Raw genomic sequence first — 40,421 nt, 5'->3', positions numbered from 1 at the left:
GAGGGCGAATGCGAATGAAATACCTGTCAACCTTTGAAGCAGCAGAGAAATGGGGCATCTCCCATCGGCGCGTGAACGTTCTCTGTAATGAGGGGCGCATCACCGGCGCACAGCGGGCAGGAAGCCGCTGGATTATCCCGGCGGATGCAGAAAAGCCTGCCGATGCCAGAATCCGAAGCGGAAAATATATCAAAAAGCCGACAGAGGAAAGGGGGACATAAGCGATGGCGAACACCTTTTTACCCGGTACTGTCCGGGAGCGCATTGCCGATCTGATGAAATACCATAAAGTATCCCAGACAGACCTTGCGCTGAAAATCGGCTGCGGAGACAGCTTACTCAGCCGGTTTCTGACCGGAAAGACGGACAAGCTCGGAGACGAGAATATCATCCGTATTGCCAGAGCTTTTAATGTCTCCACCGACTTTCTTTTAGGCATAACCAATGTCCCTGACAAAAAGAATTATGCCATTGACGAGCTTGGCTTATCTGCACAGGCGGCAAGAAACCTCTATGCCGGAAAAGCAAACGCTCAGGTAGTCAATTACCTGCTGGAAAGCCCTCGTTTTCTTGATTTGACCTACATATTGGAGCAGTATTTCAACGATACGGTTGCCGCCGGGTATGCTGCACAGAACCAGCTATATACGACTATCAGTAGCCTGACGCGGAAAACGGTAAAAACGGAAGCTGGCGAACAAGCTGCACGGGACATCGCACATCTGAGAACATCAGTTTATCAAGCTGACCTTGTCACCATTGAAAATCAGTTTATGCTGGCGGTCAAGGAAGTGAAAAAGGAAATCGGCAATGACTTTGCTGCCATGCAGTCGATGACCGCAGAGCAAGCTAAAAGAATGTTTACAGAGGTTGCAAAGGGACAGGATATGACAAATCCAACCATTACACCGGAGCAGGTATCTGATCTGATTATCGGCAGTGTGGCTGGCTTGGATGGTGTCAATCGGGATGCGTTGAATACGCTTGGACAGGCGTTGACTGGCTTTTTCCAGACCACCTTAGAGCAAGCCCCATTACAGGAGAAGGGCGATGAAGAAGCAGGACAATGAGCAGCTTTGTGCGCTGGCTCAAAAAGGGGACACAGAGGCTCGTGACCTTCTTCTGAAAAACAATATGGGTTTCATCCGCAAAACCGCCAATGAGATTTATATGAAGTCCAATCTGGCAGAGAGTGACCTCAGTACAGAAACCAGCGATCTGGAACAGGAGGGCTGCCTCGGTCTGCTGACCGCCATTCCCCTCTTTGACAGCAGTAAGGGCATCAAGTTTTTGACTTACGCCGCACCGTTCATCCGCAACACCATGACCGACCTGATACGGGATGTTTTCTCCCAATATGAGCAGAGAATGACCAGCACCACAGACGGACTTGCCTTGCAGAAAATCCGGTTGGATGAGATCCTTCCCGGTGAGGAACGGCTGATGCGCATTGAAGCCATTGCTGATCCGACCGTCAAATCTCCGGAACAGATTTATGTGGACAAAGAAACCATGCGTGAGCTGTACGAAGGTTTGGGCAGACTTTCCGAGCGTGAGCAAGCCTATCTGCTGTACCGCTATGGCTTTACGGACGATGTGGAGCATACGATGATCGGCTCAGCAATTCATTTCAATCTGCGGGAGAGCCGCGCAAAGACGTTAGAAGATACTGCGATGGACAACCTCTGGCTGGAACTGCCGTGGTGGTTTTAGTGTGTCGCTGCGGCGGGACGAGGGCGGTATATACCTCTGCTTCCTTCTCCGGCCAGTCGGATTTTGCTTCTCAAAAATCCTGCATTTGTGTCACCTTGGTGTCACAAAATCCGCCTGTCCTACTGCCGCAGAAAAGTGTCTGTCAACCGCTATCTGCCCGTACAGCAGATGGCGAAGCCAGCCCCTTTCCCGCGTCAGCCGGAAGCAAAGGTATAACACACTAGACTTTGCAAGCAAAATCGTGTGCCAACAGGGATGCTCGCGCCCCTATTGGAAACCCTGCGTCAAAGGGGATTCCCCCCCTCTGAACACCCCATATTTTCTTCGCTGCGAGTACCCAAGCTGTAAAAATACAGTTTGGAACACCTGCTCAGAAAATGCAAAAGAAGCAGTTCTATCACACAATACGTGCGTGGTAGAACTGCTTTCTTTTATTGAATTGCAGCATCAGACAGGCTCTGCAAAACCTGTCCAATATCTGCATTCATGCAGATTGATCGTTGCTCAATTTCTTGAGGGCAAACTGCCTGACCTTGGTTGATGCAGGCGTAGGTAGCTTCTGGATTCTTGGCTGTCATCTGCCAGAAAGGGTACTTAATGATGACTGGGGTATTGTAGCCTACGCCTAATTCAAGGAAGAGAATTTTGCCACCCGTACGGGTACGGAGAAAATCCTCATACCGTTCTGCTGCTCTGTGCCAGCCCTCGTCCTCCACAAAGGTATCATCGCTGCGGAGGTTCATGGTCATGGGTTTCCCACAGTGGGGGCAGACCGGGAGCAGCTCTGACGGGATTTTCATGTCCTCCTGCCGTTTGACCATTTCGAGGATCACGGCTTCGTTATCAAAGGTTTCCTGACAGCACGGCTCACTGCACTGGAATAGGCCATAATCGCCCTGCGTGTAGAACAGCCGCTTCTTGTCAAAGCCAGCCTTCTGAAAGCAGTGATCAACGTTCGTGGTGATGACAAAATAATCCTTGTCCTGTACCAGCTTTAAGATGGCATCATAGACCGGTTTGGGGGCATCCATATAGCGGTTGATGTAGATGTATCGGCTCCAATACGCCCAATGCTCCTCCGGCGTGGCAAACGGGAAAAAGCCGCCGGAATACATATCTTGGATACCGTACTTTGCCGCAAAGTCGGAAAAGTATTTTTCAAACCGTTCGCCGGTGTAGGTGAAGCCCGCCGCCGTGGACAGTCCGGCTCCGGCTCCGATCACCACGGCATCACAGTCCTGTAATGCTGCTTTCAGCCGTTCCATCGGCTCAGAGCAGCTTTTCGTAGATGGCTTTGTCCAAATCCTTGAAAACATTGAAGATCACCTTCTTGACGCTGGTTTGCTTTTTGAGATATTCTTTGACCGTCCGAACCGCGATTTCTGCCGCCAGATCGTTTGGAAAATGAAACTCCCCTGTGGAAATACAGCAGAACGCCACGCTTTCCAGATCGTTTTCTGCCGCCAGCTCCAAGCACGAGCGATAGCAGGAGGCAAGCAGTTCTTTGTCCTCTTTGGTTACTCGACCGCTGATGATCGGACCGACCGTATGCAGCACATAGCGGCAGGGCAGATTAAACGCCGGGGTGATTTTCGCCTGTCCGGTGGGTTCGGGATAGCCCTGCTGTTCCATCAGTTGCTCACAGGTAAGGCGCAGTTCTACACCCGCAAAGGTGTGAATGGCGTTGTCAATGCAGCGATGGTTGGGAATATAGCAGCCGGTCATGCCGGAGTTTGCCGCGTTGACGATGGCATCGCACTTGAGCGTCGTAATATCGCCCTGCCAGAGATACAGCCCCGGCTGAATGGGTGTCAGGTCGGCAATATCCGTGATACCCTTTGCGGCGGTTTCGTCTTGCAGATAGGCGTCCTGCACTTGCAGAAAATCCGCACCAATGCGCACCGGTCTACGGACATTCATCAGCCCGCGCAGTAAAATATTCTGCCGCTCGGAATCCGCCGGGATGATCTGCTTCTGACAGGAGGGACGTTCGTTCAGCAGAGATTGTATGAGAAACAGTCTTTTTTCGCTCTGGTTCATAGTCAAACCCTCTTTTCGATAACCTGTTTAGGGCAGGTTTCCGCACACCGCCCGCAGTGCAGGCAGCGGTGCTGGTCGATGACCACCGGCTTCTTGGTAATGTCGATGCACTTCTGCGGGCAGACGGAGTAGCACAGCTTGCAGCCGATGCAGCCTTCGCCCACATAGTAACCCGGTGCTTCCTGTGCCGCTTTGCCGATGGTGAAGCTGTCCCGGACGATGTGTGCCGGGTCGCTGATGTCAAAATACTCCCCGTCCGCTTCGTACAAGCAGAACACCTCTAACGCACTGCGGGTATCGCCGGGATAGATGGACTGCATATAAGTGTTTTTCTCGAAAATCTCATCCAGCTTCTCGCTGCCGATATTCCTGATCTTGCCCCGCAGGGAGATCGAGATTTTGTCCTTTGTGGCGGACAGGGCGATGAAGCCTTGCTCCATGAGTTGGGCGTAGAACGCCTTGCCCTTGGCGGTGAGAAAATACACACCCTGTTCATCCCACAGCATCATGTCGATCACGCGGGTCTGGGGGTGGCTGTCTGCACCGATGGTGGCAATGGTGGTGGAGTGGATGCTCTCCACCAGCAGTTTCAGATAATCTTGTTTCGTCATACCGTCAACGTCCTTTCAGGATCGGCGTGAGCCGTTTATAGATCAGCATCGTCACGCCGCCGATGACGAGCCCTTTCAGCAGATTAAAGGGGAACGCATTGAACAGTACCACATCCAGCTTGGTATGGATAAAAGGCAGGAACTCGGCAAAGGAGGCAATGAGCTGATCCAGTGGCATAAAGTTCTCAAACAGCGGCAGCAGGATGAAGTAATTTGCCAGTGCTGCGGCGATACCCATAACGACGCTTGCAAGGACGCAGGCGGCCAGCGCAGTTTTCTTCGTTTTATGGCGTTTATAGATGAAACCCGCAGTGACCACATAGGCTGCGCCCATCAGGAAGTTGGCGATCTCGCCAATGCCTCCGGTGGAGGTGGTCAGAAGCTGCAAGGCGTTTTTGACAAGTTCAATCAGCAGACCGGAGAGCGGTCCAAAGGCAAATGCGCCGATGAGTGCAGGAAGGTCAGATAAGTCCATTCTCGCAAAGGACGGCGAGAGAGGAACGGGAAACTCCACAAAGGCCAGCAGATAAGCGACTGCGGACAGCATGGCGGTCATGGAGATGGTACGGACGGAAAGAACAGCGGTCTTTCTGCTTTTTTCGATGGAAACGGTATTCATGATTGCTCCTTGGAAAAGATATGCTGGGATTTGAAACAGCCCCACAGGACGGGTTTTCCTGCGGGGCTGCTTCCTCATATCTTCTTTCATCCGGACTATACCGTCGGTTGCGGAGTTTCACCACATCGGGCGCTTTTGCGCTTCGCAGACTTTACTGCCGGTCAGGGATTTCACCTTGCCCCGAAGATGTTGAATTGAGAGAGTTTCTTAGAACTCGTAGGGAGGGTTGCCGGAGAAGTCAGCGATAACGCCGTGGGCATTATCCAGATAGAACACCTCAAAGATGGGGTTGGTGGACTCGCCGTACTGGCCCTTCACGATGGGGTTCTGGATGCACATTTCCTTGGCGGCCATGTTATTCTCGAACACAGCCTTGCCGTGCAGACGAATCCACGCATACTCCGGGCTGGAAACCGAAATTTCGATCTCCGGATTTTCCCGCATATCCTTGTAGACGTCCTTGGTGTTGTTGGTGCAGAACCACAGCTTGCCGTCCAGCTCGCCCGCGAACATGAAGGGACGGCACTTTGCCTTGCCGTCACGACCGACGGTAGCAAGATACTGCACAGGGTTGGCATTCAGAAATTCTACGACTTTATTCATGATAAGTACCTCCGTAATTTGTTTTTTCTCTTGATGCTTTGATTGTAATGCGATTTGTACGACTTGTGAAGCACGCACAATATTGTGGTATGGTTACCTCCGGGTAACAATTAGAACTTGCCGTTCTGATTCTGCCAGGTGGACTGGTCTGCGATGGTCTCCATCACATCCCAATGCTCGGCGATCTTGCCATTCTCCACGCGCCACAGGTCATAGTAGCTGGTGGGTGTACCGCCGAAGGTACCCTCGCTGACGGCAAGGACGAAGTTACCCTCCGCCAGAACCATGTGGACTTCATCGTACACCATGGAAATGCCCTGCTCCGCCAGAGCGCCCAGTGCGGCATTCAGACCGGACACACCATCGGCAATGCCGCTGTTGTGCTGGATGTAGGCATCACCATCAAAGTAATCCGGGGTCTTATCGAGGTTGTTGCCCTGCATGACATCGTAGAGGAAATTCTTGACCAGCTCCCGGTTTTCCTCGGTCTTATCCAGATCCGTGACCTCCATCGTGCCGTCCATCTGGGTGTGACCGGAGGGATTCGGCTCGGCCAGCGCCGCCAGATTGTCCCAATGCTCGGCAATCTTGCCGTCTCCGTCAAAGCGGAAGATGTCAAAGGCGACCTGCTCACCGGCACCGGCAAAATTGTAAATCGTCTGCAAGAACACCTTGTCGCCGTCCTCAAAAGCACGGATGTTGTTCACAGTGGTTTTCACATCGGCGGATGCGAGATATTCCACGGAACCGATAAAGGCATCCGCACCGGTGCCGTATGCCAGATTGTGCTGGATGTAGCCATCCGCCAACAGGCTGCGGGCGGTGTCCGTATCGCCGGTGGCAAAGGTGTTGATGAGCGCCAGCGCCTTTTCGGTCTGGCTCTGCTCCTGCTGGACAGGTGCAGTCTGCTGGGTGTTTTCAGCGGGTGTTTTGGTAGCAGCGTCCTTGGAGCCGCAGCCGGTGAGAGCTGTGCCGATCATGGCAAGAGCCAGCGCGAGGGAAAGAATTTTTTTCATTTTGAGTAACCTCCTTGGTAATTGGGCTTGCTTTCGTTTGCCTCTGGCATTATAATAATGCCGTAGCCCCAATTCGTAAAGTAAGCACAATATTGTGCCGTAGTTACCAAATAGAAACTAATGGGTAGTTACCAGAAAGAAACGATTGCGCCGTTCCTGGGTTTTCCGGCAATTTGGCGCTTGAAAAAATTTTTATGGGAGGGATTCAAATATGAGCGAAATGACCGCAAAAGCCACTCTTCCTGCCTGTCCTGTGGAGACCACGCTGACCCTCATCGGGGATAAGTGGAAGGTGCTGATTCTGCGTGACCTGATGCCGGGAACGAAGCGGTTCGGGGAACTGAAAAAGTCCGTAGGCAATGTGTCTCAGAAGGTCTTGACCGCCCAACTCCGGGCGATGGAGGAAAACGGGCTTGTCCACCGTGAGGTCTACGCCGAAGTACCGCCGAGAGTGGAGTATTCGCTGACGGAACTCGGTAAAAGCCTGAAGCCCATTCTGGATTCCATGCAGGCTTGGGGCGAAGCATATAAGGCCAAACAGTAAAAAACCCGAAGCAGTACCTTTACCGTGCTGCTTCGGGTTTTCCTTATGTTGAAGTCAAATCATTCCAAAATGTTTCAACGCCTCCGTAATTGCCTTTTCCTTCTCTGGCGGGCACTGGGGCTGCTTGACGTTTTCAGACTTTGTCTTGTTGTAATTCTCACGCTCGATGATGCCGTACTTCTGCTTCACCTGTGCGATATACAGACTGCTGACCTTCAAGCCACTATGTTCAAGAACGTAATCCTTGATCTGACCATAGGTTGCCGTCCCTCTTTTATCCTGCACCAGTTCCTCAACATCCACATCAATGTTGATATGTACTGCCGGTTTTCTCAGAACTAACTGACATACCGTCTCCACATGCGCGGTACATGGGAACATATCGACGGGGGTGACGGCCTCAATATTATAGTCCTCGGCGGTAAACTGCTTTAAATCGCGGGCGAGGGTGGCGGGGTCGCAGGAGACGTAGACGACGCGCATGGGGCGCATGGCGGCGATGGTCGTGATAACGGCGGCATCGCAGCCCTTGCGCGGAGGATCAATGACGATGACATCGGGGCGCTCGCCGCGCTCGTAGAGGATGCGCGCGGCGTCTTTGGCGTCACCGCAAAGGAACTCGGCGTTCGTGACATGGTTGTGCGCGGCGTTTTTGCGGGCATTTTCAACAGCGGAGGGGATAATCTCCGAGCCGATGAGCTTCTTCGCGCGGCTCGCCATGGAAAGACCGATGGTGCCGGTGCCGCAGTAGAGGTCAAGCAGCGTTTCCGCACCTGTAAGCCCGGCGTACTCTGCGGCCTTGTTGTAAAGCGCCTCCGCCTGCGTGCGGTTCACCTGATAAAACGCGTGGGGCGAAATTTCAAACTCCAGCCTGCAGAGCGTATCGCGGATCGTGGGCTTGCCCCACAGCGTGCGCAGCTCGCGACCCAAAACGACATGTGTGCGCTCGCGGTTGATGTTTCACACAATGCCGGTAATTTCCGGCACAGCCTTGCGCAGCATTTTGACGAGCAAGTCTTCCCCGTGCAGCTTTGCGCCGTTCGCGACGATGCACACGAGCACCTCACCGCTCTTTTCGCCGCAGCGCATGTAAAGGTGGCGCAGAACGCCGCTGTGCGCCGCTTCATCGTAGATGCTCTCCCCGCTCAGTTTTTGCCACGCGCGGAACGCTTCCGCCGCGCGATCAAACACCTCGGGCTGCAAAAGGCAAGTGTGCGTGTCGATGATACGGTGGGAATTCACGGCGTAAAAGCCCATTTGCATTTCGCCGTTTTTAGAAAGCCCGATGGGCAGCTGGCATTTGTTGCGGTAGCGCGTGCGGGACGGCGCGCCGAGGATCGGCTCCATGGGGATATTTTCAAGGCCGCCGATGCGCTCCAAGGCGTCGCGGACACGCTGCGTTTTGATCTTCAGCTCCGCTTCATACGTGATGTGGCGGTAAACGCAGCCGCCGCACGGGCCTGCAATGGGACAATCCGGTATGGTGCGATCGGGCGACGGCGTAAGCAGCTCCTCGAGCCGCCCGAATGCGTACTTTTTGAGGACTTTTACGACGCGCACGACGCAGCGGTCGCCCACGGCGGTACCGGGCACGAACACGGCCATGCCATCTGCGCGGCAGATGCCGCTGCCCTCGGCGGTCATGGCGGTGATCTCCGCTTCAAACAAATCATTTTTCTTTATCATGGAAAAACCTCCGTCAAACACAAAATTCTCTTTTTCATGCATAAAGCAGAGAACATGCGGGTAATTTAAGGGTGAGATACGATTTCAAACGGGTTATGTGGAAAAACGCGGTCAATTTATATGTGCAAAATATACACAAATTTTTATTTTGATTTGTGCGACAATAGCAAAAGGGAGATTGTTTCAGAAACCGTTGACAATCGATATTTCAGTCGCTATAATAGAGACATAACAAATGACAACGAGCTCTGCGGTAAACGTTACCGCGACTTTTCAATACAACTCCTCCCCAAAAGAGAGCAAAAGGCGAGATTCATTTCTCGCCTTTTGCTCTTTTTTGCATTACTTTTTACAGAAGGCTTTTGAAGTCTCCGCAAAAAGCGAAAAGAGCGGTAAAATCACGAAACGACGTTCTGCGGCGTGCCGTTCCGGAACGCTTTCAGGTTCTCGGCGACAGTCTTAATGAGACGGGCGCGCGCGTCTCGGGACGCCCACGCGATGTGCGGCGTGACGATACAGTTTTTGGCGGTGAGCAGCGGGTCATCCTTTTTCGGCGGCTCGTGCACAAGGACGTCAAGCCCCGCTCCGGCGATGCGGCCACTATTCAGCGCCTCGGCAAGGGCAGCTTCGTCCACAACTGCGCCGCGCGCCGTATTGATAAGGAACGCAGTGGGCTTCATCAGGTTAAGGCGCTCCGCATTCACAAGCCCGCGGGTCTCGTCCGTGAGCGGGCAATGCAGCGAGACGACATCGGCATTTTTGAAAAGCGCGTCGAGCTCCGCCCACTGATAACGCTCGGGCAGCTCCCGTTTCGTGCGGCTGTATACGAGAATTTTCATGCCGAGCGCCGCGCCGAGCTTTGAGACGGTCTGCCCGATATGTCCGAAGCCGACGATGCCGAGCGTTTTGCCGTACAGCTCAAACAGCGGGTGCGTGCTGTGGCTCATCGTTTCGGCCTTATCCCAGTCGCCGCCGCGGGTGGCGGCGCTTATTTTTTCGGTGTGATTGCACAGCTCCAAAAGCAGCGCAAACGCCTGCTGCGCGACGGTCTCCACGCAATAAAGCGGCACATTGCACACGGTGATGCCCAGTTCTCCTGCGGCTTTGACATCGACAGTATTATATCCCGTTGCAAGAAGGCCGATAAAGCGCAGCTTCGGTAATTTCTGCATGATTTCGCGGCTTATAACATTGCGGTTCAAGATAACAGCTTCGGCGTTCTTTGCGCGCTCCACGATTTCTTCGGGCTTAGTGGAGTCATACACGGTGACGCTGCCGAGCGCCCTGAGCGGCGCCCACGAGACGTCGCCGGGGTTTGTAGAGCCGCCGTCCAAAATAACGATATGCATAGCGAGGTCCTTTCTGTCTTTCATTTTTTATCCTACATGTAAAAATGTGTTATGGCTCTTTCTAACGGCCGTTTCTGACCGCCGTTTAAAAAACCTTTGATAGGGTTTCTTACGGCTGAACAGTCCCCCGGACTGTTCGGGCTCGTCGTTTCTTTCGCTTGCTATTATACCGCATTTTGTTTTTTGTTTCAACGATTTTGCGCGCCGTTTGTCAAAGGATTTTGTCATCCTCTACACATATTTGCAGTTTTTAAAACTTAGAATTGCAATTTCACAAAAATCCGATTATAATAATTCTGTTAAGCGGGAAACGTTTTCACGGCGTTTGCCGCCTGTGTATTTTCGGCAGATAAACTGAACACAAACAGCAGAATACCGCGGTTTGCGGAGGAACGGGGGACTTCTATGAACTACGATCGAACACCATTTGAAACGGACAAGCCCGGCGAGGAATGCGGTGTTTTCGGCGCATACGATTTTGACGGACACGACATTTCTTCTTCCATTTATTACGGATTATTCGCCTTGCAGCACCGCGGACAGGAAAGCTGCGGCATCGCCGTCAGCGACACCGAGGGCCCCAAAGGCAAGGTGGATTACTACAAGGACATGGGCCTTGTAAACGAGGTATTCGACGAGGAGCGTCTCAATCGCCTGCACGGCAATATCGGCGTGGGCCATGTGCGCTACTCCACCGCCGGCGCGAGCAACCGCGAAAACGCGCAGCCGCTCATCATCCACTATATCAAGGGCACGCTGGCCGTAGCGCACAACGGCAACCTGACAAATGCCGTTGACCTCCGCGAAAAGCTAAAGTACAGCGGCGCTATTTTCCAGACGACCATCGATTCCGAGACGATCGCCTACTACATCGCACGCGAGCGCGTGCAGACGAAAAACGTGCAGGAGGCCGTCAGCCGCACGATGGACAAAATTGAGGGTGCCTATGCCCTCGCGGTCATGTCCCCCCGCAAGTTGATCGGCGCGCGCGATCCCTATGGCTTCAAGCCCCTATGTATCGGCAAGCGCGACAACACGTATTTCCTCTCCAGCGAGACCTGTGCGCTTGACGCCGTGGGCGCGGAATTCGTCCGCGACGTAGAGCCGGGCGAGATTGTCACCATCACGCCGAACGGCATTCTCTCCGACAAATCGCACTGCCTTCCCGCCGAAAAGCAGGGACGCTGCATTTTTGAGTACATTTATTTCGCCCGCCCGGACAGCCGCATTGACGGCATCAACGTGTATTCCGCACGTCTGCTTGCCGGCCGTTTCCTCGCGAAAGATTCCCCCGTGGATGCGGACATCGTCGTCGGCGTGCCGGAATCCGGCAACGCGGCAGCACAGGGCTACGCCATGGAATCCGGCATCCCCTACGGCACGGCATTCGTGAAAAACAACTACGTCGGCCGCACATTCATCAAACCGAAGCAGAGCAGCCGTGAATCCAGCGTGCGCGTTAAATTAAATGTCCTGCGCGAGGTTGTCAAGGATAAGCGCGTCATCCTCATCGATGACTCCATCGTGCGCGGCACGACGAGCGACCAGATTGTGAACATGCTGAAAGACGCAGGCGCAAAAGAGGTGCACATGCGCATCAGCTCGCCCCCGTTCCTGTGGCCGTGTTACTTCGGCATCGATGTGCCGGAGCGCCACCAGCTTATCGCCTATAATCACACGGTCGACGAGATCTGCAAGGAGATCGGCGCAGATACGCTCGGTTATTTACGTTTAGAGCGTCTGCCGGAAATGGTGAACGGCCTCGGCATCTGCACGGGCTGCTTTACGGGTAACTACCCCATTCCCGCCCCGAAAGACGACATCCGCGGCGAATACGAAGCGTAATGCGTTTCTGTCGGCGAAAAGGCTCTGCTCACAAACGCGTGGTGGATTATCGTCATTCCCGGCGTGTTCCTCATCGCAACACTCCTTTGCATCACCAGTCTCGGCAGTACCCTGCAAACGGGTTCGAGCCGCCGCCACAGCAATTTGTAAAATCAAATTTACCTGTATACACAAAAACGCTCCCGGCATAAATGTAGATGTCCATAAAACAGCATCAATCCCGGCAGTAATGTCTGCCGGGATTGTTCTTGCCGTACATTGAAGCCATATGATATGATTAAACAGACTGATAAACTTGAGTTTATTTGATTAAGGAGAATTGAAAATAATGTTGGAATTAAAAAGATTGTCAGTTGATGATGGCTTAGATATTTACACAATGCTGCAAGAGATCCCTGCTGAAGAAAATGGATTAATTAACAAAGCCAACGGATTAACATTTGATGAGTATAAAGAATGGTTGATTGTAAAACAGAGGGATTCTGAGCAAGAAGGGATTGTAGATGGTTGGAAAGTGCCTTCTACAACTTTTTGGCTATATGCTGATGGTATTCCGGTTGGATTTGGTTCTGTCAGACATTTTTTGACTGAGGCATTGAGAAAAGCAGGAGGAAATATCGGGTACGGAATTGCACCAGCGTTTCGTGGAAAAGGATATGGAAAAGAACTGCTGAGATTATTGCTTAATGAAGCGAAAGGAATGGGAATAGATAAAGTGTTAGTAACCATTCTTTTAGATAACATAGCATCTCAAGCTGTGGCAATAGCAAACGGAGGTGTTGTTACTGAAAGAACTGACGAGAGAGTTTTCATTTGGATTGATACTAAGAAATAAAAAGGAAAATCAATTCCAATTTGTCAAACAGTAAGGGCGCACTTCTATACACCATTCGGTGTAGTGCGGTAATGTGCGATTTTGCACCGCATCCAAGCCTCCCGCGTCAGAGGGAGCCATGGATATTCTAGCCCTAACATAAAAAAAGAATCCGACCTTTGATTGCAGCCATAGGTCGGATTCACTTTTTTATGAGCAACCAGCTAAAAACCGGGAGCATTTTTCATTTCGTGTTTTAACGGCAAAGGTGCCGCTTCAAAAACAGTCTGCTGTATAAGGTTTTTATTCCGCCTTGGAAAGCAGTCCGTCGATGAACTGACGGGCAAGTCTCGCGGAGCGGTTGCCACGCTCCAGCGCAAAGCGCTCGGCGAGCAGCTCCAGTTCCTGCGTCGGCATATCGATGCCGTTTTCCTCCGCAAGGTGGCGCACGATGTGCAGAAACGTGTCCTTGTTCGGCTTGCTGAATGTCACGTGGATGCCGAAGCGCTCGGAAAGCGATGCGAGCTCCTGCATCGTATCGTTGCGGTGAATGTCATCGCCCTCACGGTCGGAGAACTTCTCCTTGATGATATGGCGGCGATTACTCGTCGCGTAGATTGCCACGTTCTGCGACTTCGCCGTAACGGAGCCCTCCAGCACCGCTTTCAGTGCATTGAAGTTATCGTCGTCCTTGAGGAACGAAAGGTCGTCGATGAACAGAATAAACTTCAGCGGGTTCGCAGAAAGCTCATCGAGAATTTTCGGGATAGACTGTAACTGATCCTTGCGCACCTCGATGATACGCAAACCCTCGCGCCACAGCGCATTGACGACGGCTTTCACCGTAGACGATTTACCCGTACCGGCGTCGCCCGTCAGCAAAATGTTCGCTGCGGGTTTACCCTCAAGCAGCGCCTTTGTGTTATCGATGATGATCTGGCGCTCGCGGGCGTAATCCACAAGGTCGGAAAGCTCCGTCTTGTCCGGGTTGCTGACCGGCACGATCTCGGCATTCTCGCCAAGGTAGAACATACGGTTTTTGGCGTAAATGCCGTAGCCGTACTTGCCGATGTTCTCGGTGCGCTCTGTGTAGCACGCTTTAATGTCCGGCGCTTCGCTGACAAAGCCGGGTAAAAAGCCCCTATACTCCATCGCGCTGCGCAGCGTTTCCGGCGTGAGCTCCGCCGTCATCTGCAGCGTTTTAAGCTCTTCCAAAACGGCCTCGCGCAGGTAAGCGGGGATCTCTTCCTTTTTGCCCACGGCCTGCACGTAGACGTTCTCGCTGTTTTCGCAGATTTCGCGCACATACGCGCCGAGTATGCCGCCGTTTGCGCGGTACAGCGCAGAGACGAACGACGCATACAGCGCCGGGGACGGCTCTGCGAGATACTTACGCAGACTATTTATAACCGCATCTTCCTGTAATTCTTTGAACACCGCCAGCGTGGAAAGGCGGATGCTCAACTCCTGTAAACTACCCATCAGTTCAAAATCGCCCCCGAAGCACCGCTGGAGACCAGCGCCGCATAGCGCTTCAGGTAGCCGGAAAGCTCTTTCTTCTTCGGCACAAAGTTCTTCATGCGTTCATTGAGGACAGCCTCGTCCACCTTCAGCTCAATTTTGTTCTCCGGAATATTGATGCTGATGATGTCGCCTTCCTCCACAACGCCGATGGGGCCGCCGGAAGCCGCTTCCGGGGAAACATGGCCAACGCACGCGCCGCGCGTTGCGCCGCTGAAACGGCCGTCCGTGATGAGCGCCACGCTGTTGCCGAGACCCATGCCCATGATAGCAGAGGTCGGGTTCAGCATCTCGCGCATACCGGGGCCGCCCTTCGGACCCTCATAGCGGATGACAACGACGTCGCCCGGTACGATCTTGCCCGCGTTGATGGCCGCCTGTGCGTCCTCCTCGCTCTCAAACACGCGTGCCGGGCCTTCATGCACAAGCATCTCCGGCAGAACGGCAGAGCGCTTTACAACGCTGCCCTCCGGCGCAAGATTACCGCGCAGCACGGCGATGCCGCCGGTCTGACTGTACGGATTCTCAATGGGACGGATAACGTCGTGGTTCAGGTTCACGCAATTCTTGATGTTCTCGCCGACGGTCTTGCCGGTCACGGTTATGCAGTCCGTGTGCAGCAAACCCTTTTTGCTCAGCTCATTCATCACAGCGTACACGCCGCCCGCTTCGTCAAGCTCTTCAATGTACGTTCTGCCCGCCGGTGCCAGATGGCACAGGTTCGGGGTCTTTTCGCTGATCCGGTTTGCGATGTCGAGGTTGATCTCGATGCCGCACTCGTGCGCGATGGCCGGCAGATGCAACATACTGTTCGTAGAGCAGCCGAGTGCCATATCGACCGTAAGAGCGTTCATAATGGCGTCCTTCGTCATGATGTCACGCGGGCGAATATTCTTTCTCAGCATATCCATGACCGCCATGCCTGCGTGCTTTGCAAGCTCGATACGTGCGGAGTATACCGCCGGGATGGTGCCGTTGCCGCGCAGACCCATGCCGAGGGCTTCAGTCAAGCAGTTCATGGAGTTTGCGGTGTACATGCCGGAGCAGGAGCCGCATGTCGGGCAGGTCTTGCACTCATATTCGCGCAGCTTTTCTTCGGTAATCTTACCGGCGTTGAATTCGCCCACCGCCTCCGAAATGGAGGAGAAGCTCGTTTTTGCACCGTCTACGTGGCCCGCAAGCATCGGACCGCCGCTGACGAACACCGTCGGCACATTAAGGCGCGCCGCCGCCATCAAAAGACCCGGCACGTTCTTGTCGCAGTTCGGCACCATGACGAGCGCATCAAAGCCGTGTGCCAATGCCATGGCTTCGGTGGAATCCGCAATGAGGTCGCGCGTGACGAGCGAATACTTCATGCCGGTGTGGCCCATTGCAATGCCGTCGCATACCGCGATCGCCGGGAAGACAATCGGCGTGCCGCCTGCCATCGCAACACCGATCTTTACGGCGTCCACAATTTTATCGATATTCATGTGGCCCGGGACGATCTCGTTATAGGAGCTGACGATGCCGACGAGCGGACGTTCGATCTCCTCCTCCGTGAGGCCCAGAGCATGGTACAGCGCACGGTGCGGCGCGTTCTGCGTACCGATTTTCAGAGAATCACTTTTCATTTTATTTCCTCGATCCGTGAAATTTTGGCTGTGGCGCGGCGTCCCACATGGAAAAACGCGCCGTGTGTAAATAGGGTTTAAGCCATAGAGGAAAACTCCCCTATGGCTATCCCCTTAAAACAGATTCCGTTCAAATCAGTTGTTGATGAGCTTATCCTCGTCGCTCCAGCTGTACAGCTTGCGGATATCCGCGCCCACAGCCTCGCTCGGATGCTCGGAAGCCAGCTTGCGCATTGCGTTGAAGTGTACCTGGCCGCCTGCGGAAGACATGTCGAGCAGGAAGTCCTTTGCGAAGGTGCCGTCCTGAATGTCCTTCAGGATCTTCTTCATGGTCTTCTTCGTCTCCTCGGTGATGATCTTCGGGCCGGTGATGTAATCGCCGTACTCTGCCGTGTTGGAGATGGAGTATCTCATGCCGGCAAAGCCGCTCTGGTAGATGAGGTCAACGATGAGCTTCATCTCGTGGATGCACTCAAAGTACGCGTTTCTCGGGTCATAGCCTGCCTCAACCAGCGTCTCGAAGCCGGCCTGCATCAGAGCGCAAACGCCGCCGCAGAGAACTGCCTGCTCACCGAAGAGGTCGGTCTCGGTCTCGGTACGGAACGTGGTCTCCAAAACGCCTGCTCTTGCGCCGCCGATACCGAGTGCATAAGCAAGGCCGATGTCCCAAGCGTCGCCCGTTGCATCCTGCTCGACCGCGATGAGGCACGGTACGCCCTTGCCTGCCTGATACTCGCTTCTGACCGTGTGACCCGGGCCCTTCGGCGCGATCATGATGACGTTGACGTTCTTCGGCGGCTTGATGCAGCCGAAGTGAATGTTAAAGCCGTGTGCAAATGCCAGGGTCTTGCCCTCGGTCAGGTTCGGCTCAATGCTCTCTTTGTACAGTGCAGCCTGCTTTTCATCGTTGATGAGAATCATGATGATGTCCGCAGCCTTTGCAGCCTCAGCGCTTGTCATGACCTTGAGGCCCTGTGCCTCGGCCTTTGCCCAGCTCTTGGAGCCTTCATACAGACCGACGATAACGTCAACGCCGCTGTCCTTCAGGTTCAGTGCATGTGCGTGACCCTGCGAGCCGTAGCCGATGATGGCAACGGTCTTGCCTGCGAGCTTCTGCAGATCGCAATCCTGCTGATAAAAAATTCTTGCCATGATAAATTACCTCTTTCTGTGCATGAATTGGTATGTTAATTTAAATGGACAAACTAAATTAGAAATTGATGGCCTGACGGATCGTCGTGCTGCCCTTTTCAAGGGAAACATTGCCGGTGCGGCAGATCTCAAGGATCTCGTAGTCGCGCATCAAATCGACGAATTCATCGATTTTTCGCGATTCGGAGGTCAGGCAAAGCATCAGGGAATCCTTGGAGTAATCCATGGTCTTCGCGCCGAACGCGTCCGCCGCGGCAAGGATGTCACTGCGCGTTTTGGAATCGTTTTTCAGCTTAATGAGCATCAGCTCGCAGCTGACGGAGGTGTCCGGGGTAAACTCTTTAATGGAGCAAACGTCCGGCAGCTTATAAAGCTGGTTCACGAGCTGCTGCTTCTGCGTCTCGCCGCCCTCAAACGTGACGGTGATGCGGGAAAGCGCGTTCGATTCCGTTTCGCTGACGGTCAGAGAAATGATGTTGAACTGACGTCTTCTGAACATGCTCGTCACACGGTTCAGCACGCCGAACTGGTTATTGACCAGAACCGCTACGGTATATCGATTCATCTCATTCACCCACCTTCATGATAATATCATCCATGCTGCCGCCCGGCGGGAGCATGGGCAGGACGAATTCGTCCTTATCGATCCTGCAATCGATGACATACGGGCCGTCGCAGCTGAACGCGTGCTCAAACGCCTTGTCGAGCGCCGCCACGGTATCAACAGCCTCGCCGTCCGCGCCGAACGCGCGCGCAAGCGCCACAAAGTCAGTCTTGCGGTCGAGAATCGTGTTGGAATAGTGCTTATTAAAGAACAGCGTCTGCCACTGACGCACCATGCCGAGCACGCCGTTATTCATCAGAAGGATGACAACCGGCACGTTGTAGGTTACGGCAGTGGTGAGTTCGTTGAGACACATACCGAAGCTGCCGTCGCCCGTGACGAGCACGCTGCGCTCGCCTGTGCCGACCGCCGCACCGATGGCCGCACCGAGGCCGAAGCCCATGGTGCCGAGGCCGCCGCTGGAAATGAAGCGGCGCGGCTTTTTAAAGTTCACGTTCTGCGCCGCCCACATCTGGTGCTGGCCGACGTCCGTTGCAACGGCGGTATTCTCGCCGAGGTGCTTGTTCAGCGTCATGATCGCGTTGCGGGGCGTAAGGCCCGGGCGAATATCGAGATAATCGTTTTCGGTTTCTTTTAAGGCCTTCACGGCCTTTTCCCAGTCGGGCTTCTGCTCTGCGTTGACGAGCGGAATGAGCTTTTGCAGCGTCAGCTTCACGTCGCCGCGCAGGCCGCAGGCGGAGTTCACGGTTTTCGAGAGCTCGGAGCCGTCCACGTCAATATGGATGATCTGCGCAAGCTTCGCAAACTTCTCGCGGTTGCCCGTCACGCGGTCGTTAAAGCGCACGCCGAGCGAAATGATGAGGTCGGCGTCGTGCATCGCCATGGAAGAAGCGTAGTGGCCGTGCATGCCCTGCATACCAAGGAAACGCGGGTGGTCGGTCGGAATGCCGGAAAGACCCATCAAGGAGCAGCCGATCGGCGCGTCAATCTTCTCGGCGAGCGCCAGCATTTCTTCCTGCGCTTCCGATGTGATGAGACCGCCGCCGAAGTAAATGAACGGGCGCTTCGAGACATTGATGAGCGCCGCGGCTTCTTTGATGCGCACGTCCTTCGCCGCGTGGCGTTCTTCGGGCTGTACGGGTGCCTGCGGCTCGTAGTCGCAGACCGCTGTCTGCACGTCCTTCGGCACATCGATGAGCACCGGGCCCGGTCTGCCGGACTGCGCAAGCGCAAACGCCTCGCGGATGGTGTCCGCCAGATTCTCCACGGAGCCGACGAAGTAGTTGTGCTTCGTAATGGGCAGCGTCACGCCCGTAATGTCGATCTCCTGGAAGCTGTCCGTGCCGATCTGTGTTGTCGGCACGTTGCCGCAAATCGCGACAAGCGGGATGGAATCGAGGTACGCCGTCGCAATACCGGTCACAAGGTTCGTTGCGCCCGGGCCGGAGGTGGACATCACCACGCCCACCTTGCCGGTCGCTCTTGCGTAGCCGTCCGCCGCGTGGGCAGCGCCCTGCTCGTGCGCCGTCAGCATGTGGCGAATTTCATTCTGATATTTATAAAGACTGTCGTAAACGTTCAGGATCTGCCCGCCCGGATAACCGAAAACGGTGTCGCAGCCCTGTTCAATTAAAGTTCTGATGAGGATATCTGCACCTGTAAGCTGCATTCAATTACTCCTTCGTTAAGTATTCAAGGATGAGGTCGCCGCACTTTTTGCAGCCAACCTTCGTCATGCCGTCTTCCATAATGTCGGCAGTACGGTAACCCGCGTCAAGGTACTTGGAAACCGCATGCTCCACCGCATCGGCTTCCTTCGCCATATCGAAGCTGTAACGCAGCATCATGGCGGCGGAAAGAATGGTGCCGATCGGGTTTGCAAGGTCCTGACCCGCAATGTCCGGTGCAGAGCCGTGGATCGGCTCGTACAGGCCGCAGCTCGTTGCACCGAGGCTCGAGGACGGGATCATGCCGATGGAGCCGGTGATCATGGAAGCTTCGTCGGAAAGAATGTCACCGAACATGTTCTCCGTCACGATGACGTCGAACTGTGCCGGGTTCTTCACGATCTGCATCGCGCAGTTATCGACGAGCATATCGGTCAGCTCCACGTCGGTGTATTCTTCCGCCAAGCGGTGCATGACCTTCTTCCAAAGGCGGCTCGTATCGAGCACATTGCTCTTTTCTACGGAGCACAAACGGTGATTGCGCTTTCTTGCCGTCTCGAATCCGATGCGGCCGATGCGCTCGATCTCCGCTTCACTGTACTTCATAATGTCCGTCGCGACCGGCTGGCCGTCTGCATCATCGGTCTTATGCTCGCCAAAATAGATGCCGCCGATGAGCTCGCGCACGATGATGAAATCGATGCCCTTTTCGACAATAGATTTTTTCAGCGGAGAAGCGTCAGAGAGCTGCGGCCAGATCTTCGCCGGGCGGTTGTTGCTGTAAACACCCATACCCGCGCGCAGGCGCAGCAGACCCTTTTCCGGGCGCTTCGGGCCCGGCACATCGTTCCACTTGTCACCGCCTACGGCGCCGAGCAGCACACTGTCGGAAGCTACGCACTTATCGAGCATTTCCTGCGGCAGCGGGTCGCCCCACTTATCGATGGCACAGCCGCCCATATCGACGTCTGTATAATGAAAGGTGTGTCCGTACAGCTCTGCAATTTTATCCAGTACGCGGAGCGCTTCGTTTACGATCTCCGGGCCGATGCCGTCGCCGCGGATCACCGCGATGTTCTTCGTCATTTGTTTTCCGCCTCCTTGAGGGACTTCAGCAAGCCGCCTGCTTTGATGATGTTCTGAATAAACGGCGGGAACGGCTGTGCCTTATACGTCTTGCCGGTCGTGATGTCGGTGATGATGCCGGTATCAAAATCGACCGAAACTTCGTCGTTTGCGTTGATCTCGTCTGCCGCTTCCTCGCACTCGAGAATCGGCAGGCCGATATTGATGGCGTTGCGGTAGAAAATACGCGCAAAGCTCTTTGCAATGACGCAACCCGTGCCGCAGGTTTTAATGACGAGCGGTGCGTGCTCACGGGAAGAGCCGCAGCCGAAGTTCCAGCCCGCCACAATGACGTCGCCCTTTTCGACCTTCTTTACGAACGCCTTGTCAATATCCTCCATGCAGTGGAGCGCAAGCTCCTGTGCGTTCGGGGTGTTGAGGTAACGTGCGGGAATGATAACATCCGTATCGACGTTATCGGGATATTTGAAAACCTTGCCCTGTGTGTTCATGCTTACGCCTCCTTATATTCGGTGATGTAGCCGGTCAGCGCGCTGGCTGCCGCCGTGTGCGGAGAAGCCAGGTACACTTCGCTGTCCACATGACCCATGCGGCCGACGAAGTTGCGGTTCGTTGTGGCGATGCAGCGTTCGCCCGCTGCCAGAATGCCCATATAGCCGCCGAGGCACGGACCGCACGTCGGGGTAGAAACAACAGCGCCCGCATCGATAAACGCCGTCACATAACCGCGCTCCACGCATTCACGGTAAATCTGCATCGTGCCCGGAATGATGATGCAGCGAATGCCGTCCGCGATTTTCTTGCCGTTCAAAATGCTGTACGCCGCTTCCATGTCTTCCATTCTGCCGTTCGTGCAGCTGCCGATGACAACCTGGTCGACCTTAATATCGTGCAGCTCGCTTGCCGGATGCGTGTTCTCCGGCAGATGCGGACAGGCGACGGTCGGCACAATCTTTGCGAGATCGATATCGATAACCTTTTCGTATTCCGCGTCGGGGTCTGCTTCGTATACAACCGGCTCGCGTTCGCTTCTGTCCTGTAAATAGGCAAGCGTAATATCGTCCACCGGGAAAATACCGTTTTTCGCACCGGCCTCAATCGCCATATTGCAGATGCACAGGCGGTCGTCCATGGAGAGGTTCTTCACGCCCTCGCCGGTGAACTCCATGCTCTTATACAGCGCGCCATCCACGCCGATCATGCCGATGATTGTGAGGATAACGTCTTTGCCGCTGCAATTTTCCGGCAGCTTACCGGTCAGGTTAAATTTGATCGCGGACGGAACCTTAAACCACGCCATGCCCGTTGCCATGCCGGCTGCCATATCCGTAGAGCCAACGCCTGTGGAGAACGCGCCCAGCGCACCGTAGGTGCAGGTGTGGCTGTCCGCGCCGATGATGCAGTCGCCGGCGGTCACAATGCCCTGCTCCGGCAAAAGCGCATGCTCAATGCCCATCTTGCCCACGTCATAGAAGTGGCTCACGCAGTGGCTGCACGCAAACTCGCGGCACGTCTTGCTCTGTTCCGCCGCCTTAATATCCTTGTTCGGCACAAAGTGGTCGAGTACGATCGTCACTCTGTCCTTATCGAAAACGTCTGTAAAGCCCGCTTTCTTAAACTCATGGATTGCGACCGGCGTCGTGATGTCGTTGCCGAGCACGATATCCAGCTTTGCATTGATGAGCTGACCGGCGGTAACTTCACTGAGACCCGCGTGCGCCGCAAGAATCTTCTGCGTCATGGTCATTTTCATTTTAGTTTCCCCCTTTGATCATATTGTTGTAAGCGCTCAACAGCGCCTTTGTATTTGCCTTTACAACGTCGGTGTCGGTGCCTGCGCCCCAGAACATCGAACCGTCTTCCTTTTCAAGGCCGATGTACGAAGCCGCCACGCTCTGCGAGCCCTGTCCCTGCATACTGTGCTGGGTAAAGACCTGCAGGGTGTACTCTGCACCGGTGTACGCACGCAGCGCGTTGTTGATCGCGTTGAGGGAACCGTTGCCCTCCGCTTCCATCTCGGTCTCTTCGCCGTCCTTCGCAAACGTGATGCCGATCTTCACGTTGTCCTTGTCGCGCATAAACTCAAAATCCGTCACGGTAACACCGTTCGTCAGATTGAGGTAGTTCTCTTCAAAGATATTCAGAACCTCATCCGGCTTCAGTTCCTTGTGCTCGTGGTCGGAAATATCCTTGCACAGATAGCTGAAGTGCTCGCGCATTTTCGGCGGCAGGTTATAGCCGTACGTCTGCTCCAGCAGATAACCGATGCCGCCCTTGCCGGACTGGGAGTTGACGCGGATAACGTCTGCGTCGTACGTTCTGCCGATGTCCTTCGGGTCGATCGGAATGTACGGTACGTTCCACTGATGCAACTTATTTTTCGCTCTGTATTTCATGCCCTTTGCAATCGCATCCTGGTGGCTGCCGGAAAACGCCGCAAACACCAGTGCGCCCGCATACGGGGCTCTTTCGTACACATGCATACGCGTGCATTTTTCATATTCGTCCACAAGGTACGGCATGTCGGAGAAGTCAAGCTTCGGGTCAACACCGTGGGAGTACATGTTCATCGCAAGCGTAATGATATCCACGTTGCCGGTACGTTCACCGTTGCCGAACAGCGTACCCTCTACGCGGTCTGCGCCGGCAAGGAGCGCCAGCTCGGTGTCCGCAACGCCTGTGCCGCGGTCGTTGTGCGGGTGCAGAGACAAAGTCACGAATTCACGGTACTTGAGGTTCTCGCTCATGTACTCGACCTGCGAAGCATACACGTGCGGCATGCTCATTTCCACCGTGACCGGCAGATTGATGATGACGTTGTTCGTCTCGCTCGGCTCCAGAACGTCGAGAACCGCGTTGCAGACCTCCAGCGCATATTCCGGCTCGGTGCCCGTAAAGGACTCCGGGGAATACTCAAAGCGGAAGTTGCCTTCGTATTCGGCCGCAAGCTTTTTGACGAGCTTCGCGCCGTCTACGGCGATCTTCTTGATCTCCTCCTTGGACTTCTTAAACACCTGCTCGCGCTGTGCAACACTGACGGAGTTATAGAAGTGGATAATTGCGCTCGGTGCACCCTTGCACGCGTCGAATGTCTTACGGATGATGTGCTCGCGGCACTGGGTGAGCACCTGCACGGTAACGTCCTCGGGAATCATGTTGTTGTCAATCAGCGTGCGGAGGAACTCATATTCCGTCTCGCTCGCCGCCGGGAAACCGACCTCGATCTCCTTAAAGCCGACCTGCAAAAGCACTTTGTAGTATTCAAGCTTTTCTTCAAGGCTCATCGGGATGACAAGGCTCTGGTTGCCGTCGCGCATATCCACACTGCACCAGATCGGCGCCTTTTCAATGTGGTCTTTTTCCACCCACTTGTTATATTCTTTCGATACCGGGAAGTACCCGACCTTATATTTGCTTGCGTCCATCATTTTGCTTTCTCCTCTCAACCCTTGGTGGTTCTGAAGCCTGCTTCACGCAGGGCGTTTTTGATCGTTTTCACATGGTTGTTGTCGCGCGTCTCCATTTCGATGCGCAGGAAGCAGCCGTTAATGCTTTCGGTGTTGCCTTTTTCATAGTGCACGCCGGTCACGTTGCCGCCGCAGTCCGCGATGATCGAAGAGATCTCCTTGAGCTGACCGGGCTTGTCGATAAGCTCGATGAGGAGGCTCGCGGAACGGCCGGAGTTCATCAGGCCGCGGTCAATCACGCGGGAAAGGCTCGTCACGTCGATGTTGCCGCCGGAGACGATGCACACAACGCGCTTGCCCTTTAAATCAAATTTATTGAACATCACGGCGGCAACGGAAGCAGCGCCCGCACCCTCCGCGATCATTTTCTGCTTTTCGATGAGTGCCAAGATTGCGCTCGAAACTTCGTCCTCGCTCACCAGCGCGATGTCATCCACATATTTTTTGACAATCTCAAACGTGTTGTCACCCGGGCGCTTTACGGCGATGCCGTCCGCCACGGTCTGCACGGTGTCGAGTGTCTCGATCTTGCCGTCGTGAATGGAGTTGTACATGCTCGGTGCGCCGGTCATCTGTACGCCGTACACCTTCACGCTCGGGCGGATGTGCTTTGCGGTGTACGCAATGCCGGAGATGAGTCCGCCGCCGCCCACCGGCACCACAATGGCATCGATGTTGTCAAGGTCATTCAGAACCTCCAGCGCGATGGTGCCTTGGCCCGCGATAACGTCTTCGTCGTCAAACGGGTGCACGAACGTATAGCCCTCTTTTTCTTTCAATTCAATCGCCTTGTTATACGCGTCGTCGTAAACGCCCTCCACAAGGCAAACCTCTGCGCCGTAGCCCTTTGTGGCCTCCACCTTGGAGATCGGCGCGGAGTCCGGCAGACAGATGAGCGATTTGATGCCGTTTTTCGTTGCCGCCAGCGCCACGCCCTGTGCGTGGTTGCCCGCGGAACAGGCAATAACGCCTTTCGCTTTCTCTTCTGCGGAAAGCTGGGAGATCTTATACGCAGAGCCGCGCACCTTAAAAGAGCCGGTGATCTGCAAATTCTCGGGCTTTAGGTACAGGTCGCAATCCGGCGCGATGCCGTAGGTCTTCACGACGTTTGTTTCGCGGATGATGCTCTTTAGAACGGTTTGTGCATCAAATACTTTGTCTAATGATAACATGTTCTTCTGCCTTTCCTGCTGTGTTCGGTTTAAAGCCTTATGAATTTGAAAGTTTGTGCTTTCAAACTTGCAGCTTGTTTCTTTGTTCTTCCGCTTTGAAGTGTAAAAAAACCGCCTCAAAGCCGTTTATGCTTTGAGACGGGTGTAATAACTAAATTATGCACTCGCGGTACCACTCAAATTGCGGAGAACCTCCGCCACTCTTCGAAGTCCAATAACTTCTATGCACTGACGTAGCAATCACGGGATACCCTACTGAATTCGCTGTTCAGGCATCCGGCTCGGAAGGGAGAAATCTCTGCATCTCTGCACCGGTTCACACCTTCCACCGGCTCTCTGAAACAGCTCTGCACAGACAGTCTTCGTCATCGCTTTTTGTTATGAAATTGAATAGATTATAACACCCGTTTTTCTCGTTGTCAATGCTTTTCGACCGCCTTGTCAAAATTTTTCTTCTGTAAGTTTTGCAGGAAACACCTTTTCTCCCACCGTTTTTCCTTTTTTCTCAAATCGGGCGCTTTTTCCGCAATTCACGCAAAAAGTGTGGAAAACAACGTGCAAAATCCGCAGTTCTGCCATAGCCAAAATAAAAAAGGTATGATAAAATAAGAAGGTTGAAAAGAGACTATGTATTTTCGGGTGATTTTCGTGACAAAAAGCATGACAGAGGGTAAGCCCCTCAAGCTTATCCTGCAATTTGCGGTGCCGCTTTTGCTCGGCAACCTCTTGCAGCAAATGTATAATCTGGTTGATGCCGCCATCGTCGGCCGTGTGCTCGGCACCGGCGCACTTGCCGCCGTCGGCGCCACAAGCAGCGTGCAGTTTCTGGTACTCGGTTTCTGCATCGGCATCTGCATCGGCTTTGGTATCCCCATCGCCAAAAGCTTCGGCGCAGAGCGTCTTGATAAAATGCGTTCGTACATTTTCAACTCCGTGCTGCTTACCGCCTTATTCGCGGTGCTCATCACGGCGGTATGTTCTCTGTGCTGCACGCTCATTTTGCAAATGCTCTCCGTGCCGCAGGATGTTTTTGACGACGCCTACGCGTATCTCATCGTCATTTTCCTCGGCATCCCCTTTACCTTATTATACAATCTGCTCTCCAGCATCCTGCGCTCCGTCGGTGACAGCCGCACGCCGTTCCTGTTCCTCGCCATCTCGACCGTCCTGAATATCGGTCTTGACCTGCTCTGCATCATTGTCTTCAAGTGGGGCGTTGCGGGCGCGGCGATCGCCACCATCGCAGCGCAGGCGGTCAGCGGCATTTTGTGCCTCATCTATATCCGCTTCCGCGTACCGCTCCTCACGCTTTCCCGCGCAGACTGCAAAGCGGATGCCGAATCCATCCGTGACCTCGTCGTCATGGGCATCCCCATGGGACTTCAAACCTCCATCACGGCCATCGGCAGCATGGTCATGCAGGCAGCGAACAACGGCCTCGGCAGCGTGTATGTTTCGGGCTTCACGGCCGGTATGCGCCTGAAGCAGTTCTGCATGTGCCCGTTTGATGCCCTCGGTTCTGCTGTTTCCGTCTTCTGCGGTCAGAATCTCGGTGCCAAAAAGCCGGAGCGCATCCGGCAGGGCGTACGGCTCGGCGTCATCGTCGGCGTCGCCTACGGCTTCTGCATCGGCCTTGTCATGATCTTCTTCGGCCGCAGCATGTCCACGCTCTTTGTTGAATCGAGTGCAGGCGACGTGCTCGACGCTTCCGCAAAATATCTGCGCTGCATGGGCTACTTCTTCTGGAGTCTCGGCATCCTCAACATCTGCCGCATGGCGACACAGGGCATCGGCTTCTCCGGCCGCGCAGTATTCTCCGGCGTAACGGAAATGTTCGCGCGCTCCATCGTCAGCCTCGGCTTTGTCGGCGCGTTCGGCTATACGGCTATCTGTTTCTCGGATCAAACCGCGTGGATCGCCGCCGTGCTCTACATCACCCCTACCTGCCTGCACTGCATTAAGAAAGTCACAAAACAGATCGAAGCGGAAAAAGCGAACGCCAATTTCTCCGAAAGCGTTGGTTAAAAGTTTTTGATCCAACTTTTTTCAAAAAGTCGGTCAGATCCCAAAGGTGAAACCTTTGGTCGTCGTTCGCAGACGACGAAATCCTTTTGCCTACCCAAAAATCAGGAGTGATAGTAAGCAATGCTTCGCATTGCTAGAACTGTCCGGCGGACAGTTGAACCGCAAGGGACTCAATTAGGGGGTCCCTTGAAAGGCTTGCCCTGCAAGCCTTTAGAAAAAGCTCCCCCATCTCAACTATATAAAAGGAACCCATCTATGAACGAAACTATTGTAACACTCAAAAAAGGCGAAGGCCGCGCTTTCAAAGCGGGCGGTCTTTGGATCTATGATAACGAGATCGAAAGCATCCACGGCACGTTCAAAAACGGCGCCGTCGTCACCGTGCAGGAGCAAAACGGCTTCCCGCTCGGCCGCGGCTTCATCAACCAGAACTCCAAGATCCGCGTCCGCATGCTCACCCGCGACGCGTCACAGGAGATTGACGACGCGTTCCTCGAGATGCGCGTGCGCAACGCATGGGCATACCGCAAGCGCACGGTCGATACCTCCGCCTGCCGCGTCATTTTCGGCGAAGCGGATTTCCTGCCCGGCCTTGTCATCGATAAATTCTCCGATGTCCTCGTCGTCGAGTCCCTCGCGCTCGGCATCGATAAAATGAAGCTGCAGATTGTTGACATCTTAAAGAAAGTCCTGCTCGAAGACGGCATCAAAATTCGCGGCGTGTACGAGCGCAGCGATGCCAAAGAGCGATTAAAAGAAGGCATGGACCGCAAAAAGGGCTTCATCGGCGACGAATTCGACACCGATGTCGAGATCGTCGAAAACGGCGTGCGCTACATCGTGGACGTTAAAGACGGCCAGAAGACCGGCTTTTTCCTCGACCAAAAATATAACCGTCTCGCCATGCAGCGCATCTGCAAGGATATGGATGTGCTCGATTGCTTCACACACACGGGCTCCTTCGCGCTGAACGCCGGCATCGCGGGCGCAAAGCACGTCCTTGGCGTAGACGCGTCCGAGCTCGCCGTCGCGCAGGCGCAGAAAAACGCCGCTCTAAATAATCTTTCCGATACGGTCGAGTTCAAGTGCGCCGACGTTTTTGACCTGCTCCCCGCGCTCGAAAACGAGGGCAAGCAGTTCGACGTCGTCATTCTCGATCCCCCTGCGTTCACAAAATCCAAAAACGCCATTAAAAACGCCGTCAAGGGCTACCGCGAGATTAACCTGCGCGGCATGAAGCTCGTCAAGGACGGCGGCTACCTTGCCACTTGCTCCTGCTCGCACTACATGAACGCCGAGCTCTTCGCCCAGACCATTGGGCAGGCCGCGCGCGCCGCGCACTGCCGCCTGCGTCAGGTGGAGTTCCGCACCCAGTCGCCGGATCATCCTATTTTGTGGAGTGCCGACGAATCCTATTACCTCAAGTTCTATATTTTTCAAGTCTGCCACGAGCACTGAGGAGGCGCTTTTCCTTGAAATTCACAAACGACCTCGGATCGGATAACATTAAAGGCCTCGTCTGGACCTTGGCCGTTCCCTCCATGCTCTCGCAGCTCGTCAGCGTACTGTACAGCATTGTAGACCGTATGTACATCGGCAATATTCCGAGCAACGGCACACAGGCGCTCGCGGGCGTCGGCGTGTGCGGCCCCATCGTCACGCTCATCTCGTCGTTTGCGTTTCTCGTCGGCATCGGCGGTGCGCCGCTTGTCAGCATCAACCTTGGCGAAAAGAACATAGACGCCGCTAAAAAAGTTATCGCAAACTGCTTCGTGTACATTTTGTCCCTCGCTGTGCCCGTCACGGTGCTGGCCTATATCTTCCGCCGCCCCATTTTGCTCACGTTTGGCGCGACCGAGGCCGTTTACCCCTACGCCGAGACCTACTTTTCGCTCTATCTTATCGGCACGGTCTTCGCCCTCACCGCCACAGGCATGAACCAGTTTATCATCACACAGGGCCACAGCCGCAGCGGCATGTTCTCCGTTTTAATCGGCGCCATCATCAACATTGTGCTCGACCCCATTTTTATCTTCGCTCTCCATATGGGCGTCGCGGGCGCGGCCATCGCCACGGTCATTTCGCAGGTTGCAAGCTGTGCGTTTGTGCTGTGCGTCCTGTTCGGCAAACATATCGAAGTTCCCATCACATTTGGCGGATACGATTTAAAAGTCATCGGCCGTGTGACGAGCATCGGCATGAGCGCGTTTCTCATTATTCTTTTCGATAACGTCATGCTCATCTCGCTCAACATGATGCTTCAGCGCTACGGCGGCGACAACAGCGACATGCTCCTCACCTGCAACACCATCGTGCAAAGCTTCGAGCTGCTCATCACCATGCCGCTCGGCGGCCTCACCATGGGCACACAGACCATTTTAGGCTACAATTTAGGCGCACGCCGTCCGGAGAAAATCCTTCGCGCGCAGCGGTACATCTTCGTCATCGCGGTCAGCTTTTGCGTCCTCATGACGCTCGCCGCGCAGACCATCCCGCATCTCTTTGCAGGCATTTTCACCAAAGAACCCGAATACATTGCCATGACGGCGCGGCTCATCCGTATTTACACGCTCGGCACCGTGTTGCTTGGCATGCAGTACGAGATTGTGGACGGCTTTACGGGCATGGGCGTCGTCAAAATCGCGCTGCCGCTTTCGGTCTTTCGCAAGGTCATCTTCTTTGCGTGCATTTTCATCCTGCCGCGCTTCCTGCCCATCGAGCAGATCTTCTTCTGCGAGCCCATCTCGGATATTTTACCGCCGCTCGTCTCCATTTTGGTCTACGCACTCACCATCAAACGCGTTATTAACCGCGGTCCGCAAAAGCAGATCGCCTGACTTCTGTAAATCTTTTCCGAAAGGACTGTTTTAAATGGCATTTCGTTCCGTACCGTATGACTCCCTGTCTTTAAACCCGTTCACAAAAATCGGCAAAGAGTGGGCCCTGCTCACCGCCGGCGATGAAAACGGATTCAACACCATGACCGTCTCCTGGGGCGCCATGGGCTTCATGTGGGGCAAGCCGTCCGTCACCGTGTATATCCGCCCGCAGCGCTACACGAAAGAGTTTGTCGATACCCGCGATACTTTCACGCTCTCGTTCTACCCCGCAGAGAAAAAAGACGCACTCTCCTACCTCGGTAAAGTTTCCGGCCGTGATGAAGACAAGGTCAAAAAAGTCGGCTTCACCCCGGCGTTCACAAACGGCAATGCGTATTTTGAAGAAGCGGAGCTCGTGCTCGTCTGCCGCAAAATGAGCCGCACGCCGTTAAGACCCGAGCAGTTCCTCGACGAAACCGTAGACGGACGCTGGTACCCGAACAAGGACTACCACGAAATGTACATCGCAGAAGTCATCGATGTGCTCGTCAAAGAATCATAAAAAGCACAAAACCGCCGCATACCGGAGAAATTTCGGTATGCGGCGGTTTTCTCATATCTATCCTGTTTTTAAACGCATTCACCGAAGCAATCCTTAATCTCCGTCATGCGCGTCATCTGCTTTACGCCAAACGGACAGCGCTTCGGCAAGTATCGCGTTATCAAATAGTCTTTTTGCGCGTTTTCCTTGCGATTTTGCAGGGATTGTGCTACCATGTTTCCTATAAATTCAAAAAAGGAGGGACACCGTATGACGTTTGTCTCCACAAAAAAATTAGAAAAGCCCATCCCGGAGGGCATGTCCCCGCAGAAAGCACCGTGCGGGTCTGCCTTTGCAAGATAAAAAATTCGGAGGTATTTCCCGTGTCTGATAAACTTCAAAAATCCCCGTTGGCGGTCGTTTTCAATATCGTGCTCGCCGTCGCGCTCGTGCTGTTCATTATCAGCGCCGCTGTCGTCTTCACGCTCAATTTCCGTCCGCTCTATTATTTTGACGTTGACCATTTAAACATCACCGCCATGTCCGGCCTGCCGCGCGAGGAAATTTTGCAGAACTACAACGTGCTCATCGATTACAACTCCATTTTCGGCACAAAAGTTCTGAATTTCCCCACGCTCGCCATGAGCGAGAGCGGCCGCATCCATTTTGAAGAAGTCAAAAACGTGTTCGGCGTCTTCGAGATCACGCTCATCGTCAGCGGCATTTTGAGCCTTGCGGGCATCATCTACCGCCATTTTAAAAAGAACCCGGGGTATCTGCTGCTTTCCGGCATTTTAACGGTCGCCATTCCCGCAGCGCTCGGTGTACTCATCGCCTTAAACTGGGAAACGGTGTTCGTCCTATTCCATAAGATTGTCTTCCATAACAACTATTGGATCTTCGATGCCGCAACAGACCCCGTCATCACCATTTTGCCCGATACCTTTTTCATGCACTGCGCTTTGATGATCCTGGCGCTCGTGGTACTGGGCAGCATCATCTGCCTGCTCGCATACAGGCACGCAAAGCATAAAAAGACGCACACCGCCTAAAGCTTTGCTGAAGCTCCGCTTTTCACACTCAAACAAGGAGGGATCTGCTTTGCAGACCTATAACTGGCCATATAAAAATGAATTAGACATCACCGAAATGCTTTCCTGCGACGTTTTGGTGCTCGGCGGCGGCCTTGCCGGCTGCTATGCCGCCATCGCGGCGGCACGGCGCGGACAGTCCGTCATCTTAGTGGAAAAAGGTGCCACCGCCCGCAGCGGCAGCGCAGGCACCGGTTTCGACCATTGGGAATCCGCCTGTACGAACCCCTGCTCCACCGTCACGCCGAAGGAAATCGCCGAAGCGTACGTCGATGAGCAGTGCGGCTACTCTAACGGCATCGCGCACTACATCGAGTGCCGCGAGGGCTACGACCGTCTGTTAGACCTTGAGTCGTTCGGCGGCAAAGTCCGCGACACCGACGATGAATTCAAGGGCGCAGAGTTCCGCGATGACGAAACGAAGCTGATGTTCGCCTACGATTATAAAAACAAATTCACTCTGCGCGTCTGGGGCAGCACCTTTAAGCCCGCTCTTTTCAAGGAGCTTCTGCGCCTCGGCGTGAAAGTGCTTGACCGCACCGAAGCCACCGCATTGCTCACCACCGCCCGGAACGGCAAAAAGCATGGCGCGGGCGCCTGCGCCATGGACGTGCGCACCGGCAAGTTCTACATCCTCCGCGCCAAAGAGACCATTCTCACCATGAGCCGCCCGGCGCGCGTCTGGCTTTTTAACCCGGATATGACCGGCCTGTGCGAGTTCCGCCCTATGCAGAGCATCGGCAGTGGCCACGCCATGGGCTACAAGGCCGGCATCGAGTTCACCATGATGGAAAAATCCGTCAAGGGCGAGTTCTCCGCCGCCGGCCGCAGCTTTCCGCCCTACGGCGCAGGCAATAACCACAACACGTGGTATGCCGCAACGATGGTCGACGCCCGCGGCGTGGAAATCCCCTACGTCGACCGCGACGGCAATGAGCTTAAAACCGTCTCCGAGCGCTACTACCCCGCTCCCGGTCAGAAATTTTTCTTAAAGGGCGGCGTCATCGATAACCCGAAGTACGAGTACCGCGGCCCCGAAACGCTCGATTTTGAAGAGCTCATGCGCCGCGGCTACCAGCTGCCGTTCTACGCAGACCTCAGCCGTATGCCCGACGCGGAGCGCCGCGTCATCTGGGGCATGATGGTCGGCGAAGAGGGCAAAACAAAAATTCCGATCCTCAAAAATTACACAGAGCGCGGCTTTGACCCCCAAAAGCACATGCTGCAAAGCTATGGCACGGGCTGGCAGTCCGCAAACTTTCTCGAGCAGGAACGGCAGCTGTTCGGCGCGCCGGGCGGCATTTGGCACGATTGGGACCTCAAAACAAACATCGACGGCATCTACGCCGCCGGCGACCAGCTCTACGCTTCGGACTGCGCCGGTTTCGCCTGCGCCACGGGCTACTACGCCGGCCGCAAAGCCGCCGCAGCTGCCAAAGCACTCAATACCCTGCCCGACTATAATGAAGCGGAAGCCGCAGCCGAGCGTGAACGCCTGCTCGCCCCCATCCGCCGCGAAGACGGCATGGATTGGCGCGAACTCAACATGGCCATCTCCAAAGCCATGCAGAACTACTGCGGCGGCGTAAAGTGCGATGCGCTTTTGCATGAGGGTCTCGACCTGCTCGAAAGCTTTGAAACCGAGATCGTCCCGCAGATCAGCTGCAAAAACCCGCACGAGCTCATGCGCGCGCACGAGGTCTTTGATATTTTGACCGTCTCCAAGTTAATTTTGCACGCCTGCCTCTCCCGCAAAACGTCGTCCGAGCCGCTGTTTTTCAAGCGCACGGACAGCACCGAGACCGACCCCGAGCGCGACTGCCGCTTCATCACCGTCCGACAAGAAAACGGCGAAGTCATCTACGACAGCCATCCGCTCTACTATTTCGGCGACCTCGAGACCGAGTACGAAAAGCGCAACGGGGATTACATCAGAACCGAGCAGAAGGGGGCGTATCGGAAATGAGCGAGCTTCAAAACAAAATTCTCACGGCAGAACCCGTGCCGTGCAGCACACACCCGATTCTTTACGATGAAACAAAATGCGTCGGCTGCAACGCCTGCGTCAACATCTGTCAGGTGGATATCCTCATCCCCTCGCCCGAAAAAGGCAAGCACCCCATCGTGCTCTACCCCGGCGAGTGCTACTACTGCGGCGCATGCGTCATGGCGTGCCCGCACGACGGTGCCATCCGCCTCGAGCACCCTCTCATGAACCGCGCAAAGTTTGTCCCCGTCCGTTACCCGGAAGAGAAATAACCAAAACATAAAAACGCAAAAATGCCCTGCCTGTGCTTAAAAACACAAGCAGGGCATTTTTCATTTTCTACAATACCTAATCAAACGGTCGTACAAAACGCCGTCTTGTTTCTCGAAAGACGTTTTAGAAGATCAGCTGTTGATGAGCTGCTTATACAAACGAATGTAATCGTTTGCGGAGCGGCCCCAGCTGTTGTCGCACGCCATTGCGCGCTCCACAAGCACCTTCCAGCCGTCCTTGCTCTCGTTATACGCGTAGATCGCGCGGTGCACGGAGTTCAGCATATCCTGCGTGTCATACGTCTGGAACGTGAAGCCGTTGCCCTTGCCGTCGCCGCTGTCCGTAATGGAGTCCTTCAGGCCGCCCGTTTCGCGTACGACCGGAATGGAACCGTAGCGCAGCGCCACCATCTGTGAAAGACCGCACGGCTCGCTCTTGCTCGGCATCAGGAAAATATCGGAGCCGCCGTAGATCTTGCGCGCAAGCTCCGGCACAAAGCCCTGGCACAGCACAAATCTGCCCGGATACTTCGCCTGCATCTCTTTAAAGAACTGCTCATACTCCCAGTCGCCGCTGCCAAGGACCACAAACTGCGCGTTCGAGTACGTCATGATGTTGTCCACGCCGCCCTTTACAAGGTCAAGGCCCTTGTGGGAGACAAGGCGCGTTACCATACCGATGAGCGGCACATCCGGGTCAACGGCAAGGCCGAGGCGCTCCTGCAGCTTTGCCTTGTTGACGGCTTTGCCCTCCAGGTGCTTTGCGTCATACGTCTCATACAGGTTCTTGTCCGTCGCCGGGTCATAGCCCACCACGTCAATGCCGTTCAAAATGCCGGAAAGCTTCCAGGCACGCTCGCGCAAAATCGGGTCCAGCTTGTGGGCGAACCACGGATCAAGAATTTCCTTCGCGTACGTCGGGCTCACGGTAGAGACCCAGTTCGCGCTCTCAATTGCGCCCTTCATCAGGTTCACGCAATCATTGTATTCGAGTAAGCTCTGTTCGCTCTTCGGAATACCGAAAACGTCTTCCAGAATCTCAAAGCCGTACTGGCCCTGATACTGGATATTGTGAATGGTGAACAGCGTCTTAATGCCGCTGTACCAGTCGTTGTTTGCATAGAACAAACGGTAGTAGATCGGCACCAGCGCCGTCTGCCAGTCGTTCGCGTGGATCACATCAGGCTTAAATTCAATGTACGGCAGCATCTCCAAAACGGCACGGGAGAAGAACGCAAAGCGCTCCGCGTCGTCAAAGTGACCGTAAAGTCCTTGGCGCTTAAAGTAGTACTGGTTATCGATAAGGTAGTAAATGACATTGCCTACCTTCGCCTCAAAAATACCGCAATACTGGCGACGCCAAGCCACCGGCACACTGATGCTTGTTAAAAACTTCATGTTGTCGCGCAATTCCTGCGGCACGCTTTCATACAGCGGCATCACCACGCGGCAGCCAATCAGACGTGCGCGCAGCGCCTGCGGCAAAGAACCCGCTACGTCTGCAAGGCCGCCCGTTGCGGCAAAAGGCAACGCTTCACTGGCACAAAACAAAACTTTCATATCAATTACACCGCTTTCCTTTCCTTCGTTTTTCGGGGCAGATTAGACCTTGCTTTCCTTTGCAATGTACACCGGGTAGGTCTGATAGCCCATCAGCGTGCGGTTCTCTTCAATCTCCACGTTCTTGTCCGCCACAACATAATCGAGCCGACTGTTCGCGCCGATGACCGTGTCCTGCATGATAACGCAGTTGCGGACCTTCGCGCCTTTGCCGATCTTCACGCCGCGGAACAGCACACAGTTTTCCACTTCACCGTCTATCACGCAGCCGTCTGCAACAAGACAGTTGGTGGCATACGAATTCAAACCGTATTTCGCCGGCATATCATCGCGTACCTTCGTGTAGATCGGGCGGTTCGGATTGAACAACTCGGCGCGCACGCGCGGATCCATCAAACCCATGTTAGCGTTAAAGTACGCTTCAAACGAGGAAATTTGATATGCAATGCCCTTAAATTCATAACCCATCACGCGCAGTTCGGGAATTACGCGCTGAACCATATCTTTATCAAAGTCATATTCGTTGCGGCTCATGCATCCTTCAACGAGCTGAAGCAGCAGTTCGCGGCTAAGGATATACATACCGATGCCGTAATTTACACCGTGCTCGCTTCCGCGGTGCAGAAGCAGCTCGCGAATGCGGTTCTCGGGGTCTACCATATAGATATTGTTGCGGTCTACGTCCGGCGAAGTGCCATGGCGGTAAATGACCGTAATGTCCGCGTTCTGGCGCACATGCTGCTCCAGTGCCTCGCGGTAATCGATATTGCAGACCATATCGCAATCGGAGAGAATCACATATTCCTCAAGGGAATTTTTCAGGAAGCGGCGAATGGAATCGAGCGATTCGATCTTGCCGTCGGTTCTCGAAGTCGATTTGCCGAACGGCGGCAGCAGGTACAGACCCTCGCGCTTTCTCGAAAGGTCCCATGCCTTGCCGGAGCCGAGGTGGTCCATCAAGGACTGGTAGTTATCCTCCGTGATGATGCCGACCTTGTTGAGGCCGGAGTTCACCATGTTGGAGAGGGTGAAGTCAACCAAACGGTAACGGCCGCCGAACGGCACGGAAGCCATCACGCGCAGCTCTGTCAGGTCGCGTACTCTTTCTTCGTGTGCATAGGCAAAGATGATGCCCAAAACATTATTTCCAAACATTATGCCTGCGCCTCCTTATCGATCATTTCCTTCGGCGCCACAACGGTGCCCTCAGAGAGCTTGCAGTCCGGGCCTACGACCGCCACGCCCCAATCGTCTCTGTTTTCCATGTCCTCCGGGCGTTTACCGATGACGCAGTTCTTGCCGATGACAGCGTTCTCCGCCACGATCGCATACTGCACCTTCGCACCTTCTTCAATCACAGCGCCCGGCATCACGATGGAGTCCGTCACAGTCGCGGTCGGCGCCACATAAACGCCGTGGAACAATACGGAGAACTCAAGATTGCCGTATACGTTGCAGCCCTCTGCTACGAGTGAGTTCTGCACCTTTGCGCCCTTTGCAATGTAATGCGGCGGCATGACCGGGTTTCTGGAATAAATTTTCCAGTCTTCGCGGGAAAGGTCAAGACCGGCCTTCGGGTTCAAAAGGTCCATATTGGATTCCCACAGGCTGTCAATCGTGCCGACGTCCTTCCAGTAGCCCTCAAAGCGGTACGCAAACATACGCTCGCCTGCGTTCAGCATGGTGGGCAGCACATCCTTACCGAAGTCATTCGAGGAATTCGGGTCCTTCTCGTCCGCCTCCAGATACGCGCGCAGCTTCTTCCAGGAGAAGACGTAAATGCCCATGGAAGCCTTGTTGCTCTTCGGCACAGCCGGCTTCTCGTCAAATTCGTAAATAGAGCCGTCCGGGTTCGTGTTCAGAATACCGAAGCGGGAAGCCTCCTCCATCGGCACTTCGTAAACGGCGATGGTGCAGGCCGCATCGTGCTCCTTGTGATACGCAATCATCTTGGAGTAATCCATCTTGTAGATGTGGTCGCCGCTCAGCACAACCACGTAATCCGGGTTGTAGCGCTCAATAAACGGTATATTCTGGTAAATGGCATTTGCCGTGCCCTTGTACCAGTCAGAGCCGCTGCTCTGCTCGTACGGCTGCAAAATATGTACGCCGGCATTCATACTGTCGAGATCCCACGGCTGGCCGGAACCGATGTATTCGTTCAGCTCGAGCGGCTGATACTGTGTCAGAACACCCACGGTCTCAATGCCGGAGTTCACACAGTTGGAAAGCGGAAAGTCGATAATACGGTACTTGCCTCCAAACGGAACAGCCGGCTTTGCGAGGTTCTTGGTAAGAACACCGAGACGGCTGCCACGGCCGCCTGCCAGCAGCATTGCAACTACTTCTTGCTTAGGTAACATGACTGATGATCCCCTCTCTGGTAGATTTCGGGCGTTCCGGCATTTTGCCGCCGCCCGTATATTGTTTCATGTAAAATGAATCAGGCTTTTTTCTTTGCGGCTTTTGTGCCGGCCGCCTTTTTGGCCGCGGGCTTTTTGGCTGCGGGCTTCTTTGCCGTCGTCTTTGTCGTCTTCGCAGCGGGCTTCTTTGCCGCCTTGCGCTTGCAGCGCAGGAAGAATACCGTGTTCTCCGGCAGCGTCAGCGAAATGCTCTGCTCAAAGCCGTGCATCGCTTCATCCACGGTGCGTATGTTGCTGCCGTTCGTAAAGCCCGTGCCGCCAAACTCCGCAGCGTCGGAGGTAAACACCTCTTCGTAAACGCCCGCGTACGGCACGCCGATGCAGTAATTCTCGCGGCGGACCGGCAGGAAATTGCACACGGCAATCAGCTCGTTGCCCTCACGGTCAAAGCGGCGGAACGCAATAACGCTCTGGCTGTCGTCGTCGTTCGAGATCCACGAGAAGCCCTCCCACGAGAAATCGATCTCCCACAGCTCGGAACGGCCGAGGTAGAACGCGTTGAGCTTTTTAAAGAACGTCTGCGCCATCTGGTGCTCAGGGTATTGCAGCAAATTCCACTCGAGTTCTTCGTTAAAGTTCCACTCGTCGTGCTGCGAGAACTCCGTGCCCATAAACTGCAATTTTTTGCCCGGGTGTGCCATCATGTAGGTCGCAAAGCAGCGTACGCCTGCAGCCTTTTCCTCCGGCGTGCCCGGCATCTTATTATAGAGAGAACCCTTGCCGTAAACGACCTCATCGTGCGAGATCGGCAAAATGAAATTCTCGGAGAACGCATAGAAGAACGAGAACGTCAGGCTGTTGTGGTTGCCCTTTCTAAATAGCGGATCCAAAGACATGTAGCGCAACATGTCGTTCATCCAGCCCATGTTCCATTTATAATTGAATCCGAGACCGCCCATGTAAGTCGGCTTCGTCACCATCGGCCACGCGGTGCTTTCTTCGGCAATCATCATGACCTCCGGCACCTCGGCGAAAATCGCCTCGTTCAGTCTTTGTAAGAACGCAATAGCCTCCAGATTTTCCTTGCCGCCGTTCTTATTCGGGATCCACTCGCCGTCCTTGCGGTTGTAGTCAAGGTACAGCATTGAGGCCACAGCGTCCACGCGCAAGCCGTCAATGTGGTATTCCTTCACCCAGAACAGTGCGCTGCTCATCAAAAAGCTGATGACTTCCGTGCGGCCGTAGTCAAACACCAGCGTGCCCCACTCCTTGTGCTCGCCTTTTCTCGGGTCTGCATATTCATAGCACGGCATGCCGTCAAATTTCGCAAGACCGGCCTCGTCGCGCGGGAAGTGTCCCGGCACCCAGTCCATAATCACGCCGATGCCCGCTTGGTGGCAGCGGTCGATAAAGCGCATAAAGTCCTTCGGCGTGCCGTAGCGGGAGGTCGGCGCAAAGTAGCCCGTCACCTGATAGCCCCAGGAAGCGTCGAACGGGTACTCCGTCAACGGCATCAACTCAATGTGCGTAAAGCCCATTTCCTGCACATACGGGATCAGCTCGTCACCGAGCTTGTCGTAAGAGAACACGCTGCCGTCCGCATATTTGCGCCAGGAGCCTGCGTGCATCTCGTAGATGTTCACCGGCTGGTTATAATGCGGGTATTTTTTCTTGTGCTCAAACCAGCGGCCGTCGTTCCACTTGTACCCCGAAATGTCGTAGTAGCGGGAAGCCGTGCCCGGACGTGTCTCTGCGTGGAACGCATACGGGTCGGACTTATACGTCACCGTGCCGTCCTCCGCCGTAATGACGAGCTTATACGCGTCAAATTCCTTTAAGGGTTCGTCCGTATAGCCCTCCCAAACCGCGTCGTCGATCTTTGTAAGCGGATACTTTTCCGGATTCCATTCACAGAAATCACCGGTAATGGCAACTGCCTGCGCGTTCGGCGCCCATACGCGGCACACGGTGCATGCCTTTCCGTCCTTTATCGTGTTGTGCACACCCATGTATTCGTAGGAATGGCTGTTTTTGCCGCTGCGGAACAAATAAAGCGGAACATTGCCTTCCGGCGCCGTTTTGTTTATCATCTCACTCATACGTCCTGTCCTTTCCATTCGGAACAGCCCGGCAAACGCCGGCGGTGCATGCCATTCTCATTTTTGCACCCGCAGTCCGTCCGAATTTTTTGCCGCACAGCGTCTTATTTTCCTATTTTCCGTGCCGTTCAATTTAATAAAAGACGCTCTGCACCAATGTTCATACTAATAATACCACAACAAGAAAAAAGTTCAAGGGTTTTTAGCTAATTTCTAACAATAACCCATGAAAACTCACTTCGGTTTGTATAGTTTCAATAACTAACCACCGATAAAGCCCACATAAAGGCAAGCTTTTCCGCCGCATTTCAGCCCACTTGCGGCGTTCCCCGTGCATTCTGTGTTTTCAGTATACTGCCCCCGCGTTAAATACAGTGTCGGAAAAAGGAAAGTTTACCGAAACTTTCTGTAAATCCCTTCGCAAAAATCACGTCATCCCCAAATTAGCGTTTGACAAATCCCATTTTCTGTGGTAGAATACATAATACAGTTGATATGGAAGCGTAGCTCAGCTGGTTAGAGTGCCTGCTTCACACGCAGGAGGTCCGCGGTTCGAGCCCGCGCGTTTCCACCAAACT

General features: G+C 54.3%; 37 protein-coding genes, 1 tRNA gene and 1 riboswitch. Of the genes, 14 read left to right on the top strand and 24 right to left on the bottom strand.

Annotated elements, in window-relative coordinates; translation table 11 throughout:
* The 3 genes from ACLTX1_RS11470 to ACLTX1_RS11460 form a co-directional block, all read left to right on the top strand.
* Positions 1-221: hypothetical protein (locus ACLTX1_RS11470; protein ID WP_412330961.1), on the top strand; the 221-nt coding region annotated here is incomplete at its 5' end.
* A 3-nt stretch (positions 222-224) separates the two neighbouring features.
* Complete coding sequence (locus tag ACLTX1_RS11465) at positions 225-1,070, top strand: helix-turn-helix transcriptional regulator (RefSeq protein WP_308449081.1); 846 nt, start codon at positions 225-227, stop codon at positions 1,068-1,070.
* Positions 1,051-1,713, top strand: coding sequence for a sigma-70 family RNA polymerase sigma factor (locus ACLTX1_RS11460; RefSeq protein ID WP_308449080.1), 663 nt, complete (start codon positions 1,051-1,053; stop codon positions 1,711-1,713). The genes ACLTX1_RS11465 and ACLTX1_RS11460 overlap by 20 nt, the downstream gene beginning before the upstream one ends.
* 431 nt (positions 1,714-2,144) lie before the next feature.
* Here the strand turns inward: ACLTX1_RS11460 and ACLTX1_RS11455 are convergent, their stop codons facing one another.
* The 6 genes from ACLTX1_RS11455 to ACLTX1_RS11430 all read right to left on the bottom strand — a co-directional run bounded on the left by ACLTX1_RS11455 (position 2,145) and on the right by ACLTX1_RS11430 (position 6,602).
* Positions 2,145-3,029 (bottom strand): Sir2 silent information regulator family NAD-dependent deacetylase, encoded by an 885-nt coding sequence (locus tag ACLTX1_RS11455; protein WP_308449079.1) that lies wholly within the window; start codon positions 3,027-3,029, stop codon positions 2,145-2,147.
* Entirely contained in the window at positions 2,983-3,753 is a 771-nt protein-coding gene (locus tag ACLTX1_RS11450; RefSeq protein WP_343284813.1) for a protein-ADP-ribose hydrolase, read from the bottom strand. The genes ACLTX1_RS11455 and ACLTX1_RS11450 overlap by 47 nt, the downstream gene beginning before the upstream one ends.
* A 2-nt stretch (positions 3,754-3,755) precedes the next feature.
* On the bottom strand, positions 3,756-4,364 hold the full coding sequence (locus ACLTX1_RS11445; protein ID WP_308449077.1) for a 4Fe-4S binding protein: 609 nt from the start codon (positions 4,362-4,364) through the stop codon (positions 3,756-3,758).
* 4 nt (positions 4,365-4,368) lie between these two features.
* A complete protein-coding gene (locus ACLTX1_RS11440) occupies positions 4,369-5,073 on the bottom strand; it encodes an ECF transporter S component (protein ID WP_158559034.1) in 705 nt (234 codons plus the stop codon).
* Positions 5,058-5,175, bottom strand: a riboswitch (FMN riboswitch). (Overlaps the previous gene by 16 nt.)
* A gap of 15 nt (positions 5,176-5,190) precedes the next feature.
* A complete protein-coding gene (locus tag ACLTX1_RS11435; protein ID WP_308449076.1) occupies positions 5,191-5,586 on the bottom strand; it encodes a pyridoxamine 5'-phosphate oxidase family protein in 396 nt (131 codons plus the stop codon).
* 110 nt (positions 5,587-5,696) lie between these two features.
* Complete coding sequence (locus ACLTX1_RS11430; RefSeq protein WP_308449075.1) at positions 5,697-6,602, bottom strand: nuclear transport factor 2 family protein; 906 nt, start codon at positions 6,600-6,602, stop codon at positions 5,697-5,699.
* A gap of 220 nt (positions 6,603-6,822) precedes the next feature.
* Here ACLTX1_RS11430 and ACLTX1_RS11425 point away from each other — a divergent pair, with 220 nt between their 5' ends.
* On the top strand, positions 6,823-7,146 hold the full coding sequence (locus ACLTX1_RS11425; RefSeq protein ID WP_117918533.1) for a winged helix-turn-helix transcriptional regulator: 324 nt from the start codon (positions 6,823-6,825) through the stop codon (positions 7,144-7,146).
* A gap of 54 nt (positions 7,147-7,200) precedes the next feature.
* Here ACLTX1_RS11425 and rlmD read toward each other — a convergent pair whose 3' ends face one another.
* The 3 genes from rlmD to ACLTX1_RS11410 form a co-directional block, all read right to left on the bottom strand.
* Positions 7,201-8,103: a 23S rRNA (uracil(1939)-C(5))-methyltransferase RlmD gene (gene rlmD, locus ACLTX1_RS11420; protein WP_412330963.1), complete on the bottom strand. Its 903-nt coding sequence runs from the start codon at positions 8,101-8,103 to the stop codon at positions 7,201-7,203.
* A gap of 3 nt (positions 8,104-8,106) precedes the next feature.
* Positions 8,107-8,832, bottom strand: a complete 726-nt coding sequence (locus tag ACLTX1_RS11415) for a class I SAM-dependent RNA methyltransferase (protein WP_412330960.1) — start codon at positions 8,830-8,832, stop codon at positions 8,107-8,109.
* Positions 8,833-9,230: 398 nt separating this feature from the next.
* Positions 9,231-10,181, bottom strand: a complete 951-nt coding sequence (locus tag ACLTX1_RS11410; RefSeq protein WP_412330959.1) for a D-2-hydroxyacid dehydrogenase — start codon at positions 10,179-10,181, stop codon at positions 9,231-9,233.
* Between the two features lie 405 nt (positions 10,182-10,586).
* On the opposite strand from ACLTX1_RS11410, the gene purF reads away from it, so the two are divergent.
* Both purF and ACLTX1_RS11400 read left to right on the top strand, forming a co-directional pair.
* A complete protein-coding gene (gene purF / locus ACLTX1_RS11405) occupies positions 10,587-12,026 on the top strand; it encodes an amidophosphoribosyltransferase (protein WP_343284793.1) in 1,440 nt (479 codons plus the stop codon).
* Between the two features lie 328 nt (positions 12,027-12,354).
* Positions 12,355-12,861, top strand: coding sequence for a GNAT family N-acetyltransferase (locus ACLTX1_RS11400; RefSeq protein ID WP_308449070.1), 507 nt, complete (start codon positions 12,355-12,357; stop codon positions 12,859-12,861).
* A gap of 282 nt (positions 12,862-13,143) precedes the next feature.
* Here the strand turns inward: ACLTX1_RS11400 and ACLTX1_RS11395 are convergent, their stop codons facing one another.
* From ACLTX1_RS11395 to ilvA, 10 genes are all read right to left on the bottom strand, one after another.
* Entirely contained in the window at positions 13,144-14,322 is a 1,179-nt protein-coding gene (locus ACLTX1_RS11395) for an ATP-binding protein (protein ID WP_308449069.1), read from the bottom strand.
* On the bottom strand, positions 14,322-15,977 hold the full coding sequence (ilvD, locus tag ACLTX1_RS11390; protein WP_176821063.1) for a dihydroxy-acid dehydratase: 1,656 nt from the start codon (positions 15,975-15,977) through the stop codon (positions 14,322-14,324). Before ilvD ends, ACLTX1_RS11395 begins: the two co-directional genes overlap by 1 nt.
* Positions 15,978-16,112: 135 nt before the next feature.
* Positions 16,113-17,132, bottom strand: coding sequence for a ketol-acid reductoisomerase (gene ilvC / locus ACLTX1_RS11385; protein WP_308449147.1), 1,020 nt, complete (start codon positions 17,130-17,132; stop codon positions 16,113-16,115).
* A 55-nt stretch (positions 17,133-17,187) separates the two neighbouring features.
* Positions 17,188-17,694, bottom strand: a complete 507-nt coding sequence (gene ilvN, locus ACLTX1_RS11380; RefSeq protein ID WP_176821065.1) for an acetolactate synthase small subunit — start codon at positions 17,692-17,694, stop codon at positions 17,188-17,190.
* Position 17,695: 1 nt separating this feature from the next.
* On the bottom strand, positions 17,696-19,363 hold the full coding sequence (ilvB, locus tag ACLTX1_RS11375; protein ID WP_308449068.1) for a biosynthetic-type acetolactate synthase large subunit: 1,668 nt from the start codon (positions 19,361-19,363) through the stop codon (positions 17,696-17,698).
* 4 nt (positions 19,364-19,367) lie between these two features.
* Positions 19,368-20,447 (bottom strand): 3-isopropylmalate dehydrogenase, encoded by a 1,080-nt coding sequence (gene leuB / locus ACLTX1_RS11370; RefSeq protein WP_176821067.1) that lies wholly within the window; start codon positions 20,445-20,447, stop codon positions 19,368-19,370.
* Positions 20,444-20,938, bottom strand: coding sequence for a 3-isopropylmalate dehydratase small subunit (gene leuD, locus ACLTX1_RS11365; RefSeq protein ID WP_176821068.1), 495 nt, complete (start codon positions 20,936-20,938; stop codon positions 20,444-20,446). The genes leuB and leuD overlap by 4 nt, the downstream gene beginning before the upstream one ends.
* Before the next feature lie 2 nt (positions 20,939-20,940).
* Positions 20,941-22,200, bottom strand: coding sequence for a 3-isopropylmalate dehydratase large subunit (leuC, locus tag ACLTX1_RS11360; protein ID WP_176821069.1), 1,260 nt, complete (start codon positions 22,198-22,200; stop codon positions 20,941-20,943).
* 1 nt (position 22,201) lies between these two features.
* Complete coding sequence (locus ACLTX1_RS11355) at positions 22,202-23,875, bottom strand: 2-isopropylmalate synthase (protein ID WP_308449066.1); 1,674 nt, start codon at positions 23,873-23,875, stop codon at positions 22,202-22,204.
* A 14-nt stretch (positions 23,876-23,889) separates the two neighbouring features.
* The gene (gene ilvA, locus ACLTX1_RS11350; RefSeq protein ID WP_176821071.1) at positions 23,890-25,086 is read right to left on the bottom strand and encodes a threonine ammonia-lyase; all 1,197 of its coding nucleotides are present in this window, start codon (positions 25,084-25,086) and stop codon (positions 23,890-23,892) included.
* Between the two features lie 627 nt (positions 25,087-25,713).
* Between ilvA and ACLTX1_RS11345 the strand changes: the two genes are divergently transcribed.
* From ACLTX1_RS11345 to ACLTX1_RS11330, 4 genes are all read left to right on the top strand, one after another.
* Positions 25,714-27,111: an MATE family efflux transporter gene (locus tag ACLTX1_RS11345; protein WP_308449065.1), complete on the top strand. Its 1,398-nt coding sequence runs from the start codon at positions 25,714-25,716 to the stop codon at positions 27,109-27,111.
* A gap of 255 nt (positions 27,112-27,366) precedes the next feature.
* Positions 27,367-28,569: a class I SAM-dependent rRNA methyltransferase gene (locus tag ACLTX1_RS11340; protein WP_343284788.1), complete on the top strand. Its 1,203-nt coding sequence runs from the start codon at positions 27,367-27,369 to the stop codon at positions 28,567-28,569.
* A gap of 14 nt (positions 28,570-28,583) precedes the next feature.
* Entirely contained in the window at positions 28,584-29,948 is a 1,365-nt protein-coding gene (locus ACLTX1_RS11335) for an MATE family efflux transporter (protein ID WP_343284787.1), read from the top strand.
* 34 nt (positions 29,949-29,982) lie between these two features.
* Positions 29,983-30,492 (top strand): flavin reductase family protein, encoded by a 510-nt coding sequence (locus ACLTX1_RS11330; protein ID WP_316687845.1) that lies wholly within the window; start codon positions 29,983-29,985, stop codon positions 30,490-30,492.
* Between the two features lie 68 nt (positions 30,493-30,560).
* Here ACLTX1_RS11330 and ACLTX1_RS11325 read toward each other — a convergent pair whose 3' ends face one another.
* Positions 30,561-30,707, bottom strand: a complete 147-nt coding sequence (locus ACLTX1_RS11325; RefSeq protein WP_395506642.1) for a hypothetical protein — start codon at positions 30,705-30,707, stop codon at positions 30,561-30,563.
* 147 nt (positions 30,708-30,854) lie between these two features.
* Here ACLTX1_RS11325 and ACLTX1_RS11320 point away from each other — a divergent pair, with 147 nt between their 5' ends.
* The 3 genes from ACLTX1_RS11320 to ACLTX1_RS11310 are packed head-to-tail and all read left to right on the top strand — an operon-like array spanning position 30,855 to position 33,821.
* Entirely contained in the window at positions 30,855-31,523 is a 669-nt protein-coding gene (locus tag ACLTX1_RS11320) for a TIGR01906 family membrane protein (RefSeq protein WP_316687843.1), read from the top strand.
* Positions 31,524-31,572: 49 nt separating this feature from the next.
* A complete protein-coding gene (locus ACLTX1_RS11315) occupies positions 31,573-33,528 on the top strand; it encodes an FAD-dependent oxidoreductase (RefSeq protein ID WP_308449060.1) in 1,956 nt (651 codons plus the stop codon).
* Entirely contained in the window at positions 33,525-33,821 is a 297-nt protein-coding gene (locus ACLTX1_RS11310; RefSeq protein ID WP_176821077.1) for a ferredoxin family protein, read from the top strand. Before ACLTX1_RS11315 ends, ACLTX1_RS11310 begins: the two co-directional genes overlap by 4 nt.
* A gap of 132 nt (positions 33,822-33,953) precedes the next feature.
* Here ACLTX1_RS11310 and glgA read toward each other — a convergent pair whose 3' ends face one another.
* The 4 genes from glgA to glgB all read right to left on the bottom strand — a co-directional run bounded on the left by glgA (position 33,954) and on the right by glgB (position 39,834).
* Positions 33,954-35,381 carry a glycogen synthase GlgA gene (gene glgA / locus ACLTX1_RS11305; protein WP_176821078.1) on the bottom strand — a complete coding sequence of 476 codons (1,428 nt, stop codon included), beginning with the start codon at positions 35,379-35,381 and terminating at the stop codon, positions 33,954-33,956.
* A 42-nt stretch (positions 35,382-35,423) separates the two neighbouring features.
* Entirely contained in the window at positions 35,424-36,536 is a 1,113-nt protein-coding gene (gene glgD, locus ACLTX1_RS11300) for a glucose-1-phosphate adenylyltransferase subunit GlgD (RefSeq protein WP_176821079.1), read from the bottom strand.
* Positions 36,536-37,744, bottom strand: a complete 1,209-nt coding sequence (locus tag ACLTX1_RS11295) for a glucose-1-phosphate adenylyltransferase (protein ID WP_308449058.1) — start codon at positions 37,742-37,744, stop codon at positions 36,536-36,538. Before ACLTX1_RS11295 ends, glgD begins: the two co-directional genes overlap by 1 nt.
* Positions 37,745-37,824: 80 nt before the next feature.
* Positions 37,825-39,834, bottom strand: coding sequence for a 1,4-alpha-glucan branching protein GlgB (glgB, locus tag ACLTX1_RS11290; protein ID WP_412330962.1), 2,010 nt, complete (start codon positions 39,832-39,834; stop codon positions 37,825-37,827).
* 506 nt (positions 39,835-40,340) lie between these two features.
* Here glgB and ACLTX1_RS11285 point away from each other — a divergent pair.
* Positions 40,341-40,417, top strand: a tRNA-Val gene (locus tag ACLTX1_RS11285).
* Positions 40,418-40,421 lie beyond the last annotated feature (4 nt).

The organism is Hominenteromicrobium sp., from assembly GCF_046974225.1.
Lineage (GTDB): Bacteria > Bacillota > Clostridia > Oscillospirales > Acutalibacteraceae > Hominenteromicrobium > Hominenteromicrobium mulieris.
Note: the sequence above shows the minus strand (reverse complement) of the source record. Positions and strands in the feature narration are given on the sequence as shown.

Bases quoted from the DNA above. Each gene is read 5' to 3' on its own strand.
- ACLTX1_RS11295 (WP_308449058.1), bottom strand. From the start codon at position 37,744: ATGTTACCTAAGCAAGAAGTAGTTGCAATGCTGCTGGCAGGCGGCCGT.
- ACLTX1_RS11310 (WP_176821077.1), top strand. From the start codon at position 33,525: ATGAGCGAGCTTCAAAACAAAATTCTCACGGCAGAACCCGTGCCGTGC.
- ACLTX1_RS11450 (WP_343284813.1), bottom strand. From the start codon at position 3,753: ATGAACCAGAGCGAAAAAAGACTGTTTCTCATACAATCTCTGCTGAAC.
- ACLTX1_RS11455 (WP_308449079.1), bottom strand. From the start codon at position 3,029: ATGTTTTCAAGGATTTGGACAAAGCCATCTACGAAAAGCTGCTCTGAG.
- ACLTX1_RS11340 (WP_343284788.1), top strand. From the start codon at position 27,367: ATGAACGAAACTATTGTAACACTCAAAAAAGGCGAAGGCCGCGCTTTC.
- ACLTX1_RS11445 (WP_308449077.1), bottom strand. From the start codon at position 4,364: ATGACGAAACAAGATTATCTGAAACTGCTGGTGGAGAGCATCCACTCC.
- ilvD (WP_176821063.1), bottom strand. From the start codon at position 15,977: ATGAAAAGTGATTCTCTGAAAATCGGTACGCAGAACGCGCCGCACCGT.
- ilvB (WP_308449068.1), bottom strand. From the start codon at position 19,363: ATGCAGCTTACAGGTGCAGATATCCTCATCAGAACTTTAATTGAACAG.
- ACLTX1_RS11330 (WP_316687845.1), top strand. From the start codon at position 29,983: ATGGCATTTCGTTCCGTACCGTATGACTCCCTGTCTTTAAACCCGTTC.
- ACLTX1_RS11435 (WP_308449076.1), bottom strand. From the start codon at position 5,586: ATGAATAAAGTCGTAGAATTTCTGAATGCCAACCCTGTGCAGTATCTT.
- ACLTX1_RS11410 (WP_412330959.1), bottom strand. From the start codon at position 10,181: ATGCATATCGTTATTTTGGACGGCGGCTCTACAAACCCCGGCGACGTC.
- ACLTX1_RS11400 (WP_308449070.1), top strand. From the start codon at position 12,355: ATGTTGGAATTAAAAAGATTGTCAGTTGATGATGGCTTAGATATTTAC.
- glgB (WP_412330962.1), bottom strand. From the start codon at position 39,834: ATGATAAACAAAACGGCGCCGGAAGGCAATGTTCCGCTTTATTTGTTC.
- glgA (WP_176821078.1), bottom strand. From the start codon at position 35,381: ATGAAAGTTTTGTTTTGTGCCAGTGAAGCGTTGCCTTTTGCCGCAACG.
- ACLTX1_RS11395 (WP_308449069.1), bottom strand. From the start codon at position 14,322: ATGGGTAGTTTACAGGAGTTGAGCATCCGCCTTTCCACGCTGGCGGTG.
- ilvA (WP_176821071.1), bottom strand. From the start codon at position 25,086: ATGTTATCATTAGACAAAGTATTTGATGCACAAACCGTTCTAAAGAGC.
- ACLTX1_RS11465 (WP_308449081.1), top strand. From the start codon at position 225: ATGGCGAACACCTTTTTACCCGGTACTGTCCGGGAGCGCATTGCCGAT.
- leuD (WP_176821068.1), bottom strand. From the start codon at position 20,938: ATGAACACACAGGGCAAGGTTTTCAAATATCCCGATAACGTCGATACG.
- purF (WP_343284793.1), top strand. From the start codon at position 10,587: ATGAACTACGATCGAACACCATTTGAAACGGACAAGCCCGGCGAGGAA.
- ACLTX1_RS11440 (WP_158559034.1), bottom strand. From the start codon at position 5,073: ATGAAAGAAGATATGAGGAAGCAGCCCCGCAGGAAAACCCGTCCTGTG.
- leuC (WP_176821069.1), bottom strand. From the start codon at position 22,200: ATGAAAATGACCATGACGCAGAAGATTCTTGCGGCGCACGCGGGTCTC.
- leuB (WP_176821067.1), bottom strand. From the start codon at position 20,447: ATGACGAAGAACATCGCGGTGATCCGCGGCGACGGCATCGGCCCGGAG.
- ACLTX1_RS11325 (WP_395506642.1), bottom strand. From the start codon at position 30,707: ATGGTAGCACAATCCCTGCAAAATCGCAAGGAAAACGCGCAAAAAGAC.
- ACLTX1_RS11355 (WP_308449066.1), bottom strand. From the start codon at position 23,875: ATGATGGACGCAAGCAAATATAAGGTCGGGTACTTCCCGGTATCGAAA.
- ilvN (WP_176821065.1), bottom strand. From the start codon at position 17,694: ATGAATCGATATACCGTAGCGGTTCTGGTCAATAACCAGTTCGGCGTG.
- glgD (WP_176821079.1), bottom strand. From the start codon at position 36,536: ATGTTTGGAAATAATGTTTTGGGCATCATCTTTGCCTATGCACACGAA.
- ACLTX1_RS11460 (WP_308449080.1), top strand. From the start codon at position 1,051: ATGAAGAAGCAGGACAATGAGCAGCTTTGTGCGCTGGCTCAAAAAGGG.
- ACLTX1_RS11430 (WP_308449075.1), bottom strand. From the start codon at position 6,602: ATGAAAAAAATTCTTTCCCTCGCGCTGGCTCTTGCCATGATCGGCACA.
- ACLTX1_RS11425 (WP_117918533.1), top strand. From the start codon at position 6,823: ATGACCGCAAAAGCCACTCTTCCTGCCTGTCCTGTGGAGACCACGCTG.
- ACLTX1_RS11415 (WP_412330960.1), bottom strand. From the start codon at position 8,832: ATGATAAAGAAAAATGATTTGTTTGAAGCGGAGATCACCGCCATGACC.
- ACLTX1_RS11345 (WP_308449065.1), top strand. From the start codon at position 25,714: ATGTATTTTCGGGTGATTTTCGTGACAAAAAGCATGACAGAGGGTAAG.